45 protein-coding genes and 2 pseudogenes (1 of these 47 running past the window's edge) are annotated in these 57,671 nt (G+C 71.2%); 21 read left to right on the top strand and 26 right to left on the bottom strand.

The window, feature by feature from the left end:
- Both PJ985_RS21000 and PJ985_RS20995 read right to left on the bottom strand, forming a co-directional pair.
- A protein-coding gene (locus tag PJ985_RS21000) for an MBL fold metallo-hydrolase (protein WP_271685441.1) crosses the window boundary here: on the bottom strand, positions 1-393 show its 5' portion. It extends 216 nt beyond the left edge of the window; the window shows 393 of its 609 coding nt (coding positions 1-393); the start codon lies at positions 391-393; its stop codon lies off the left edge, out of view.
- Positions 390-1,478 carry an S-(hydroxymethyl)mycothiol dehydrogenase gene (locus tag PJ985_RS20995; RefSeq protein WP_271685440.1) on the bottom strand — a complete coding sequence of 363 codons (1,089 nt, stop codon included), beginning with the start codon at positions 1,476-1,478 and terminating at the stop codon, positions 390-392. Before PJ985_RS20995 ends, PJ985_RS21000 begins: the two co-directional genes overlap by 4 nt.
- Before the next feature lie 695 nt (positions 1,479-2,173).
- Between PJ985_RS20995 and PJ985_RS20990 the strand changes: the two genes are divergently transcribed.
- Both PJ985_RS20990 and PJ985_RS20985 read left to right on the top strand, forming a co-directional pair.
- A complete protein-coding gene (locus PJ985_RS20990; protein WP_271685439.1) occupies positions 2,174-2,713 on the top strand; it encodes a DoxX family membrane protein in 540 nt (179 codons plus the stop codon).
- A gap of 91 nt (positions 2,714-2,804) precedes the next feature.
- Positions 2,805-3,050, top strand: a pseudogene (locus PJ985_RS20985) (carboxymuconolactone decarboxylase family protein); the annotation flags it as partial.
- A gap of 38 nt (positions 3,051-3,088) precedes the next feature.
- Here PJ985_RS20985 and PJ985_RS20980 read toward each other — a convergent pair.
- From PJ985_RS20980 to PJ985_RS20970, 3 genes are all read right to left on the bottom strand, one after another.
- Positions 3,089-3,841 carry a hypothetical protein gene (locus PJ985_RS20980; RefSeq protein ID WP_271685438.1) on the bottom strand — a complete coding sequence of 251 codons (753 nt, stop codon included), beginning with the start codon at positions 3,839-3,841 and terminating at the stop codon, positions 3,089-3,091.
- Positions 3,842-4,172: 331 nt separating this feature from the next.
- Positions 4,173-4,883: a hypothetical protein gene (locus PJ985_RS20975; protein ID WP_271685437.1), complete on the bottom strand. Its 711-nt coding sequence runs from the start codon at positions 4,881-4,883 to the stop codon at positions 4,173-4,175.
- A 449-nt stretch (positions 4,884-5,332) separates the two neighbouring features.
- Entirely contained in the window at positions 5,333-5,635 is a 303-nt protein-coding gene (locus tag PJ985_RS20970; protein WP_271685436.1) for a hypothetical protein, read from the bottom strand.
- A gap of 164 nt (positions 5,636-5,799) precedes the next feature.
- Between PJ985_RS20970 and PJ985_RS20965 the strand changes: the two genes are divergently transcribed.
- From PJ985_RS20965 to PJ985_RS20935, 7 genes are all read left to right on the top strand, one after another.
- Positions 5,800-6,351, top strand: a complete 552-nt coding sequence (locus PJ985_RS20965) for an NUDIX domain-containing protein (protein ID WP_271685435.1) — start codon at positions 5,800-5,802, stop codon at positions 6,349-6,351.
- A gap of 144 nt (positions 6,352-6,495) precedes the next feature.
- Complete coding sequence (locus PJ985_RS20960) at positions 6,496-7,770, top strand: ArgE/DapE family deacylase (protein ID WP_271685434.1); 1,275 nt, start codon at positions 6,496-6,498, stop codon at positions 7,768-7,770.
- Between the two features lie 184 nt (positions 7,771-7,954).
- Positions 7,955-8,443: a glutathione peroxidase gene (locus PJ985_RS20955; RefSeq protein WP_271685433.1), complete on the top strand. Its 489-nt coding sequence runs from the start codon at positions 7,955-7,957 to the stop codon at positions 8,441-8,443.
- 190 nt (positions 8,444-8,633) lie between these two features.
- Positions 8,634-9,665 carry a glutathione S-transferase family protein gene (locus tag PJ985_RS20950; RefSeq protein ID WP_271685432.1) on the top strand — a complete coding sequence of 344 codons (1,032 nt, stop codon included), beginning with the start codon at positions 8,634-8,636 and terminating at the stop codon, positions 9,663-9,665.
- Positions 9,666-9,805: 140 nt separating this feature from the next.
- The gene (locus PJ985_RS20945; RefSeq protein WP_271685431.1) at positions 9,806-10,213 is read left to right on the top strand and encodes a hypothetical protein; all 408 of its coding nucleotides are present in this window, start codon (positions 9,806-9,808) and stop codon (positions 10,211-10,213) included.
- The gene (locus PJ985_RS20940) at positions 10,210-10,935 is read left to right on the top strand and encodes a phosphodiesterase (RefSeq protein ID WP_271685430.1); all 726 of its coding nucleotides are present in this window, start codon (positions 10,210-10,212) and stop codon (positions 10,933-10,935) included. Before PJ985_RS20945 ends, PJ985_RS20940 begins: the two co-directional genes overlap by 4 nt.
- 76 nt (positions 10,936-11,011) lie before the next feature.
- A complete protein-coding gene (locus PJ985_RS20935; RefSeq protein WP_271685429.1) occupies positions 11,012-11,740 on the top strand; it encodes a class I SAM-dependent methyltransferase in 729 nt (242 codons plus the stop codon).
- Positions 11,741-11,804: 64 nt separating this feature from the next.
- On the opposite strand, the gene PJ985_RS20930 is transcribed toward PJ985_RS20935, so the two are convergent.
- Positions 11,805-13,160 carry an ATP-binding protein gene (locus PJ985_RS20930; RefSeq protein WP_271685474.1) on the bottom strand — a complete coding sequence of 452 codons (1,356 nt, stop codon included), beginning with the start codon at positions 13,158-13,160 and terminating at the stop codon, positions 11,805-11,807.
- 283 nt (positions 13,161-13,443) lie between these two features.
- Here PJ985_RS20930 and PJ985_RS20925 point away from each other — a divergent pair, with 283 nt between their 5' ends.
- From PJ985_RS20925 to PJ985_RS20915, 3 genes are all read left to right on the top strand, one after another.
- Entirely contained in the window at positions 13,444-14,373 is a 930-nt protein-coding gene (locus PJ985_RS20925) for a sulfotransferase domain-containing protein (protein WP_271685428.1), read from the top strand.
- Between the two features lie 210 nt (positions 14,374-14,583).
- Positions 14,584-15,732, top strand: coding sequence for a calcium/sodium antiporter (locus PJ985_RS20920; protein WP_271685427.1), 1,149 nt, complete (start codon positions 14,584-14,586; stop codon positions 15,730-15,732).
- Positions 15,733-15,955: 223 nt separating this feature from the next.
- Positions 15,956-18,577: a helix-turn-helix transcriptional regulator gene (locus PJ985_RS20915; RefSeq protein WP_271685426.1), complete on the top strand. Its 2,622-nt coding sequence runs from the start codon at positions 15,956-15,958 to the stop codon at positions 18,575-18,577.
- Between the two features lie 5 nt (positions 18,578-18,582).
- Here PJ985_RS20915 and PJ985_RS20910 read toward each other — a convergent pair whose 3' ends face one another.
- The 5 genes and pseudogenes from PJ985_RS20910 to PJ985_RS20890 form a co-directional block, all read right to left on the bottom strand.
- Positions 18,583-20,370, bottom strand: a complete 1,788-nt coding sequence (locus tag PJ985_RS20910; RefSeq protein ID WP_271685425.1) for an ABC transporter ATP-binding protein — start codon at positions 20,368-20,370, stop codon at positions 18,583-18,585.
- Positions 20,352-22,106: an ABC transporter ATP-binding protein gene (locus PJ985_RS20905; protein WP_271685424.1), complete on the bottom strand. Its 1,755-nt coding sequence runs from the start codon at positions 22,104-22,106 to the stop codon at positions 20,352-20,354. Before PJ985_RS20905 ends, PJ985_RS20910 begins: the two co-directional genes overlap by 19 nt.
- 442 nt (positions 22,107-22,548) lie before the next feature.
- Positions 22,549-25,272, bottom strand: a complete 2,724-nt coding sequence (lanL, locus tag PJ985_RS20900) for a class IV lanthionine synthetase LanL (protein WP_271685423.1) — start codon at positions 25,270-25,272, stop codon at positions 22,549-22,551.
- Between the two features lie 244 nt (positions 25,273-25,516).
- Positions 25,517-27,145, bottom strand: a complete 1,629-nt coding sequence (locus PJ985_RS20895; RefSeq protein WP_271685422.1) for a glucuronyl esterase domain-containing protein — start codon at positions 27,143-27,145, stop codon at positions 25,517-25,519.
- A gap of 270 nt (positions 27,146-27,415) precedes the next feature.
- Positions 27,416-28,195 (bottom strand): annotated as a pseudogene (locus PJ985_RS20890) (endonuclease I family protein).
- A 209-nt stretch (positions 28,196-28,404) separates the two neighbouring features.
- Here PJ985_RS20890 and PJ985_RS20885 point away from each other — a divergent pair.
- Positions 28,405-29,109, top strand: a complete 705-nt coding sequence (locus PJ985_RS20885; RefSeq protein ID WP_271685421.1) for a hypothetical protein — start codon at positions 28,405-28,407, stop codon at positions 29,107-29,109.
- A 102-nt stretch (positions 29,110-29,211) separates the two neighbouring features.
- Here the strand turns inward: PJ985_RS20885 and heR are convergent, their stop codons facing one another.
- The 4 genes from heR to PJ985_RS20865 form a co-directional block, all read right to left on the bottom strand.
- Entirely contained in the window at positions 29,212-29,994 is a 783-nt protein-coding gene (heR, locus tag PJ985_RS20880) for a heliorhodopsin HeR (RefSeq protein WP_271685420.1), read from the bottom strand.
- A gap of 372 nt (positions 29,995-30,366) precedes the next feature.
- Positions 30,367-31,011 (bottom strand): hypothetical protein, encoded by a 645-nt coding sequence (locus tag PJ985_RS20875; RefSeq protein WP_271685419.1) that lies wholly within the window; start codon positions 31,009-31,011, stop codon positions 30,367-30,369.
- 357 nt (positions 31,012-31,368) lie between these two features.
- Complete coding sequence (locus tag PJ985_RS20870; RefSeq protein WP_271685418.1) at positions 31,369-31,932, bottom strand: hypothetical protein; 564 nt, start codon at positions 31,930-31,932, stop codon at positions 31,369-31,371.
- Positions 31,933-32,115: 183 nt separating this feature from the next.
- Complete coding sequence (locus PJ985_RS20865) at positions 32,116-33,144, bottom strand: arabinan endo-1,5-alpha-L-arabinosidase (protein WP_271685417.1); 1,029 nt, start codon at positions 33,142-33,144, stop codon at positions 32,116-32,118.
- A 502-nt stretch (positions 33,145-33,646) separates the two neighbouring features.
- Between PJ985_RS20865 and PJ985_RS20860 the strand changes: the two genes are divergently transcribed.
- A complete protein-coding gene (locus PJ985_RS20860; protein ID WP_271685416.1) occupies positions 33,647-33,865 on the top strand; it encodes a hypothetical protein in 219 nt (72 codons plus the stop codon).
- A 29-nt stretch (positions 33,866-33,894) separates the two neighbouring features.
- Here PJ985_RS20860 and PJ985_RS20855 read toward each other — a convergent pair whose 3' ends face one another.
- Together PJ985_RS20855 and PJ985_RS20850 are read right to left on the bottom strand one after the other, a co-directional pair.
- Positions 33,895-34,638 carry a class I SAM-dependent methyltransferase gene (locus PJ985_RS20855; protein WP_271685415.1) on the bottom strand — a complete coding sequence of 248 codons (744 nt, stop codon included), beginning with the start codon at positions 34,636-34,638 and terminating at the stop codon, positions 33,895-33,897.
- 199 nt (positions 34,639-34,837) lie between these two features.
- Positions 34,838-36,406 carry a PQQ-dependent sugar dehydrogenase gene (locus PJ985_RS20850; protein ID WP_271685414.1) on the bottom strand — a complete coding sequence of 523 codons (1,569 nt, stop codon included), beginning with the start codon at positions 36,404-36,406 and terminating at the stop codon, positions 34,838-34,840.
- A 319-nt stretch (positions 36,407-36,725) separates the two neighbouring features.
- Between PJ985_RS20850 and PJ985_RS20845 the strand changes: the two genes are divergently transcribed.
- Both PJ985_RS20845 and PJ985_RS20840 read left to right on the top strand, forming a co-directional pair.
- Positions 36,726-37,211 (top strand): hypothetical protein, encoded by a 486-nt coding sequence (locus PJ985_RS20845; protein WP_271685413.1) that lies wholly within the window; start codon positions 36,726-36,728, stop codon positions 37,209-37,211.
- A 183-nt stretch (positions 37,212-37,394) separates the two neighbouring features.
- Positions 37,395-39,056, top strand: a complete 1,662-nt coding sequence (locus tag PJ985_RS20840) for a serine/threonine-protein kinase (protein ID WP_271685412.1) — start codon at positions 37,395-37,397, stop codon at positions 39,054-39,056.
- A 63-nt stretch (positions 39,057-39,119) separates the two neighbouring features.
- Here PJ985_RS20840 and PJ985_RS20835 read toward each other — a convergent pair whose 3' ends face one another.
- Positions 39,120-39,740 (bottom strand): L-threonylcarbamoyladenylate synthase, encoded by a 621-nt coding sequence (locus PJ985_RS20835; protein WP_271685411.1) that lies wholly within the window; start codon positions 39,738-39,740, stop codon positions 39,120-39,122.
- 140 nt (positions 39,741-39,880) lie between these two features.
- Between PJ985_RS20835 and PJ985_RS20830 the strand changes: the two genes are divergently transcribed.
- Positions 39,881-40,429 carry a PadR family transcriptional regulator gene (locus tag PJ985_RS20830; protein ID WP_271685410.1) on the top strand — a complete coding sequence of 183 codons (549 nt, stop codon included), beginning with the start codon at positions 39,881-39,883 and terminating at the stop codon, positions 40,427-40,429.
- A gap of 65 nt (positions 40,430-40,494) precedes the next feature.
- Positions 40,495-42,216, top strand: a complete 1,722-nt coding sequence (locus PJ985_RS20825) for an acyl-CoA dehydrogenase family protein (protein ID WP_271685409.1) — start codon at positions 40,495-40,497, stop codon at positions 42,214-42,216.
- 100 nt (positions 42,217-42,316) lie between these two features.
- Here the strand turns inward: PJ985_RS20825 and PJ985_RS20820 are convergent, their stop codons facing one another.
- Positions 42,317-43,375, bottom strand: coding sequence for a serine hydrolase domain-containing protein (locus tag PJ985_RS20820; RefSeq protein WP_271685408.1), 1,059 nt, complete (start codon positions 43,373-43,375; stop codon positions 42,317-42,319).
- Positions 43,376-43,466: 91 nt separating this feature from the next.
- Positions 43,467-44,663 (bottom strand): outer membrane protein assembly factor BamB family protein, encoded by a 1,197-nt coding sequence (locus tag PJ985_RS20815; protein WP_271685407.1) that lies wholly within the window; start codon positions 44,661-44,663, stop codon positions 43,467-43,469.
- 177 nt (positions 44,664-44,840) lie between these two features.
- Between PJ985_RS20815 and PJ985_RS20810 the strand changes: the two genes are divergently transcribed.
- Positions 44,841-45,371 carry a hypothetical protein gene (locus tag PJ985_RS20810; RefSeq protein ID WP_271685406.1) on the top strand — a complete coding sequence of 177 codons (531 nt, stop codon included), beginning with the start codon at positions 44,841-44,843 and terminating at the stop codon, positions 45,369-45,371.
- Between the two features lie 84 nt (positions 45,372-45,455).
- Here the strand turns inward: PJ985_RS20810 and PJ985_RS20805 are convergent, their stop codons facing one another.
- The 6 genes from PJ985_RS20805 to PJ985_RS20780 form a co-directional block, all read right to left on the bottom strand.
- Positions 45,456-47,522 carry a S9 family peptidase gene (locus PJ985_RS20805; protein WP_271685405.1) on the bottom strand — a complete coding sequence of 689 codons (2,067 nt, stop codon included), beginning with the start codon at positions 47,520-47,522 and terminating at the stop codon, positions 45,456-45,458.
- 235 nt (positions 47,523-47,757) lie between these two features.
- Complete coding sequence (locus tag PJ985_RS20800) at positions 47,758-48,261, bottom strand: hypothetical protein (protein ID WP_271685404.1); 504 nt, start codon at positions 48,259-48,261, stop codon at positions 47,758-47,760.
- Between the two features lie 181 nt (positions 48,262-48,442).
- Entirely contained in the window at positions 48,443-49,414 is a 972-nt protein-coding gene (gene rfbB, locus PJ985_RS20795) for a dTDP-glucose 4,6-dehydratase (protein WP_271685403.1), read from the bottom strand.
- A 9-nt stretch (positions 49,415-49,423) separates the two neighbouring features.
- The gene (gene rfbA, locus PJ985_RS20790) at positions 49,424-50,296 is read right to left on the bottom strand and encodes a glucose-1-phosphate thymidylyltransferase RfbA (protein WP_271685402.1); all 873 of its coding nucleotides are present in this window, start codon (positions 50,294-50,296) and stop codon (positions 49,424-49,426) included.
- Between the two features lie 62 nt (positions 50,297-50,358).
- Complete coding sequence (locus tag PJ985_RS20785; RefSeq protein WP_271685401.1) at positions 50,359-51,093, bottom strand: 4'-phosphopantetheinyl transferase family protein; 735 nt, start codon at positions 51,091-51,093, stop codon at positions 50,359-50,361.
- A gap of 89 nt (positions 51,094-51,182) precedes the next feature.
- On the bottom strand, positions 51,183-51,941 hold the full coding sequence (locus PJ985_RS20780) for a thioesterase II family protein (protein ID WP_271685400.1): 759 nt from the start codon (positions 51,939-51,941) through the stop codon (positions 51,183-51,185).
- Positions 51,942-52,273: 332 nt separating this feature from the next.
- Between PJ985_RS20780 and PJ985_RS20775 the strand changes: the two genes are divergently transcribed.
- Together PJ985_RS20775 and PJ985_RS20770 are read left to right on the top strand one after the other, a co-directional pair.
- On the top strand, positions 52,274-53,518 hold the full coding sequence (locus PJ985_RS20775) for a cytochrome P450 (RefSeq protein WP_271685399.1): 1,245 nt from the start codon (positions 52,274-52,276) through the stop codon (positions 53,516-53,518).
- 169 nt (positions 53,519-53,687) lie between these two features.
- The coding region (locus tag PJ985_RS20770) for a type I polyketide synthase (protein WP_271685398.1) at positions 53,688-57,671 on the top strand (3,984 nt) is incomplete at its 3' end.

Genomic DNA, 57,671 nt, shown 5'->3' with positions numbered 1-57,671 from the left:
ACCCGGACTGTGTCCGGGCGTGTGCAGGACCGTCAGCCGGGTGCCGCCGACCTCGATGACCTGCCCGTCGGCGAGTTCCCCCTCCGGCGGGCGGTCCGGGTGGGTGAGCTGCCAGACCGGCAGGTCGGCGGGGTGCAGCAGAACGGGCGCGCCGGTGGCCACGGCGAGCTGCGGCGCGACCCTGACGTGATCGTCGTGGGCGTGGGTGGCCAGGACGGCGACGACCCGTCTGCCGGCGACGGTATCGATGATCGTCGAGGCATTGTGCGGGGCGTCGATGACCACGCACTCGTGGTCGTCCCCGATCACCCAGACGTTGTTGTCCACCTGGAAGGTCTCGCCGTCGAGGCTGAAGGTTCCGGAGGTGGTGGTGTGGTCGATGCGCGCGCTCACGGGAGGACCACCACCGACCGCAGCACGTCGCCGCCGCTCATCCGGGTGAAAGCCGCCTCGATGTCGTCCAGGGCGATGGTCTCGGAGACGAAGGCGTCCAGATCCAGCCGGCCCTGCAGATGGAGGTCGATGTACACGGGGAAGTCACGCGAGGGCAGGCAGTCCCCGTACCAGGAGGACTTCAGCGCCCCGCCCCGGCCGAAGACGTCGAGCAGCGGCAGTTCCAGCCGCATCTCCGGTGTGGGCACTCCGACCAGGACCGCCGTGCCGGCGAGGTCGCGTGCGTAGAAGGCCTGGGTGAAGGTCTCCGGCCGGCCGACCGCGTCGATCACCACGTCCGCACCGTGCCCTCCTGTCAGTTCGCGGATCGCCTCCACCGGGTCGGTGGAGCCGGCGTTCACGGTATGGGTGGCGCCCAGGCCGGCGGCCCGCTCCAGCTTGCGGTCGTCGAGGTCGACGGCGATGATCCGGGTGGCTCCGCCGACCCGCGCGCCGGCGACGGCCGCACTCCCGACCCCGCCGCAGCCGATCACGGCGACGCTGTCACCACGCGTGACGCCGCCGGTGTGGAGAGCGGCGCCCAGACCGGCAGTCACACCGCAGCCGAGCAGCCCCGCCACGGCGGGAGCGGCCGCTGGATCCACCTTGGTGCACTGCCCGGCGGCGACCAGTGTCTTCTCCGCGAAGGCACCGATGCCCAGGGCGGGCGACAGTGCGGTGCCATCGGCGAGCGTCATCTTCCGCTCGGCGTTGTGCGTGTCGAAGCAGTACCAGGGGCGGCCGCGCCGACAGGCCCGGCACCGGCCGCACACCGCACGCCAGTTGAGGATCACGAAGTCACCGGGCTCGACCTCCTCGACGCCCGCACCCACCGACTCGACCAGGCCGGCCGCCTCGTGGCCCAGGAGAAAGGGGAAGTCGTCACCGATCCCGCCCTCCCGGTAGTGCAGGTCGGTGTGGCACACCCCGCAGGCCTGCACCTTCACCACGGCCTCTCCGGGCCCCGGGTCGGGGACCAGCACTGTCTCCAGCGACACGGGCTCCCCTTTTGCCCGGGTCACCACCGCTCGGACTTCCTGCGTCATCAGGTTTCCTCTCGTTGCGCCGGCCTCCGGGCCCGGCGCGCGGGGGCGCCGGACGGCCACCGGTCGCGGCTCCGCCGTTCGTCCCGCCAGTGTCCTGAAGACCGCGGGCCGCGTCAGCACGCTACGCCGATCCCCGGCCCGGCGGCGTATTCCCGGCCCTCGTAATCCAGGGTGCGGGCAGCTTGGTTCGGCAGGCGCGAGGGCGGGAGGAACAGCCGACACGATTGGCTGCACGCCTTCGGCCCGCACGGTCCTGGAGACTTCGACGAACTACGCGCCTTCGCGCCACTCCTGCCCCGGCGTCTCCCGTGGTGTCTCCAGCAGCAGCGGACGGAGCACCAGGGGCCGCCGGAGGAGACCGCGGTGGTCAGCGGGCGAAAAGTGCTGTCGCAGTACATCTTGCCAGGTCCCGGGCTTGCTCGTAGAGTCCGAAGCGGCAGTGCAATGGGAGCGCTCCCACACCCCCCATTGCTTCTGCTGAAGGGACATCATGACGTCTCCTCCTCGCTCAGTCGCGACAGCAATCCGCCCGGTCCCGCCTCGCGAAGATCTCCGTGCGGCAGCGGTGCGGCCCTCTCCCGGAGGCTCCGCCCTCGCGGTCCGCCCATGGGGCCCCGCCGGTCCGGCCTTGCCGGCCGACGGCGCCCGGTCCGGCCCCGGGCCGCTCACCCGGCCGGAAGTCGGGGGTGGCGGTCATGAGTGATTCCCGGGCCGGCGGGCGGCTCCACCGCCACAGTCTCTGCTCGCTCGCGGGTCGCTACCAGAAGTACAGCGTCACCGCGCTGAGAGTCTCCGTCGGCCTGCTCTTCGTGTGGTTCGGCATCCTGAAGCTGCTGCCCGGAAACAGCCCGGCGGAAGATGTCGCGACCCGGGCCATGAGTGCCATGACGTTCGGGCAGGTGGCCCCGGAGGTGTCCCGTCCGCTGCTGGCCGGCATGGAGATCCTCATCGGGGCCGGGCTGATCACCGGTCTGCTGTTACGCCTGACGCTGCTCGTCTTCTTCGTGCACATGTCCGGGGTGTTCCTGACCCTGGCGATCCTGCACGGTGAGATGTGGAACGGAGGCGTCGCCTTCCCCACCCTGGCAGGGCAGTACATCCTCAAGAACATCGTCCTGGTGGTCGCGGTTCTCACGGTCGCGGCCGACGCACTGGCGGCACGGCCGGCTCCGCCGGACCGCGGGGACCGGGACCGGGCGGGGGAGGAGCACCGGATCCGGCAGACCGCCGGCTGACCGACCCGCCGGGCAGGGCCGACGGGTCCCGCCCCCCGCCCCGCCCGGCGGGCCGGCAGCGGGCCGGAGCGCCTCCCGCGTGGTGTCTCCTGCCTGGGGCGAGGTGTGGACCCGTCCAGGGCTCAGCCGCCGGATGCGCAGCGTCACCCTCACCGCGCTGACCGCCGGCGGGCATCACGAAGAGCTGGCCACGCATGTACGAGCGGCGCTCCGCAATGGCCTCGCCCCGCAGGAAATCCAGGAAGTACTGCTGCACGGCGCCGTCTACTGCGGGGTACCCGCGGCGAACTCCGCGTTCGCCATCGCCGACACGGTCCTGAGGGAAGGGAAGCGCTGAGGAACGCCTCCGCCCCCGGGACGCTGGGGCCGGCCGGGTCAGGAGTCCGGCAGGTCCATGAGACGGCCGAACTCCTCGGTCTCCCCGTCGTCCCAGTCAACGGTCAAGGTGTTGCCGTCCACGACCGCGTCGCCGCCGAAGCTGCCGGTCTCCGCGCCGTCCTCCTCACAGATGAAGGCCAGCCGGTGACTGCCGTCCAGACGCAGGTACATCCCGTGGCAGTCCTCCAGCCCTCGCCGCATGCCGGCCCGGTAGCGGTTCGCCCCTGCTTCCTCGATCTCTTCGTCCGTCAGCACCATGACCCACAGCGGGTTGTCCCGGGACTGCCATCCCCCGGTGATCCCTGTTCCGGTGGCTTCGGGTACCGGTACGGCCCGGTCGTCCCCGGGCGGCTCCATCTCCTCCACGTGGGGAGCCCGGGAGCCGGTGCTGTTCTCGCTGCCGGCGGGTGAGGGTTCCTCGCCGGGCGACTCCTGGGCGCTTCGCTCGGGGCTGCCGGCCACCGGCTGGTCGCTCTCCTCGCGGTCACCGCCCAGGAACAGCCAGACGCCGCCCGCACCGGTCAGCACCGCGGCGACGGCCGTCAGCCCGGCGAGGAGCCCCAGCCGCAGCCGAGCGGTGCGCCGGGGCGGTCCGGCCGGAGACGGTGGTGGCCCGAACTCGCCGGGCGGCCCGAACCGGCCCGGCGCGGGCGGTGGCCCGGGCGGTCCGAACCCCCCGGCGTACGGCGAGGGCAGGAGGCGAGGACCCGGCCGGTCCGGTGGCGGTGGGTGCGGTGGCTGCCGAGTCACGAAAGGACTCCTCCCCGTAGTGTCCCCCGGATTTTGCCAGGCAGACCGCGCGTTCCGCAGACCGCCCCCGGCCGGCCGGGGGGGCCGGCACGTCTGTCGGGACAGGCCGGACTGCCGACTCAACCCCGTTAAGACCTGCGGCAGTTGGCAGGTTCGGCGGCTTCTGGTCAAGGACCGGCGTCGGAACACTGATCGGACGTGGACCGGAGACAGCGGCGGCAGCACGTTCTTCCAGCCGGTCGTGCCGGCGCAGTCCCTGTACGGCCTGACCCTCGCGTACTGACCGCCGGCCGGCCGCGCCCGAGGGCCCGGCCGGGGCTGGTTGACGCTGTCAGGCGGCGGAGAAAGCGGCTGCCGTGACGTCGCGCTCGAGGGCCGCGGCCTGGAACCCGTAGGTGTCGACCGAACTGACTTTGACGATGATGCAGAACTGCTCCACCGAGTTCACGACCTCCGCCACCTGCCGGTAGGACTCTCTGAGGAAGTGCAGAGCGGCGTGGTTGGCGACGGCTCGCTGGCCGGAGATCAGCATGACCGGACGGGTCGCGCCCGGCGGGGTGAACTTGGCCACCAGCGCGTACTCCTGCTCCCCGCGCTTCCACCGGAACTTCTCGTCGCCGACCACGATGGCCAGCGAGTCCCGCCCGCCATGGGGACGCAGGGTGACGCCGGGAAGGTTGTGCGCGAGGTGCCCCGCGGTTCGGACGTTGGAGCCGCTGGGGCCTCCGATGCAGAACTCCATGCTCCCCTCGTTGCTGCCGAGGAAGGTGTCACTGGACTCGACGGAGACCTCACAACGCACTTCCCGGGCCAGTGTGGCCGCCTCGATCAGGGCATGCACGTCGTTGTGGTGCGTCGTGCCGGGCTTGTCGTACTTGTTGTTGAGGATGATGAGGCAGGTGCCTCCCGGCGTCATGCCGAAGAACCGGGCCTTGCGCCGGAGCGCGCGCACGGAGCCGAGACGCTGCCAGAGCCATACCCCTCCGCCGCTGAGGATGCTGGTCATCAGGCCGATCCCGACATTGACCATCGCGCCTGTCACTGTGTGCTCCCCCTCGCCCGGTACCGGGACACGGTAACGGCACCGCCCCCGCCGACCGCCCGGAACCTGGCGAGCGGCCGTCCTGAATCAGGGCCGGTTGACGAACCCACCCCGGTGCATGCCTCTTGGGCCGTCAGCGTACCGGCCACCGGAGCGGGACCGAGCTGTCTCCGGAGCGTCCTCGGGCGGTGCGGAAGCACCCGCGTGCGCGGTCACTCCGCGGGCCCCGTGGCGGCCGGAGCGGTCCTGGCGGCGGCCGCAGCCGGGCTCTCCGGCCGGGTGGTGACCCGGCCCGCGAGCAAGGCGGCGCCCAGGGCGGTCACGGCGAGGGCCAGCAGCGCGAACCGCAGGCCGACCGCGCCCGCGTGAACGCCGATGAGCGGCGGGGCCAGCAGAAATCCCGGCCACTGGCCGATGACCGCTGGTGCAGGCCAGTTGGGCTTCCGGTGTCACGCCCCCGGCCACGGCGAGGGTGCCGAGCACGCCGCCCCGAGCACCCCGCGGCTGAAGCAGGCGTGAAAGCTCGACATCAACGGACGGCCGTAGCGGTGTTCCACCTCCACGGCCTGTGCGTTCATCGGAGTGGCCAGGAGGCCCGCCGAGAAGCCCCAGGTCGCGAGCCCGACGACGAGCGCGACCGGTGTCGTCGCGCCCGCCAGCAGAGGAGCGTTCAGCTCGGCTGCGCGCCGTCCTCCGGCATGCCGCGGGCCCTCGCCGCGATCGGCCGCAGCAGCTCCGGGAACCGGTCTCACTCACGCTCTCTCCTTGCTTCCCGGACGTTGACCGAGTCTGCCTGGCAGGGCTCCGGCCCTCCACCGGTGGGCAGTCCCCGGCCCGGCCGCTGCCGGGCGGGGACCCCGGTGCTCCTGAGACGGAACCGTGCACAGGAGCCGCCCGGTGCCGGTAGCGTGCGGGCATGCCCGCCGACGATGCCCCCGCCATCTCAGGAGCCGCCCCGGATTCCCACTGTGCCCACTGCGGTGGGCGCCTCCCGGCCGGGGCGGGATGGCCGCGCGTCTGCGGGCGTTGCGGTCGCAGCACCTACCGCAACCCCCTGCCGGTGGCGGTCGCCCTGCTGCCGGTACGCCCCCGCAGCGGTCCGGCCGGCCTCGTCGTGGTGCGGCGCACCATCAGACCCCAGCGCGGCGAGCTCGCCCTGCCGGGCGGGTTCATCGACCACGGAGAGCTCTGGCAACGGGCGGTGGCCCGGGAGCTGGCCGAGGAGACCGGGATCACCGCACGGGAGGAGGAGGTGCGGCTCGCCGACGTCCTCAGCTCGACGGATGGGCACCTGCTCATCTTCGGCCTGCTCGCCGAACGCGACGTCACCGCGCTCCCGCCGTCGGAACCCACCGACGAGACCGAGGGCTGGGAGCTGCTGCCGGCCCCCGTCCCGCTCGCCTTCCCCCTGCACACCCGGGCGGCCCGGAACTGGTTCGAGGGTCGGTACCACCGCACCGGGGGGTGACGGGCACCGGGCCCGTCACCGTAAGGTCGGCCCCGGCGGGGGAGTCACCGCCCGCGGTCTTCCCGGGCCGACCACTTCCCCGCCGCGGCATTCCCGCGGGGCGGTGCGCAGCCGGGAAGCCGACGGGACGGACGGAGGAGTCGAGTGACCGCACCATTCAGTGCCCAGGAGGCCGCCGCTCTCGCCGCGGTCGACGAGGCGGCCATCGGCGGGACGCTGCTGGAACTCCTCGCGGTGCCCAGCGTCACCGGCAGCGCGGCCGAGTCGGAACTGCAGCACCGGCTGGCCCGGCGCCTCGACCGGCTCGGGCTCGAGGTAGACCTGTGGCCGATGGACCTGCCCGCGCTGCGCGCCGACCCCGGCTTTCCCGGTACCGAGGCACCGCGGGAAGAGGCGTGGGGGCTGGTGGCGACCACCCCTGGCGGCGGTGACGGCCCCACCATGATCCTGCAGGGACACGTCGACGTGGTGCCGCCCGGTGACCCGGCCCAGTGGGAGGGCGATCCGTTCGTCCCGCGCGTGGTGGGGGACACCGTGCACGGCCGAGGTGCCTGTGACATGAAAGCCGGCCTGGCAGCCAACCTGGCCGCCCTGGCGGCGATATGCGCGAGCGGAGCGAGGCTGCGCGGCCGGGTCGCCGCTCACTTCGTCGTCGGTGAGGAGGACGGCGGTCTCGGAGCGTTCGGCACCCTGCGGCGCGGCTGGACCGGAGACACCTGCGTCATCACCGAACCGACCGGCGGCACTCTGGTGACCGCCAACGCCGGTGCCCTGACCTTCCGCATCGAGATCCCCGGGAAGGCTTCGCACGCCAGCGTCCGTGACGCGGGCGTTTCCGCCATCGACGCCTACCTGCCGGTCCACCGCGCGCTCGCCCGGCTCGAAGAACGGCGCAATGCCGACCCTGACCCCTTGTTCGGCGAGTACCGCATCCCCTGGGCGCTGTCCGTCGGCACGCTGCGCAGCGGTGACTGGGCGAGCAGCGTTCCCGGCCTGCTCGTCGCCGAGGGCCGGATGGGGGTCCGCCTCGGCGAGCGCCCGGAGCGGGCCCGGGCCGATCTCGAGCGCTGTGTCGCCGAGACCTGTGCGGAGGACCCCTGGCTGCGCGCACACCCGGCGGTCGTGACCTGGCCCGGCGGCCAGTTCGCCAGTGGGCGACTGCCCGCCGGGCACCCGCTCCGCGACCTTGTCGGGGACGCGCACGCCGACGTCACCGGAGAGCCGCCGCCACGCGAGCGCGGCGCGCCGTACGGCAGCGACCTGCGGCTCTACTCCGCGGCCGGAGTGCCGACCCTGCAGTACGGTCCGGGAGACGTGCGGCTGGCCCACGGGCCCCGTGAGCAGGTCTCACTGTCCGAGACAGTGGACGTGGCCCGCACACTCGTCGTGGCTGCCCTGCGCAGCGTCGGCACGAGGTGAAGGGGCCGGGGCGGCCGGCTCTGTGCCGCGCTTCTGCTCTCCGCGCGGGCACGTTGACGCGCCGGGTTCGCCGCTTCCGTGCCCGACGTGTGCGCCGGGCCGCCCCGGTGCACGGGTGCCTGTCTCCCGGCGGGACAGCCCCCGCCGGGCCGGGGGGCGGCGTTCCTGGCTAGCATCGTCACCCATGTCTGTCTATGAAGCCGAGATCAACGCACTCCAGGGCGGTTCCGCGGACCTGGGACAGTACCGCGACAAGGCGGTCCTGATCGTCAACGTCGCCTCCAAGTGCGGTCTGACCCCGCAGTACGCAGGGCTGGAACAGCTGCACGAGCGTTACGCCGCGCGCGGATTCACCGTGCTGGGCGTGCCCTGCAACCAGTTCATGGGCCAGGAGCCCGGCACCTCGGAGGAGATCGCCGAGTTCTGCTCGGCCACCTACGGGGTCACGTTCCCGATGACCGAGAAGGCCGACGTCAACGGGGAGGCCCGGCACCCGCTCTACGCCGCACTGGTGGGGACGCCGGACGCGGAGGGCCACACCGGGGACGTACGGTGGAACTTCGAGAAGTTCCTGGTCGCCCCGGGGGGTGAGGTGACGGCCCGCTTCGGCCCGCAGACCCAGCCGGACGCCCCGGAGGTCGTCGCGGCCGTCGAGAAGGTGCTGCCCTCCTGACGGATGCCGCACCGGCGGCCCGCCCGCGGGCGGGCCGCCGGTGCGGCTGCCCGCCTCCCGCCGTTTCCGTCTGCCCCGCCATGTTCGGATGAGGACCGGGCGGGGAAGGCCATCCGGTAGAAATCGGATAAGCAGTACAGAAGTGGCGCAGTGCCCTTCGGGCGGCGCTGCTTCGGAAAGGAGCCGGCCGGTGAGTGGCACCACCTCCACCGCGACGGACGGCAACGCCGCGTACGGACACAAGCCCTTCAAGCGATCGAGGAGTCACTTCGCCGACCGCATCACTGCGGACGGCAGGGACGGCTGGCCGGTGGAAGCCGGCCGGTACCGTCTGGTGGCCAGCCGTGCCTGCCCCTGGGCCAGCCGTGCCCTGGTGGTGCGGCGTCTGCTCGGACTGGAGGACGCCCTGACGCTCGCTGTCACCGACCCCGTCCAGGACGATCGCAGCTGGCGTTTCACCCTGGACCCGGACGACCGTGACCCGGTCCTCGGCATCCGCTTCCTGCACGAGGCGTACGATGCCCGGGAGACGGAATACCCCGGAGGGGTCAGCGTCCCCGCGGTCGTGGACATCCCGAGCGGGAAGCTGGTGACCAACGACTACCAGCAGATCACGCTGGATCTCTCCACCGAATGGACCGAGCTGCACCGGCCCGGGGCTCCCGACCTGTACCCCGAGCCCCTGCGGGAGGAGATCGACGACGTCATGGGGGGCATCTACCGTGATGTCAACAACGGCGTCTACCAGGCCGGGTTCGCCGCAGGGCAGAGCGAGTACGAGAAGGCCTGCGCCGGTGTGTTCCGGCGCCTGGACCTGGTGTCCGAGCGGCTGGCCGGGCAGCGTTATCTGGTCGGTAACACCCTCACCGAAGCCGACATCCGGCTGTTCACCACTCTGGTGCGTTTCGACGCCGTCTACCACGGCCACTTCAAGTGCAACCTGTGGAAGCTGACCGAGGATCCCGTGCTCTGGGCCTATGCCCGGGACCTTTATCAGACCCCTGGCTTCGGTGACACCGTCGACTTCGACCACATCAAGCGGCACTACTACCAGGTGCACACCGGGATCAACCCGACGGCCATCGTCCCGGCCGGCCCCGACCTCTCCGGCTGGCTCACCCCGCACCACCGGGAGCAGCTCGGCGGCCGGCCGTTCGGGGACGGAAGTCCCCCCGGCCCGCCGCCGGCCGCCGAGGGAATCCCCCCGGCCGGACATCCCTGAGGCCCCGGCCCTTCCACCCCCGGGGGGCGGCCGCCGCCCGGGGGTGATCCGGGTCATGCCTGGATTGCCCGGAGCGGGCGGGGGTACCCGGCTGCCCGGCTGACGACACGGCCGGAGGGAGCGGTGGGATGAGGAACGGGATGAGCGGCACGAAGCGCCCCGGGAACGGCGAGGTGCTGGAAGGGCTGGCCCTGGCGCACGGCGCCTTCAACGTCATCGGCGGCCTGTGGCCACTGCTGCACCGGCGCAGCTTCGAGTGGTTCTTCGGGCCCAAGACCGACCAGTGGCTCCAGACCGCCACCGGGGCTCTGCTGGTGTCCACCGGTATCTCACAGATCGCGGCGGCTTCCACCGCGGAAGGACAGGCGCACGCCCGCCGGGCCGGTCTGGGTTCCTCCCTCTCCCTCTTGTCCGTGGACCTGCTGCACGTGCCCCGGGGCACCATTCGCCCCACCTACCTCGTCGACGCCGCCCTGGAGGCGGCGTGGATCGCTGCCTGGATCAGTATGCCCGCCCCGGCCGCCGACGACGGGCGGCGCCGGCGGTGAACGGGGGCCCGGCTCTGCCGGAGCGCTGGGTCCGGGGGGTCTTCCGCCACATCGCCCGCCGGCGTGCCGCTCCGGCCGCTCATCCGCGGGGACTGACCTGTCCGGGAGTCCTTGAGGTACCGGGCGGCGACCCGCCCTGGAACGTGCCCCTGCTCGACCGGCCCGGCCGCCACGAGGTCCTCGTGCGGTGGTCCCGGGCGGCCGGCCTGCCGGGCTCGCTGCCCGACGCGCTCGGCCTCGCAGTCCGCGTCCCGGACGCGGGCGGGCCCGGCCGCCCGCTGGATCTGCTGCTCACCTCCAGCGGCGCCGGCCGCCTGACACGCCACCTGCCGCTGCCGCGCCGTGACGCCCTGGCCGGCCCGTACTCCAGCGTGCAGTCCCATCAGGTCGGTGACCGGGTGTGCGTCGTGCTGGCCTTCCCGCACGACGCCGGCCGCCGGATCCCCGGTACGCTGCCCGGCATCCGTGCTGCCCTGGACCGCGCGCCCGCGCGCTTCGCGCTCCGCTGCGCGGCCGCCGGTGATCCCTGGCGCACCCTCGCCCTGCTGACCGTGGGCCCGCCCCTGGACCGGCCGCCCGTGAGCACCCTCGACTTCGAGCCCTTCGCCCACAGCCTTCCCGGCCTGCACCCGACGCTCTGGCTGCGCAGGCTGCGGGACGCCGCCTATGCGGGCTCCCGGGAGGGCCGCCACAGCGTGATCCGCCCCGCCGCGCATCAGTAGAACACCGGCCGACCCGCCGCACCGTCCGGAAGACCGGCTCCCTCGCGGGCCCGCCCGGTTCGTTACGGTGATCCGCGTGTTCACTCCCCAGGGCCCGACCCTCCGCGAACTCGCCGTCCAGGCGTTGTCGTCGACCGAGCGCGGCTACGACCTGCTCGCCCCGAAGTTCGACGAGACGCCCTTCCGGACGCCCGCGCGCCTGCTGGAACCGGTGGTGTCCGCGCTCCACCCGCTGGGGCCGTTCGGGACCGGGCTCGACCTGTGCTGCGGTACCGGCGCAGGTGTCGGCGTCCTGCGGGAGCTGTGCGCGCGGCGGGTCACCGGTGCCGACTTCAGCACGGGCATGCTGCGCCAGGCCCGCACGGCCTTCGCCGGCATCGCCGGCCCGCCCGCGGTGGACTGGGTCCGGGCCGATGCCAGGGCGCTGCCCTTCGCCCCGGCCTTCGACCTGGTGACCAGTTTCGGCGCGTTCGGACACTTCCTGCCCGCGGAACGGCCCGCGCTGTTCGCCCAGGTGCACGCGGTCCTCCGCCCCGGCGGCCGCTTCGCCTTCCCGGTCGTCGCTCCGCCCCCGGCCGGGTCGCTCCTGCACTGGGCGCTGTGGGGGTTCGACCTCGCGATGCGGGTGCGCAACGCGCTGTGGCGCCCCCGCTTCATCATGTACTACCGCACCTTCCGCCTCACCGAGGTGCGTGACGAGCTGGCCCGGACCGGCTTCTCGGTGGATCTCCTGCCCCTGGCCGGCCTGGGCAGCCGGCCCGACGGCAGCCCTCGGTGCGTCCTCGTCGTCGCCCGGCGGCGCTGAGCCCGGATGTCCCCGCGCGTGCACGGGGACCGCGTCACCGGCGTGGCAGGCCCGGGGCCGGTGGTCAGCCGTACAGTTCGTCCAGGCCGACCAGGAACAGACCTCCGTCCCGCGCCGCCTCGGTGCGGAGAGCGTCGCTGAAGCCCGCGGCGCTGAAGCAGACGAGGCGGCAGCCGGAGGTGTCCATGCCGCGGCGGGCGAGGAGCTCTGTCGCCCGGCGCAGCTTCTCCAGATGGGGAAGACCCATGACGGTGCCCCACTTGGCCTCGGCCAGCGCGGTAACGGAGGCCCGGCTGCCGCCCGAACCCGGTTCGACGACCGCCGCGTCGATCTCGAGCTGCCGCCGCGCCGTGGGGTCGGTCACCACTCCACTGCCGACCGTGCCGAGGGAACCACCCAGCAGGGAGCTGCCCGGCCCCAGCAGGTAGGTCCGGCACAGCGCCTCGAAGTGGGGCCCGGCCACCTGCGCGGCGAAACGTTCGGCGGACTGTGCCCACACGGCTGCGGCCTGTCCGCTCTCCAGCCGCTCCCAGGCGGGGCGCATCACGGCCTCGTAGAAGGTGATCAGCGGTTCGGTGATGCGGTACGAGGACCGTCCTGCCCGGAACACATCCGGTTCCCGGGTCAGCAGATGGCTGTCCTCCAGGACGTTGAGCGGGTGCGAGATGTCCACCGACTTGCGGCCGATGTAGTTCGCGATCCCGCCGCGGGTGGCATTGCCGCCCGCCACCGCGGCCAGCACCGAGTGGTACAGGGCGGTCTCGCGGATGTCCGCCTCCTCGGCCAGCAGGTACCGGGCCTCGCGGAAGAGAGGGCTGAAGGGTGACAGGACGGTACGGCAGACCCAGTCGTCGAAGTCGTCCAGGCCCTCCGGCACATCGTCGGCGAGGAACTGACGCCGGTAGGCAGGCGTGCCGCCCAGAACGGCGTGCAGCCGCACCGCGAGAGCGGGGGAGTGGGCCACTCCCCAGAAGGCCGCCGCCGGACGGTATCCGAACGGCTGCACGACCAGCTCCAGCTGTGCACGGCCCCGCAGCGGGGCGGTACTGGCCAGCAAACCCCCCATCACCGACATCGCCGACCCGCAGAGCAGCAGCCGCATCCGGCTCTCCTCGGCCTGGAAACGGTCGATCTCCCGCTGGATCAGCGAGGGCAGTTCCGGCGCCGCCTTCGCGAGGTAGGGAAACTCGTCAATGACGAACAGCGCGGGCCCTTCCCCCCGGCCGGGCACCGCGAGCCCGAACAGATACGACACCGCGTCGTCCCAGGTCGCGAAGGAAAAGGGAACGGGGGAGCCGGCGTACTCGGCCAGTGCGGCACCGAACTGCCGCAGTGATTCGGTGGCCGTGGCCGCGGTGGCGCCGAAGTAGAAACCGCCCCGTTCCTCGACCAGGGCACGCAGGAGGTATGTCTTGCCCATCCGCCGCCTGCCGCTGACGATGCCGAGCAGGGCGTGCGGGGAGGGGCGCCCCGTGAAACCGGCGAGCGCACTCCACTCGGCCGCGCGGTCGAAGACGTGAGCGGGCTTGTCCGCTGCGGCTGCCTGCTGCACCTGGCCTCCCTCGGTAAGGAATACAGTCCTTAGAAGTGTACTCCTTGCTTCTTGACTTCCCCGGCGACCCGGCGCACGCCCCGCGTGCGCCGGGTAGGTGTAGAAACAGGCGGTATTGAGCGGCCACGCGCGCGCGGTGCAGACTCCCCTCATGAGTGACCAGCCGATCCTCCAGCAGCCACCGCAGCGCGCCTACAAGAGCTACTACGTGAACAGCGATCACTGGGACCACTACACACCCCGGTCCGGCGACATCGTCATCTCCACGCCCGCCAAGGCGGGCACCACCTGGACGCAGCGCATCGCCTCCGTGCTGGTTCTCCAGGACACCCGGTTACCGGGTCCCCTGATGGAGATCAGTCCCTGGCTCGACTGCCTGCTCGTTCCCCTCGACGGCATGCTCCGCACACTCGACGGGCAGCAGCACCGCCGCTTCATCAAGACCCACCTGCCCATGGACGCCCTGCCGGTCCACTCCGGGGTGTCCTACCTGGTCGTCGGCCGCGACCTGCGGGACACGGCCGTGTCGGCGCACCATCACGCACTGGGCCTCAACGGGGTGATCGGCAAGCCCCCGCAGTCCCTGGCGGAGGCCGACGACGTGCACACCCCGGAACAGCCCTGGGTACCCGAGGACATCCGTGCGTTCTGGCGCTCCTACTTCACCCGGAGTGCGTTCCCCTGGGAGTCGAACGGCTGGCCCTACAACTCGCCCACCCGCCATCTGGAGTCCTGGTGGGGCCACCGGAACGAGCCCCACGTCCTCTTCCTGCACTACCAGGACCTGCTGGATGATCTCGACAAGGAGATGCGCCGCGTCAGCCACTTCCTGGACATCCCCGTCGATGAGGAGCGCTGGCCCGACCTGGTGCAGGCCTGCCGCTTCTCCGACATGAAGGCCGACCAGGACCGGATGTACCCCAGGGACTTCGCCGACGCGCTCACGGCCATGGAATTCTTCCACAAGGGCCGGAACCGGCAGTGGGCGGAGATCCTCACCGAGGAGGACATGGCCCTCTACCGGGCAGCGGTCGAGCCACTCCCGCCGGACCTGCGCGAATGGCTGACCCGCAGTCAGTAGCCCCTCCCCACCGCCGGAGAGCCGGCCCGAGGAAGGTGACACTCCCGTCGCGCCCCGCCTCTCGGCGGTAGCCGCCCCTCCGGGGCGGGCCCCGTCCGGCCGCACCCGGAAGGAGATGAGGAAAGGGGCGGGGATGCCGCCGCTCCCTGAGGGGCCAAACCCTGGAGGACAGGGCACCAGGCACCCCGCCCTCCCGCTTAGAATCCTCCGGTGGATCTTCTCGATGCGGGACGCATCATCGCCGGTCTCCTGCTGCTGACCCTCGGTGGCGAGGTACTCGTCCGCGGCGCGTCCAGCCTGGCCGAGCGCGTCGGCATCTCACCGCTCGTCGTGGGCCTCACCGTGGTCTCCCTCGCGACCTCAGCGCCCGAACTCGCCGTGACCGTGGGTGCGGTGTTGCGTGACGAGCCCGAACTGGCGGTCGGCAACGTCGTCGGCAGCAACATCGCCAACGTGCTGCTCATCCTGGGCATCTCGGCGCTGGTCATCCCCTTGGCCGTCAAGCGACGCCTGGTCCGCCTCGACCTGCCGATCATGGTCGCACTCTCCCTCATGCTGCTGGTGATGTCCCTCGACGGCGGAGTCGGCACCGGGGACGGCGTCATCCTGCTCGGGGCTCTCCTCGCCTACCTGGTGATCACTGTCCTGGTCAGCCGCCGAGAATCAGCAGAGGCCAGGACGAGCGCCCCGGTGCAGGGAGCCCGGACACCGGACCCTGCCGAGGCCGACACCAAGCCTCCCGCGCCCTCGGTCCTCAGGTCTCTGTTCTTCGTCGTGCTCGGCGTCGCTCTGCTGATCGCCGGGGCCCGGCTGCTCGTCGACGGGGCGGTCAACGTGGCCGTGGCCTTCGGCGTGAGCAGTCTGGTCGTCGGCCTCACCGTGGTGGCCATCGGCACCTCCCTGCCCGAACTCGCGGTCTCCGTCATCGCGGTGCGCCGCGGCGAACGGGACCTCGCCGTGGGTAACGTCGTCGGCAGCAACATCGCCAACATCGGCCTGGTCCTCGGCCTGCCTGCGCTGCTCTCCGCCGACGGCATCCCGGTGCCCGACGCGGCAGTGGCGCTCGACATCCCGCTCATGCTGGCCGCAGCGGTGGCGCTGCTCCCCATCGCCTTCACCGGTTTCGCGATCGCCCGCTGGGAGGGCGGACTCTTTCTCGTCCTCTACCTCGCCTACACCTCGTTCGTCGTGCTGGCGGCGACCGAGCACGAGGCGCTGGACGGGTACACCGCTGTCATGGCCTGGTTCGTGCTGCCGCTGATCGCCGTGACCCTCCTGGCGTTCGCCTACTTCGAGTGGCGCCAGGGCAGCCGCCGACCTCCACAACGTGGCCACCGGCCCCCACCACCGTCGGACTGAACGGCGGGCCGGCCCCGGGAACCTCCGAGTTCCCGGCTCCGGCCCCGGGACGGGCACGACTCTCCGTGGCCCCTCCGATGCCATCCGTGCATGGACCTGCACACTTCCTTCACGCCGTTGACATGTCTTTCGCGCCCCTGCCATCGTCCTGTGTCGCTCACCCGCACAGCATGATCGGAAACTCCCACACCTGTTCGCGCAGGTGGCGGCTTTGGAGGCATGCATGGAGAAAGTGCACCTGAGCCGGACGGTGCCGCCGGACCCGCGGACCTCCGCTGCCCTGGAGGAGATGACTGCCGCCCGTGCCGCCGGGTCGCCCGTGCTCCTGCACATCACCGGGGACCCGGGACTCGGCAAGACCCGCCTGCTGGAGCAATTGGCCGTCCAGGCCCGGGACAAGGGTTTCACCGTCGCGCACGGCACGGCCGACGCCCGCCCGCGCGTCGTCAGCTGTCTGGATGATCTGCACCTCGCCGCGGACTCCACCTGGGAACAGCTGCACCACCTGCTGGGGAGCCGTCCTGCCGCCCCGGCCCTGATTTGCTGCGCGCTGCGGCCGCGTCAGCTGCAGGACTCCCGGGCCCGCGTGCTCGCCCGCGTCCATCCCGCATGGCGCGTCCACCGGATCGACCTCGGCCCGCTGGGCGCGCCCGCCGTGGAGGCGCTGCTGCCTCCGGGAACACCCCGCCCCCGGCGGGACCTCCTGTACCGACTCAGCGAGGGGGTGCCCGGCTGGCTCGGACTGCTCATCGCTCTTCCCGATCCCGATCTGCGAGAACTGGCCGCCACCGGACTTCTCCGGGGCGCGTCACCCGCCGGGGCGGCTCCGGGGCCGCGGAGCGAACTGGCGGCCCTGCCGGCGGACCTCCGTGTGCTCGCCCGCGCCGCCGCCGTGCTCGGCGACCCCTTCGACCCGGCCATGGCCGCCGCCGTCGCAGGCCACGACCTCACCGCGGTCCTCGCAGCCCTCGACGAACTGTGCACGCGCGACATCTTCCGAGCCGGTTCCACCGGCCCGGAATTCCGCTTCCGGCACCCCCTGCTGCGGGCTCAGATCCATGCTCAGTCTCCCCCCGGCTGGCGTATCGGAGCGCATGCCCGGGCTGCCGAGGTCCTGGGCGCAGCCGGGGCCGACCCGGTCTGCCGGGCACCGCACCTCGTGCGTTCGGCCGCACCCGGCGACCGTGCCGCGGCCCGTGACCTCTGCTCCGCGGCGGACCGTGTACTGACCACTGCGCCCGGCCAGGCCGCCCGCTGGCTGGGCGCAGCCCGTCGGATCGCTCCGTGTGCGGAGGAGTCCACTGTCCTCCGGCCCTTGCTCACCCGTCTCTACCGTGCGGCCGAGCGGACCGGCCAGGACCATCTGTGCCGGGAGCTGCTCCCGGAGCTGAGAAGGCTGCTGGTCACCGACCTGCCGGAGGACTGGGCGGCCGTGGTCGATCTGCACGCAGGGCTGGAAACCGCCTGCGGCCACGACCATGAGGCCCGGGCTCTCCTGACGGCGGAGTCACGGACCCTTCCGGGGGCCGTGCTGGACGGCACCGCCCGGCTGCACCTGGCTGCTTTCGCCGCCGCTCGGGGGGAACGGCCCGAGGTACGGCGTCTGCTGGAGAGCCGGTCCCTCTCCGGTCCGGCCGCCGCCGGCCCCGCGTTCCGGCTCGACGCAGCTGCCACCCTCGCCCTGGTGGGCGTGACCGCACCGGACCCGGCGGCGTTGCGGGACGGTACCGCGCAGGCTCGGGAACTGCTCGACAGGATGAGTGACGCAGAGCTCGCAGAGCGTCTCCCGGCCCTGCTCCGCCTGGCGCGTGCGTGGGATCTTCCGGAGCACTGGTGCGAAGCGGAGCGGCTGCTGGCCCGTGGCGTCCGCGCCGCGCAGAAGACCGGAAGGACAGCCGCGCTGCCACACCTGCTGGTTGCCCACGGCCATCAGCAACTCGTCCTCGGCCGGCTGGACGCGGCCCACGACGCCGCGCACCGTGCCGCGGCAGCAGCATTCGTCCTCGACCGCCCCGACCTGGCCGGCGACGCTCAGCTGCTGGAGGCCTGCGCCGCCGGCTGGCGTGACGGCCCGGAGGCTGCCGACGGGCCGGTGGAAGGTGTGGCCGCCGCCGCCCATCCCGGAAGCGCGCTGCACGAGAGGGCTCTCTGCGCGCTGGCTCTCGTCCGGCTGGTCCAGCGGCGGCCGGTGGACGCGCAGCACCTGCTCGGGGCCTCACCCGCCCCGGGCCTGCTCCCCTCGGCCTGGTGGGCCTTCCCTCTCATGTCCCCCGCGGCACACGACCGCACCGGCAGCGGCACCAGCGGTGAGCAGGCCTGGCGGGCGGTGCTCGGCGCTGCGGCTCATCGGCCAGGCCTTGCCCCGTACGTGCGGGAGCTCGGTCAGCCGGACACCGCCTCCGTGACGTCGCTGCGTGCGGTGGCGGAGCGGTACGCCGAGGGAGGAGGGTGGCTGCCGGAGTGCGGCGCCCGGTTACTGCTGGCCCGACGGCTGCTCGTCCAGGACCGGGAAGGGGACGCCCGTGACGAGCTGGGCCGGGTGAAACAACGGCCGGGCAGCCCTCGTGCCCGCTGGACCCATCAGCAGGTCGTGGACCTGCAGCGCCGCCTCGGAGCACGCCGCCCGCGTGGACGTGTGCCCTCCGGAACCGCCTTCTCCGAGCGGGAGTGGGAGATCGTCCGCCTGGTGTGTCTCGGCCTCGCCAACCGGGACATCGCCGCCGCCCTGTTCGTCTCGGTCAAAACCGTCGAGACCCACCTGACCCGGGTGTTCCGCAAAGCCGGGGTGCGGTCCCGGGCTGCTCTGGCCGTGAGGTTCGTCGCCTCCGACGTCCTGGCTTCCTGAGCCGGTCACCCGGTCAGGTCCCCCGTGGTCGGCGGTCTCCCGTGAGAGGTGTGCGGAACACCGGACCAGTGCCCCACCAGACCGGCGTAGGCCGGGCTGGTGGCGAGCAGCTCGGCGTGGCTGCCCAGGACGGGCCGCGCACCGTCCAGCAGCAGGACTCTCCGGGCTCGCGCGGCGCTGGTCAGCCGGTGAGCGATCACGAGCAATGTCCCCGGGCGGGCGGCGAAAGCGGCTTCCACCACCGCCTCGGTAGCCATGTCGAGGTGGCAGGTCGCTTCGTCCAGGATGACGACTTCAGCGTCGGAGGCGTACACCCGGGCCAGTACGATGAGCTGGCGCTCACCGCTGGAGAGCGTGTTCGCCGGATCGGCCAGCTCCGTGTCGTACCCACCGAGTCTGTGCACCACAGCGCCCAGCCCTACCGCCCGCACGGCCTCGTCCAGTCGGCTGTCGCCGAGGCCGGGTGCCAGATAGCTCAGGTTCTCGCGCAGGCTCCCGGGGAAAACGTACGCTTCCTGCGGTACCAGGGCAACCGTGCGGCGCTGACCCTCCACCGGCTCGGGTACCGGCCGGTCACCGAGCAGCACTTCCCCCCCGGTGGGCAGCTCGACCCCGGCCAAGAGCCCGGCCAGCGTGGACTTTCCCACTCCGCTCGGCCCCACCACGGCCAGATGATCCCCTTCCGGGACGGTGACCGTGAGCCCGCGCAGGACCGGGTCCGCATGGGGGCCGTAACGGAAGGTGAGGTCGCGGACCGTCAGCCGGTGCCCGTCGGTACGCCCGGTGCTTCTTTCACCGGAGGGCGGCTCGGGCACCGAGGTGGCCGCGGCCATGCGACCGAGCAGCACCCGCAGCTGGCTCCAGTAGCCCGCGACGGTGCCCGTCATCATTTGAAGCGCCGGAATCAGGTAGGAAGTCACGTAGAGAACCGCGCCCACCACGGCTCCGGGGGAAACCGAGCCGTTGCCCACCAGGGACGGCGAGGCCAGCAGGATGGCCAGGACCGGCAGGTATCCGCCGAGCAGAACGATGGGGATGCGCAGGGACTCCGCCCAGGCAACGGCGACGGTGGCCCGCAGCGAGCACTCCGCGGCCCGCTCCACCTCGGAGTGCGCCTGCTGTTCGGCCCCTACCGCTGTGATGTCCAGACCCGCGGTGAGCACCGAGCCGGTGGTGGCGGCAACCCCCTCCTCCGCCAGCACATGAAGCACCCGCCGGCGGATCAGCGAACGCATCGCCAGCAGGAAGAGCGCCACGGAGAGGATCAGCGGCGGCACCACGATCGCGGCCAGCAGCGGGTCGATGGCCGCCAGTCCCGCGCTGGTGGCGAGCAAGGTGACCGCCAGCGGACGTGCGGTACGCAACAGCGCCGCCACGATGCCGCGCACGGTGTCGGACTGGACACTGAGCCGGGAGACGCCGGTGGCGTCGACGGGCCGGGTACGAAGCACCGCGTGATGGAGCGTGCCGCGCACCACCCGCCGCACCAGGGCGTCCCGCAAGGGCTCGACGATCTGCGACAGCGGGTCGAAGATCGCTCGCTGGGCGAGTGCGCGCACCACGTACAGCATGGCCAGGACAGTCAGCCAGGCCAGTCCGGAGGCCGGGTCCCCCGCCAGGAAGCCGCGGTCCAGCGCGAGCGCCACCACCACTCCCGCCGCCAGCGCGGGCGCGGCTTCGACGGCCGACCAGCCCGCCAGCCGCAGAAAGGGACGACAGCTGCCGACCAAGCCTTCCCGCAGCAGTTGCCGCGCGGGAGCAGCGGGTATCCCGCTCATGACACCGTCGGGCATTCCGCCTCCTCGTCCACCGTGGTGGGACCCTCGCCCTGACGTCCGGGCACGCTGAACACCGCCCGGTACTCGGGGTCGTGCCACAGCTCGGCGTGGGGCGCCAGAGCCCGGATCCTGCCGTCCGCCAGCCACGCCACCCGGTCGCACCGAGCAGCGGTGGCCGCCCGGTGGGCGATCACCAGCCGGGTGCGGCCGGTCAGGGCCGTGGTGACGGCCTCGCTGACCTCCGCCTCGGTGACCGTGTCCAGCCCGGAGGTCGCGTCGTCCAGTACGTAGACCCGGGCTTCGCGGGCCAGCGTCCGCGCCAGACCCAGGCGTTGCCGCTCACCTCCGGACATCGGAGCATGCGTCAAGGGGGTCTCGTACCCGTCCGGCAGCCGGCGGATGAAGCCGTCAGCTCCCGCGGCGCGTGCGGCCCGGGTCACGGCCTCCGCGGTCAGTTCCGGCCGGCCGTAGGAGATGACGTCGCGCACGGTGGCGCCGATGAGCTCGGGACGTTCGAACGCGTAGGTGACCGCGGACCTCAGATCCTGGCGGGTCAGCTCGCGCACCGGGACACCGTCCAGCAGCACTTCGCCCTCGTCCGGGTCGGTGAGCCGGCCGGGGAGCCTCGCCAGCAGGGTCTTGCCCACCCCCGTGCGGCCCACCAGAGCGACGGAGCTCCCGGCGACGACATCGAGACGGAGCCGGTCGAGGACGACGCCGCCACCCTTGCGCACGGTCACGTCGCGCAGAGTCAGGGTGCCCGGCCCGTCCGTACCGCTGACCGGACCGTACCGGACCGCAGGACGGGAGAGGGCCCCGGCGATCCGGTTGGCAGCCGAGCGGGCTTCCGCCAGGCCGTACAGCCCTTCGATCTGATACAGACCCTGGAAGGCGAGCCCGAGATAGCCGACGATGGCGAGCAGCTCGCCGGGTGAGATCCGGCCGTGGGCGACGCCGACGCCGGCGGCCGCCAGCGCCGCAGCCTCGGTGAGGGCGGTCAGCAGCCCCAGCTGCCACACCATGCCCTTCTGCAGCCGCCACATGCGGCGGCCCGCCGCAGCCACGTCGGGCAGCGGCGCCAGTACCCGTGCGGTCTCGGAGTGGAGGGTGCCGGAGGCCCTGATCGTGCGTGCGCCGGCCAGGGCGGTCAACAGCCGGGTCGCGATGCTTGCCTGAGCGGCCAGGTAGGCGTCGTGCGTGACGATGGCCCTGCCGACGAAAACCTTCGCCACGACGAGAGTCACCGGAACGGCCAGGGTGAGAACGAGTCCGGTGCGCCAGTCGATGACCCACACGGCGGTGAAGGCGACCAGGCCGCCGCCGACTGCCACCCCCCAGCTCGCGAGGGCCGCGGGGAGTGAACCGGCCTGGGGGGCGGCCTGGGTGAGGTGGGTGACGCCTTCTCCCGCCGGCAGCGGTGGCTCGGCCCCGAGCCCCAGGAAGTGCCGGGCGCTGCGGAGCCGCAGCCAGTGGGTGGAGCGTGCGGAGGCCGAGGCGGAGAGCGGGCCGATTACCGTGTCGAGAAGTGCGCCGACGAGGACCACCGCGCCCCAGCCCAGAGCGGGGACGGCTGTTCCCGAGCCGCTCAGCACCGCGTCCACCGACAACGCCAGCAGTGCGGGCACGGTGAGACCCGTGCCGGTGCGCAGCACCATCACGCTCACCAGTGCGGTGAGCCGGCCGCGGGTCCGGCGGGCGCTGCCGAGCAGCAGCGAAGGGCCGGACACGGTGGGTGAGGGTGCGCCGTTCACTGATGTCCTCCTCCGCATCGGTCGGGTGTCGCACCGGCGCGGTCCGCCGCGGTCAACCGTTCGCGGTGGTGCCGGTGCTTCCTGCGGTCCGTGTCAAGTCCGGGGGCCGCTTTCCGGTCCGTTCCCTTCCGAGGTACCGGTGGCTGCCCGCGGGACGGGCAGCCACCGGACTCACCGCATCACGAAGGAGCCGCCGCAGCCCGGCGGACAGCCCCTACGTGCCCGGTCACCTGGTGAAGATGCTGGTCCACGAGCAGGTCCAGGAGCAGGTGCGACCGCAGGGGGCCTCGATGTTCTCCTCGGCCTGCAGCTGCTGGAGGGCGTCGAGAGCGTCCATGGCTTTCTCCTTCATCAGTCGGTGTGATGGGTGTTGCTGTCGCGATCACGCTGGAGCGTGTCCGCAGGCGCACAGGTCCGGACCCGCCGGGTGACGGGAGCGGAGCTATGCCCCTTCCTCCTGGAGCCGGGCCGTTCCGGTGGGACCGGTGCCCGTCGGCGCATCCGCCATCCAGGGCCGGGGGCCGCCGTGCGCGAACCGCAGGAGGAAGTCCAGGGAGCCGCTCATCCCGGTCTGGTGGTCGGCACGGAAGCCGACCCCCGTCTCGTCGGGAAGGAGCAGCAGGCCGTCGCGGTCGGCATGCCGGGAGCTCAGTGTCAGGGCGAGCTCTCCGGCCCAGTCCCGGTACGGGCCCGAGGGCACCGCGTCGGCGAGGTCCAGCAGGTACTGGCCATTGCCCGCCAGGCCGTGGCAGGCGCTGCTGGACGCCTGCCGCTGTGACCACCGCACCGCGGCACCGGCCTCCTCGGCGAGCCGGAGGTAACCTTCGTCACCGGTGTTCTGCCACAGCCGGAGCAGGAAGGTCCCGACTCCGGACGATCCGCTGCACCAGTGGTAACCCATACCGCTGCCGCGTTTGTCGCCGATGTCGTCCCGCCAACGGGCACCCCAGGGGCCTTGCTCCGCCTCCGCCGCCAGGGTGTCACCGGCCGCGCAGGCCAGCTGCCGGTAGGTCCGCTGTCCCGTGCAGCGGGCCGCTCCGAGGAGAAAGGTGCCGACCCCGGCCACCCCATGGGCGAAGCCGAGATGGCGCAAACCGGCGAGTTCGGAGTCCATGTCCTGGGGCACTGGCCAGATGACACGGTCCGCATGGTGCTCAGCGGCCTGCACCAGCGCGTCGGCGCACTCGGTCACCCGGTCGAGGAACTCGGGCCGGCCGGTGGCCTGCCAGAAATGCAGCTGCGTCATTCCTGCGCCGGCCGTGCCGTGGCAGATGTCCTGGTTGGGCCAGCGCAGGGGAACGGACCGGGCGAGATCGAGGGCATGCTCGGCCAGTTCGTCGTCATCCAGCGCCCGAGCCGCATCGTGGAGAGCCCAGGCGGTTCCGGAGCGGCCGAAGTACAGGCCGGGGAGCAGCCGCGGGATGCGGGTGCGGCGGGCATCGATCCAGGACGCCACGGAGGCTGTCAGCTCGGTCAGTTCGTCACGTTGCAGCAGCCCGGCAGCGCGTGCCAGGGTGCTCAGCACACCTGCCGCTCCGTGCTGCACGCTACAGGGGTCGGTGCGGTCGCCGAAGTCTCCGCTGGGCCAGAGCCGTTCCGGGTCGCGGGCAGGATCCGCCATGGTTTCGCGGAGGAAGCTGAGCCCGTCGTCCACCAGCCGTTGCCGCAGCGGGGCCTCCAGCTGTGCCGGCCGGTGCGGGCCGACGGCCGGCACCGGGGCGGCAGCGGAGGAGACGGTTGCCAGATACTCTCGCAGTCTGGCGAACGTCCAGCGCTCCTCAGGGTTCTCGCACAGAAGACCACGCACGGCGGGCTCCACCGCCGATACGGCCGGGCAGTCCGCCCGCAACTGGGGCCAGAGAGGCTCCAGCCGTTCCAGCACGGTACGCCGCTCCGGAAGGTCCGGTGCGAGGAGTGGTGCCGAACCTGTGGCGAGGTGAAAGATCACGGCCCCGAGCGAGAAGCGGTCGACGCTTCCGTCCAGGGCGGGACCGAATCGGTGTTCCGTCTGTTCCGGTGCCGCGTACCCCGGGGTGTGGGCCCGGCGCGTCGGGACGCCCGGCTCCCGGGCGAACTCCGGGTCGATCAAACGCAGTTCCTCGTCGGGGGTGATCATGATGTTGCCGGGTGAGAAGTCCTGGCAGACGAACCCGCGCTCGTGCACCTCCGCCAGGAGGGCGGTGAGCTTCCCGGCCAGTGACACCACCCGGGAGGCGTTCAGTCCGCCGGTGCCTTCCGGGTCGTCGTACCGTTCCTGCACCCAGCGGTTGAGCGGCAGCCCCGGTATCAGTTCCTGCACGAGGAAGACGTGGTCGCTCTGCTCGAAGCGGGCCACCGGCTCGGGACAGATCCCCGAAAGCTTGACGAGAGCGGCTTCTTCCCGCAGCAGAGCGCTGTGGGCATCTTCGCCCGGCATCCCGACGGTCACATGTGCGCGGGCCTGCTTGATGATCACTTCTTTGCCGGTGCGCTGGTCGAGGGCCCGGTACACACCGCCGCGCGCCGAGTGGCGAATGGCCCCGCGGACAGCGAACCGGTCGGCCAGCAGTACGGAGGACGGGGAGCCGGCACCGCCCGGGCGCTTCGCCTCCTGCGGGAAGGGCGGTTGCGCCCACGTCGGCGGGCTGAACCAGGGGAGGCGCGCATCGGGGACCGCCGTGCCGTCCGGGGCCTGCAGCCTGACCTCGAAGGCTCCGTCGTCGGTGAGGACGGGAACTCCCCGGAAGGCGCCGTAGCGGTAGTGCACCAGGCTGCCCGGTCGGTACGGGCGGTCGGACAGAATGGCCGGGCCCGGGAGCCCGGTGGTGGCGGTGTCGAGCGCTTCGGCCAGCGTCCGCAGATGTCCGTCGTCCCGTGGGTAAGCGGTGAGGAACTTTCCGCACTGGGCACGGTCGTAGCGCGCCGAGGTCATCTCCTCGACCAGCGTGAGGGTGCGGGCGAACTTGAAGCCGCAGCCGCCCGTGATCAGCACCCCGGCGGCCCGGTGCAGGACCTCCGGCGCGGACAGGCGGGTCGCGGAGACGTGCAGCTTCCAGCCCTGGAGACGTTCCACCGGGTCGGGTGGGGTGACCCGGCACCAGACGTCGTCTTCCTGTATCTCCCAGGCATCGGCGTCCGTCTCGCTCAGCACCGACTGGGCCAGGTCCCGCAGCGGGAACTCGCTCATGCACACCCCTGATCGCCGGAAGCCACCGCGTTGGCGCGGTGTGACCTCACGGTGTCAGGACGTCTGCGGCCCAGCATCGGGGAAACCCCGTACCGCACCCCTGGTCCACCCGACCGTTCCGCGGTGCCCGGGCGGCTCACCGGGCACGCCGGCGAAGGAGGACGGACCCGAAGGCCCGCCCCGGCGGTTGGGTGTGCGGTGCCGGGGCGGGCCCGGGGTCGCGCGGTGCGTGACCCCGGAGGGATCAGGAAGTGGTGCAGGTGAGGTTGCCGGGCTCGGCCGAGGAGCTGCCGGTGACGACGAAGCCGAAGCTGACGGTGGCGCCGGGCGAGACAGTGCCGTTCCAGGATGCGTTGCGCACCGTGATCGATCCGCTGCTTCCGGTGTTCTGGCCGTCCCAGACGTTGCTGAACGACTGGCCAGGGGCCAGAGTCATCCCGACGGTCCAGCCGTTCAGTGCGCGGGTGCCGTTGTTGCGCACCGACACCTCGCCCTGGAAGCCGCCGGACCAGCTGTTGTTGTTGCGGTAGCTGGCGGTGCAGCCGTCATCGGAACCGCCGGTGTCGCCCCCCGTGCCGCCGCCGGTGTTCCCGCCGGTATCGCCCTCGGTGTCGGTGAGGGCTGGGGTCCGCCAGTCCCTCCACTGCGCGAGATTCCCCGACTTACTGCTCGAAATCCTGAACACCCCGGGATCGTCGCCCGTCTCCAGCAGGTACTTCCGGATGTGCTGCTGCAAGGGGGTCCTCCATTCGGACCTGGCCGCACAGTGCGTACCGTCCTGGATGTCGGACCAGTAGGAAATGTTGTCCCCGGCCCCGAGCGCCTTGTAGACCTCTGCTCCGCCCAGCGCCGCCACGCTGCCGGACCGGGCTCCCAGCCAGTCGACATGGGGGTTCTCCATGAGGAACAGTCCGCGCGGCGCCACCATGCCCACGATCTCGTGCGTGTCCACGGGCAGGGCGGCCGGATTGCTCGTGAAGGAGCCGAAGGCGTCGCCCAGCCAGGGCTGCTCACCGTAGGCGCTGCTCAGCGGCTGGGCACCGTTCTCACCGGCAACACCGCGGAAGACGGGGGCACCGGCGGATCCCGACTCGATCGGCATGGTCAGTGCGATGCGCTGGTCGAACGCGCCGCTGACGAAGGCCCCCTTGCCGTACCGCGAACACCCCGTGACGCCGGTCGCCTCCGCTCGCAGGATGCTTCCGTCCGCCTGCTCGAGAACGTCGATGATCCGGCTCACACCCCAGGCCCAGGCCATCAGCAGCCCTGTGTCACTCGAAGAGCCGTAGATGCTGTAGAACGCGCCTTGCTTGTTGTTGCGCGGTGTGCCCTCCCTCCCGACTTCGAAGGGGTCGTAGCTGATGACGGCAGCGCCGGAGGCCTTGATGGTGGACGTGTCCGCTCCGAACCCTCCCAGAACGACGACGGCCGGGAACGGACCTGGGCCGCTCGGGAGATCCACCGATGCGGAAAAGCCGGCGCTTCGGCCTCCGTCCGTCACGCTCACGGAGATGCGGGACGTCGAGACCGTCCCCGTGACAGTGTCCGGCTTTCCCGGTTTCTCGCCGTAGACGTGCCTTTCCGCCAGCTTCTTGATCTCTGCTCGCCGGCACCGCCACTCGGACGTGTCGGAGATGCGTGTGCCGTCCATTTTCATGAAGGGATCGGGAAGCAGAGGGCTGGCGGGCAAGGTCCCGGGTCCGGGCTCCGGACAGTCGGTGCCGTCGTCCTCCTCGGCCGAGGCGACCTGCGAGGCAGCCACGGGGTTGCCGACGGCGCCTGCCTGCGGGCTGAGGGTGGCGGCACCCAGGCAGGCGACGGCTGCGAAAGCCGCGGCTGCCCACACCGGGGACCGATGGCGATGGAAGCGCATGTGGGGGACCTCCGTAGGAAGGCGCGCAGTCGGCGCGAATAGCCCCCCATGCCGGACAGCATGGATTCATGTGCCGGCCGGTGCACGCCGGGTGATGGGAAGTGCGCCGGGCCACGAGGTCGTCAAAGCTGCTCCCAGGCCTCAACCGCAGCCCAACAACGCCACGTTACAGAGCGGTTTCCCGGGCCGACAACCCCATGACGTCTCACCTCCCCGCCTGCTCGGCCCCCATGCCCGCGGCCCCGGTTGTCGCCGCATGAGTGGAATCGGTCACTTCCATATGTCAGCGACCCACTCGGGGTGGTCGATGAACGGGTTCCGGTTGTTCTGGTAGAGGTCGTGAATGAGGTCGTTGCGGCGCTGCTCGAAAGCGTCCGGCGGGTCCTGCTCGTGCCACTCCTTCAGGACCGAGAGCCTGCCCATCAGGGGCACACTGCCGTTCCCCGCGATGTCGTTGATCTCAAGGTCGGCGAAGCCGTCGTTGCCCTCGTAGCGCACGGCCATGTAGAAGACCATGCGTGCCACGTCCCCCTTGACCTCGTCGCGCGGCTCCCAGGAATCGGCGGTGGTGTAGTTGCCAGGGGCGCGGGCGGCCTCGGCGCCGCCCGCGTCGAAGTCCTTGTTGCCGCGGTCGCTGTTCACCTAAACGTCCGCGGGGCGCAGGTGATGGAGGTCCGTGCCAGGCCCCTGCCGGGTGCCGAAGCCTCCGTGGGACGTGGGCCAGACGTGCTCCCGGTTCCAGTCGCCGACGTTGCCGCCGTTCTCGTTCTTGTCCCGGGACAGGCCCGTGTACAGCAGGATGACGCTGCTCGCGTCGGCCGGGTCCTCGTCGGTCGTCCTGAGGGCGTCCCAGACCTGTGAGTAGGTGAGCATCGAGCTGTCACTGACGAGCGTGTGGAGCGCTTCGCGCAGTTCTTCTCCCGACTTGCCGTACGCCGCGTCGTAGTACCCGTCAGCGGTGGCCTGAGGCAGGGGAGCGAGGAAGGCAGCGGTGAGCGCACCGGTGAGCAGCACGCGGGGTATCCACGGGGCGGAAACGGTGACGGGCATGCGAGGCCTTTCGGGAGCAGGACTGTTGTGCACCTGTCATTCCCAAGTCCTTGATGTGCTACGCGCGTTGACAACGGATCCGCCTCACCGGGGATCTCGGGCACCACTGTGGGGGCGGGGGCCCGTGGGTGCGGCTCCGGCAGGGCCGTGCGGCCCTGTCGGCGCGTCCTCGTGCGAAGGCGGACGGGAAGGGGCCGATCATGCGTCACATGAACAGACTGCGATCCCTGCTGTCCCAGTCACCGGCGGAGCGTGAGAGTTTCGCCGACGAATTGCTCGACCGGATGACCCCGGTGATGAGCGCGCTGGGTCTGTTGTTCCTGCTCGTGGTCATCGGGGAACGAATGGCCCGCGCGGGCAGCACCGCCGCCATGCTCCTGGCGCTGCTCGGCTGGCTGCTGTGGGGCGCGTTCATCGGGGAGTTCGCCGTACGGCTGGCCGTCGCTCCGCACCGCGGCAGGTTCCTGCGCCGGAACTGGTGGCAGATCGTTTTCCTGCTGCTGCCCTTCCTGCGGGCACTCCGCCTGGTGCGTTCCTTCCGCCTGCTGCGCAGCGGCCGGGTGCTCTCCTCCACGGTGCGGTCCTCACGTTCCGCCTCGCGGGTGCTGGGCAACCGGGTCACCTGGGTCGCCCTGGTGTCCGCCCTCGTGATCCTGGCCGGTTCCGAGCTGCTCTACGGCTTCGGGGTCTACCAGACCTATGCCGAAGCGCTCCACGCCGCCGCCCTGGCCGCCATCAGCGGTGTGCCGCTGGAACAGGAGGACGCGTACGCCAAGGTCGTCGAGGTGCTCCTCGCTCTGTACTCGGTGGCAGTGTTCGCCGCCCTCGCCGCCACCGTGGGGGCGTACTTCGTCGACACCAAGGACCGGCCCGCTCACGAGGCCGGAGGCACCGGTGGGCCGGGTCCGACATGACGCCGGAGCGTCCTGCCTCCGGCGGCCGGTGCGGGGCCGTCAGCCGTCGGGTTGCCGGATCCCGGTCGCGGAACCCGTTCCCCCGGGCCGCGTTGCTGATGGTCAGCCCGACAAGGACCCGCCGAAGATCTGCCAGGCGAGCACGGACTTCGCGACGAGACTGAGCACCAGATAAGCCTTCTCGCCGTACGCGTAATCCGTCCACTTCCCGACCCCGCGGTACTGGAGCCACTGGTTGACCCCGAAACTGAAGAAGAACACCGCCTGCGCGAGGACGATTCCGTACACGAAGCCGGGGACGTTGTCGGATGCCACGATGTTGAAGGCGATCGACAGCCACGGGGTGATACCGACGATCGTCCCGAACCAGAAGGGCAGCATCGTGGTGCGCGTGCGCCCGGGCGGATTCATCAGTTCCTCGATCCACCCGAACAGAATCATCGCGATGTTGGCGCCGGCGATGAGAATGACGGCGTTGACGCTGGTGATCCCCGAATAGAAACTGATGAGGATGATCATCAGAGTGGCGCTCACGGAGTACTCGGCCCACCGGAAGCGGTTGATCCCGCGCCGCAGGTCCCGCTCATAGGTGCCGCGGAACACGGTCGCGGTCAGCAGGTGATCGAGCGCCGCCAGCGCCAGGAATACGGCAACAGCCCAGCCGATCGGTACATCGAACAGTCCTTCGGGGGCAGGGGCGGTCGTTCCTGGCGGTCCCTCCGGCACGGACGACGTGACGGTGATGGAGAAGTCCCCCGCGAGAAAGACGATCGCCACCGCCTGGAGCACGTGCAGCAGCGTCAGACCCAGGTTCCACGCGCGGAGACCGGAGAGGCGGGCCGGGGTGACACCGGCGGCTGTCGGCACGCTGTCGTCTCTGGCCATGGCTGCTCCTCGAGTAAGTCGGTGGCCACGGAGGGCCGGGCGGATGGGCATGGAGCCGGTTGGGGGAAGTGCCGTTCACCGCGTCCGGCGGAGGCAGGAACTGCCGTGCAACCCCGATAAGGGACATATGTGTGACCATGCCAATTTAGACGAATACGCGGCTTCCGTCGCTTCGTCACGGCCGGAGCCGGCAGGACTGATGGCAACCCGCGGTCCGGGCTGCCGCCCCCGTCGGGCCTCGGCGCCCCGGGCAGCGGCTCTCGAGCGGTTGCGGCAGTGCGTCCCGCCGTCCACGGCGAGTACGGCTCCGTGGAGGGCCGGACGCAGCCGATCATGTCCGCAGCGTGGGCGCGAGGGGTCAGCCGCGCCCTTTCACCCGTGGGTTCTTTCCGCCGCCGGGTTCTCGGAGAAGCCCTCGCCGGGGGAGGGCTCGGCGCCGCACGACTCCGGGCGCACGCCGTCGCCGCTCAGAGCGGCCGCTGCCTGCTCGCTCTGCCGGCACAGCTCGTCCAGCTGGGCGGACCGCTCAGCCGGCTCCGGCTGGTCCGCATCCTCGACGGAGCGGCGTTCGACCTCGGCAACAGGGATGCCGTGGGCGTGGGCGGTGGCCAGCAGCGCGGCCGCGACATCCGGCCTCAGCATCAGGAACACGGTGGTGTAGAGACAGGCGTTCAGGGTCTTCTCACGGCCGAAACGACCGGTGTAGGTGATCTCCCAAATGATGTCGTGACGGTCGGCGGGCCGGTCCGTCATCCGTGTGCGCACCAGGCGGATCAGCGCGGTGAGTGCGCTGCCCGCCTTACGCAGCACCCATGCGCGTCCGGGGACGGGCGGCAGCACCTGTCCCATGCGCTCGAACTCGTACTCCACCGCGAGGCTGGTCAGGAGGTCGGCACCGTCGTGCATCCGGACCCCGCGGACCTTCTCCCACGGGATCTCCTCACCGTCGAACCCAAGACCTTCGGGGCCGAACTGCACGGACCCGAGCCCGTCCAGCATGGTCAGGGTCCGTGCCATGACCGCCGGCACTCTGGGCTGCGCGGCGATGAGTTCACCGAGAGACGCCTTCCAGGGCTCCGTTGCCGGGGCGGACGGCGCGGGCAGTGCGTCGACGGCCTCCCGAGCCCAGCCGCCGGGAACACCGGCGGTCACTCTCGCTGCCGACCCGAGCTCTCGGACCCGCCTCGCCAGCTCCACCCGTGCCCCCTGTTCGTCACCGGCGTGTCGTGCACGCTCGTCCCCGATCATGCCACCAGCGACCGGCACGGGTGAGCTCTCGGCCGCAATCCGCCGCCGGCGGGGGGAGGAGCGGCTCCGCACGGGTGGGCCGGCCGGCCCTGCCCCCGCTCGCGGTCGGGGCGGGGGCAGGGAGGTTCAGCCGACGGCGGCGGAGTGGGGAAGCGCCGGACCGGTCGGGAGGTGCGGGCTCAGGCCGGGCGGCGGCACGGTCACCGACTCCCCGCAGGAGTAGGCCGGCGCCAGGGAACCGCTGATGCAGACCCGGACCTCCACCAGGTCGATGACGTCGATCCGGTCGGTGCCCGGGTTGCGGAGGCTGAAGTGGTAGCGCTGGGAGTCACCGTCAGCGGGGTCGAGGTACTCCACGTGACGGTCCACCAGCAGGCGGCCGTTGTGCGCGTACGCCCGGAACTCGGCGATGGTCTGCCGGGCGCAGTCCCGGGCCTTCCGCTCCTCCACCAGGACGCCGGTCAGTTCCACCTCCTTTCTGCCGATCCAGGTGTCGGGGATCCACTCCGCGACACCGCGGGTGTGGCTGACGAGGCAGTCGGCTCGGTGCCATGCCTCGTACTCCTGTGCTGACGACCGATCTCCGGTACCCGGTGCCGCGCCGGCTGCCGGGGGGACGGTCGTGGCCGCCGCGACGGCGGCGAGCAGAACGGCGGCCGCGCGGGCCGCCGGCCGGGACATGAGCTGCACGGTGTGTACTCCCTCTGTCGGCTCTCGGAGACGTGCACATGGTGCGGATGCGGTGCCGGAGGGCACCGCATCGAGGGAGCGCTCCCCTTGCTCGTGACGGATATATCCGCGCCCCGTGACCCTGTCAAGGGAGCGCTCCCTTCTGCCTTCGCCCGACTGCTCCGGCCGGAGCGGTGGTGTCCGTCAGTGGACGTAGGGCCAGCCGGCGGTGTCCCAGCCGAGCCAGTTGATGCCCAGCTGAGCCGTGCCGTTGGGGGTGTAGTAGTGGTAGGCGAGGATGTCGCTGTCGGTATCGGCGAAAACGTCCTGGTGGCCGGGGCCGTGGATGCTGCCGTGGCCTGCCAGTATTTCTGTGCCGCCGCCCGACATCATCGCCCGGCCGTCGCGGTCGAGGTAGGGGCCGGTGACCTGGGTGGAGCGCCCGACCACGATGCGGTAGGTGCTGTCCGCGCCGCGGCAGCACAGGTCGAAGGAGGCGAACAGGTAGTAGTGGGCGCCGTGCCGGAAGAGGGTGGGAGCCTCGACAGGGCCGCCGCCCCGCCCGGCGAGGGCGTGGAAGGCGGAGCCGGTCCGCTTTCCGGTGGCCGGGTCGAGCTGGATCAGCTTGATGCCCGACCAGAAGGAGCCGAACGACATCCACCAACGGCCCTGGTCGTCGACCACCACGTCGGGGTCGATGGCATTGAAGTTGTCGGACTCCCGCGACTCGATCACCAGGCCCTGATCGGTCCAGGTACCGGAATCACCGCTGGGGCTGGTGGCCAGGAAAATGGCCGACCGGTTCGAGCCGAAGGTGGAGGCGGAGTAGTACAGGAAGTACCTGCCGCCGTGGTACGAAATGTGAGGCGCCCACAGATTGCGGTCGCCACCGGTGTACGGCGTGGTCCAGGGTGCGCCCCCGGGGAAAACAGTCCCGGCGTTGCGGAATGCGGTGCGGTCGGTGGACGTCTTCAGTCCGATGCCGTGCGCGGTGTGCGCGACGAGGTATCCGCCGGAAGGCCGCTTGACGAACGACGGGTCGTGCAGCCTGATGTCGCCGGTGACATGGCCGGGCAGGGGATACGCGGCGGCTCCGACGTCGGCGGCTGCCCGTGTCAGAGGGCCGGCACCGACGACGGACGTGGCCGCGACGGCGCCCGTCGCCACTGCGGCGCGCAGCAGCCATCGGCGGGAGGGCGGAGCGGAGTGGGAGTCCTCGGATCGTTCCGTCACGTTGGTCTCTCCTCGGGGTGGTAGGGCGGTCAGGACCGGTCGGGCAGGGGGCCGGAGCGCCCCGGAGGGCAGGATGGGGCGGCGACATCGGACGGTGCGTCGCACTCCACGGGGCGTGGTCCTGAAGTTGTCTGTAACGATTCATGTCAACGGATCCTTGCCCCGTGGTCAGGATGGCGGATGGGAAGCCACGGCGGTGCGGCCTCGTGCGCTGCCGGATGGGCGGTGCCCGAGGGGAGCGAAGGGAAGCGCCATGGGTGTGGGGGCCGGCGCTTCGGTGGGGGACCGGTCGCGTTCGGGATGACGAACGGCGTGCGGTATATCCAGGGAACGTAGAACAGGGACCGGACACCGTCAACCCTTGCTGTCCCGGCGCTGCCGCTGCCGGTGCGCGACGCCCCGGTCGTCCGCACCGTCGGGTGTCACGGCTTCTGCCTTGCGCTTGTGCCACCATGGAATGACGGGGCGGCAGAGCGCCGGAACGCAGGGGGAGGTGAGAGCCGTGCAGAAGCACTACTACCGCCTGTTGTACTGGAAGCGCCGCCTCACCCGGCACCTCCCGAGGCTCAGCCGCCGCCGCGGCGGCCTGCCGGAGGGTGTGCCGCGCGCGTTGCTGATCTTCACCTTGGTGGTGCTGCTTGTCATGGTGGTGTCGGCAGTTCTGAGCACGCTTCCCCCGTTCCTGGGTGGCGGATCCGGGATTCCGCTCACGCCGGGCTGACCGGCGCACGCGGGTCGGTGACAGAAGGTTCAGTCCGTCGGGCGATGGCCGACGAAGAGCGTGCGCCCGTGCTCGCCGTGCACGCGCAGCGAGGAGACCCGGAAGCCGGTCCCGGTCAGTTGCCGCTGCCAAGCGGCTGCGGTGAACAACCCGGTCAGATGTGTCTCGTGAGCGGTGCGGATGCGGCCTCCGGCCTCCCGCAGCGTGAACGTGTACTCGGTCCGCACTGTCGTCGCTCCCGGTGCCGTAGGCAGGCTCCACGCCAGGTAGCGTGCTCCACTGCCGTCCTCGGCGTCGCTGCCGCCGCATTCGGTGGAGGGCTGGAACGTCTCGGCGAGGTGGTCGGGGAAGAAGACGGCGACGCCGCCGGGGCGGCAGTGCTCGTAGGCGGTGCGGAATGTGGCGGCCAGATCCTGCGGCGTCGTCATGTAGGCGATCGCGTCGTGCACCAGGACCGCGTCGAAGGCGTGCCCGAGCCGGAGATCGCGCATGTCACCCGTACGGTGTTCGGTACCGGGGTTGAGCCTGCGGGAAAGGGCGAGCATCTCCTCCGACAGGTCGACAAGTGTCATCTCGTACCGGGACCGCAGGTGGAAAGCCGTGTGCCCGCCTCCGCTTCCCAGCTCCAGCACCTGCCGCACGGGCCGCCCGGCACGGGCGAACAACGAGCCTGCGACAGCGGCGTCCTCCTCGTACACCTCGACCGGCGAGATCAGGGGCCACCAGCGGGCGAGATCGCCGTACAGGCGCAGGGAAGGGGCAGGGGTGGTCATGAGAAGCGCGCTCCTGCCGCCGGACGTGACCGGGCCGCGGGCGCCGGCGGCGGCAGCCCGGCGTCCTGCCCCGGAGCGTAGTCGTCACCGGCCGGACGTTGCCGGACGCCCCGGGAGTCCGGGAACGACCGGCCGCGGCCCCCGGTCTCTTTCCGCTGCGGGGCGGAAAGGGACCGGGGGCCGTCACCGGCGGTGGGTGTCAGTCCGCGGTGGCGCAGGCAGCACCGTTCAGCGAGAACCGGCCCGGCGGGGACGTGTCACCGGAGTGCGACGCCAGGAAACCGATACTGACGCTCCCTTGGGGTGCGATTGTCTCGTTGTGCGGGGCGTTCGTCGCGGTGACGACGCCGTCGGAGTGGGAGAAGGCGGCGTTCCAGCCCGAGACGAGCGTGTGGTCCGCGCCGAGTGCGAAGCCCAGCGACCAGCCGCTGACCGGCTCGGTGCCGGTGTTGGTGATTGTGATCTCGGCGGTCAGCCCGGTGGCCCAGGTGTGTGCGTTCCAGTCGACCCGGCAGGTGCTGGGCTCCTCCTCCTCAGGTCCTTCGAAGGTCACCCGGTGCAGGCCGCCCGGAAGGTCGTTGACGACATACCAGTCGCCCTCCGAGGTGATGCCGAACGCCGTCACCTGCGTGGGCATCTCGCCGATCTCGGCCGCGTGGTAGCCGCCCGCACCGTCCTCGCGGAGCCCCCAGGTCCGGTAGGAGCAGTAGTCGACGGCCACATAGGTGCCGCCCATCAGGTCGGCGAACTCCTCCTCCCGGTAGACGTGTCCGCCGATGACCGCGCAATTGCCCCCGGTCAGGGGGTAGGTGAAGACCGGGTCGGTGTAGACCTCTCCGGGAAGGCACCGGTCCTCGTCGAACACCTCCAGCCCTTCGTAGCAGGACCAGCCGAGGTTGTGCCCGCCTTCCCCGGGAGCCAGGTGGTTGACCTCCTCCCAGCGGCCCTGGCCGACATCGGCGATCCACTGCGAGCCGTCCGCGCTGTCGAAGGAGAACCGCCACGGGTTGCGCAGCCCGTACAGCCAGATCTCCTCGCGGGCGCCCTCGACGCCGACGAACGGGTTGTCCTCGGGGACGCAGTAGGCGAGCTCACCGCAGCTTCCGCTCACGTCGAGACGCAGGATCTTGCCCAGCAGAGTGTCCAGCCGCTGCCCGGCGTCGAAGGGGTCACCGGACCCGCCGCCGTCGCCGATGCTCCAGTACAGATGGTCGTCGGGCCCGAACGCGAGCTGGCCACCGTTGTGGTTGTTGTACTCGGCGTGTTCCTGGGACAGCAGCTCCTCGAGCTCACCCCGGTCGAGCCGGTAGCGGGCCAGGGTCACCGCACCGTCCGGCAGCGCCGTGTACGCCAGGTACAGTTCCTGGCTCTCGGTGAAGTCGGGTGCCAGGGCGATGCCCAGCAGACCGCGTTCGTTGCCCGAGGGGTCCACCGCATCGGAGATGTCGAAGAGCGGTTCCGCTTCGAGGCCGGTGTCCGGGTGGTACACGCGGACAGTCCCCAGCTTCTCCGTGATGAACAGCCGGTTCGTCCCGTCGTCGGGGGCTTCCACAGCGGTGGGGCGCCGCAGCCCGAAGGCCACCTGCTCGGTGGCCACCGTGACGTCCTCCAGCGGTACGGAGGCCTCGTCCGCCCGCTGCCCGACGCTGTCCGCGGCAGCAGCGCCGGGAGAGGCTTCGGCGGGTGGGGAGGCGGACGCGGAAAGGGGAACGACCAGGGTCAGTGAGAGCCCGAGCAGCAGCGGGCCGGTCCAGCGGCGTCTTAACATGTCGACTCCAGGAGTGGGGATCCTTGGGGCATAAGGCGCGTTACCACTTCGGTCCTCGCCGGCCGCAAGCAGACGTATCGGGCCGGATGCGACGGAACTGCGGTGTGCTGAAGGTGCGTTCCGTCGGACTCTGCACGGTGCCGCGCCTGTGCCGGACCGTATCGGCTCCCTCGCTCGGACGCCAGGCTGCTGCCGAGGCATCTCGGTGCCGGGGCCTGCTCATGGACGGCCGAAAGGGCCCCGTTGACAGGCCCGGGCAGCTGTGTGAGCGTCCGAAGGCATCATCGTGCCGGTACCTGACGACCCGGAGAGGGATGAGATGAGCACAGAGAAACACCTTTTGCGGACGACGACGGCGATGCTGGTCGCCGGGGCCGTACTGGCTGTCGGTGCGTCAGGGACGGCCCAGGCCCAGCAGGCGGCTCCGGCCCACCAGGCCGCTACCGGGCCCGCAGCGGAGGCCGCCGCCTTCCAGGCCGCTCTGACTCCGGAGGAACAGGAGCAGCTCCGGGAGCTGGCCGGCGCCATCTGGACTCCGCAGCTGGCCGCGGGGTGGAACATGAACCCGGCCGTGGCGGACGTCCTGTCGCAGGCGACCGACCGTATCCTGCAGTGCTCCGAGGCGTACTCCCTGGTGCCCCGGCCGCCAGGCTTCCTTCCTGGCGTCGGCTACCTGGTCAACTACTGGAAGTCCTTGCGCGACTACTTCCTGGTCCTCAAGGACGACCGGAGCTACCGGGCCTGCGTGGTCTCCACAGCGGCCTACTACCGCACCCCCATCGAGCTCGCCTCGATGGGCATCTGACGGAAAGTCCGGCCCCCGGCGGGGAAGTCCCCCGGTGCCTGGGTGCGGGCCACCGAGAGGGGTCCGGTCGGAGGGGCGGTGGTGTGAGCCACGCCTGCCGCTGTGCGGCACTTGGGCTACAGTCGTCGCCCATGCCCGGCCGGGGAACCCGGTCCGGGCCCGCACCGGGGGACGCAGCACAGCATGCACAATGAAGACGGTATACAGCTGCCGGGTTACGAGATTCTGGAGACGCTGGGCCAGGGCGGCTTCGCCACGGTCCACCGGGCGCGCCAGCTCTCGGTGGGGCGGGAGGTCGCCCTCAAGCTGGACAGCCGGGTGCTGGCCACGGCCCGGGATCAGCAACGGTTTCTGCGGGAGGTCACGGCGGCCGGGCAGCTGTCCGGACACCCGCACGTGGTGGCGGTGTACGACGCGGGGGTGCGGGCGGGGGGCCGTCCGTACATGGTGCTGGAGCTGTGCCCCGGTGGCTCCCTGGCTGACCGGCTGCGCCGGGAAGGCCCGCTGCCGGTGAAGGAGGTGCGGGACATCGGGGTGGGGATAGCCGACGCACTGGCCGCCGCGCACACCGCCGGGGTACTGCACCGGGACGTCAAGCCCGGCAACATCATGCTCAACCGGTACGGCGGGGTCGCCCTCGCGGACTTCGGTCTCGCTGCGATGCCCCGGCCGGGGCAGGAACTGTCCGTCACGAGGGAGGCGCTGACGCCGGCGTACGCGCCGCCCGAGGCGTTCCGCATGGCTGAGCCGACGCCCGCCGGGGACGTGTACTCGCTCGCGGCCACGCTGTACGCCCTGTTGTGCGGCTACCCGCCGCGCTTCCCTGAGGACGGCAGTGAGCTCAGCCTGGCGGAACTCATCGTCCGGCACACCTGGCCCGTACCCGAACTGGCCGCGGTGCCGGGTGCCCTGAACGAGGTCCTGAGGCAGGCGCTGGAGACGGACCCTGGCCATCGGCTGTCCGACGCCGGGGTGTTCCGGGACGCACTCGCCGCCGTCGATCCGGCCGCCACCGGGCCGGGCGGTTTCGGACCTGTGCCCGCGGTGGGCCCGCCGGCCCGCGGGGACATTCCCCCGTCCCCGTACGGCCCGGGCTCCGTCCTGCCGCCCGCTGAGAGGGACTGGCCTCCGGGGACGCCCGCGCAGCGGCCGGGTGGGGGAGGGCCGGGGACCACCGGCGCCGCGGCGCCGGAACGACGGGACCGGCGCGGCCCCCGCACCCGGCTGGTCGCCGTTCTCGCGGCGGTCTCACTGACGGTGGGCGTCGGCGTCACCGTGCTGGTGAACCAGTTCCAGCCCTGGGGGGACGGCACTTCCGCCGCGCCCTCCACGCCGGGCCTCCCCGAGGAGGTGGCGGTCGAGGAGGAAGCGCCGGTGGAGGACAGCGAAGCCCCGGTCGCACCAGGGCTGGGGGTGCCCATCACCACGGACGACTGCCCTGCCGCGGCGGTGCAGGGGGTGGACGGTGCATGCGTCACGACCCCCGAGTGCTGGGGCGGCATGGTCATCATCAGTGGCATCGTCTCCGTCACCGCGGCGGACTGCCGGGTGAGCCACGTGTGGGAGACCTTCGCCATCGCCCCGCTGCCGCAGGACGGTGACACCCACGACTACAAGGAGCTCAGCCGTCACCCGGACGTGCTGGAACTGTGCTCGGCGCAGGTCATGGCGGCATCCCGTAACCAGGAAGGTCAGGACATCTCCGCCGGCAGCTGGGAGGCGGACGTCCTGCCGCCCACCGAGCGTCAGTACGCGGACGGCCTGCGCGCCTTCCGCTGCGTGGCCGCGGCCACCGGGACCCAGGACGGTTACGTCACCGGCATCCACTTCGGACCCGGCGGCTGAGAGTCCGGCGCCGGCACAGCCCCGGCCCTGTGCGGGACCCGTGGCCCGGCCAGGGCCGGGCCGTCACTCGAACGGGGCGGGGTCACCCGCTCCCCGGCGCAGAATCTCGGGGTCTCCGCCGGAGAAGTCGATCACCGTTGTCGGATCGGTTCCGCACTCACCGGAGTCGAGGACCGCGTCCACCTCGTGCTCCAGCCGCTCCTTGATCTCCCAGCCCTGGGTCAGTGGCACGTCGTGGTCGGGGAGGAGCAGGGTGCTGGACAACAGCGGCCCGTCGAGCTCGGCGAGCAGCGCCTGCGTGACGACATGGTCGGGAATCCTGACTCCCACCGTCTTCGTCCTCGGGTGCAGCAGCCTGCGCGGGGCCTCCTTCGTCGCCGGGAGGATGAAGGTGTAGCTGCCGGGAGTCGACGCCTTCACCGCGCGGAACACCTGATTGTCCATGCGCACGAACTGGCCCAGCTGGGCGAAATCCCGGCAGACGAGGGTGAAGTGGTGCTTCTCGTCGAGATTCCGGATCGTGCGGATGCGGTCGATCCCGGAGCTGTTTCCCAGCCGGCACCCAAGGGCGTAGCACGAGTCCGTCGGGTAGGCGATGAGGCCTCCGGTGCGGAGAACCTCGACCAGCTGGCCGACGGTCCGTCGCTGCGGGTTCTCCGGATGCACATCAAAGTACTTCGCCATGGGATCACCTTACGGGCTGACCCGGTGCAGGCGCGGTCGCCCCGGGCCCGCCGGCCGGGGAGCGGCCACTCCGGGTGAGCCATGTCTCATCCCGGCGGCTCCTCTTGCCTATGCAACGAGTTGCACAGGAGGATTCCCGCATGGCACTCGAGCACGCGATCCTCGTCTCGCTCCTGGAACAGCCGGGGTCCGGATACGAACTGGCGCGCCGGTTCGACCGGTCCATCGGCTATTTCTGGACCGCCACCCACCAGCAGATCTACCGCGTCCTCGGACGCATGGAGAGCGACGGCTGGACGGCGGTGACGGAGGTCCCCCAGGAGGGCCGGCCGGGCAAGAAAGTGCACTCCGTCACCGGTCCGGGCCGCGCCGCGCTCTCCGCCTGGCTTGCCGAACCCGTGGAGCTGGAAGGCGTTCGGCACGACCTCGCGGTGAAGATCCGCGGCGCCGCGTTCGACGACCCGTCCGCGCTCATCAACGAGGTCGAGCGGCACCGCGAGGCGCACGCCGGACGGCTCGCCCGCTACCGCGCCGGGGAACAGCGGGACTTCCCCGACCCGGCAGCCCTCGGTACCGCCGAGGAGCTTCAGCACGCAGTCCTGCGCGGCGGCATCGCCTACGAAGAAATGACCCTGGCCTGGCTCGACGACGTGCTCGCCACGCTGCGCCGCATCGGCGGCCACCGGTAACGCCGGCGGCCCGGTGCTCCCTGCCCTCCCTCCTCCGATCCTCCTCCGACCAGGAAGGTTCCCTCATGGCGGACCCGTTGCTGTTCAACCCACGCACCTACGACCCGGCCCACTTCGACACCGCGACCCGGCGGCTGCTGCGCGCCACCGTCGACTGGTTCGAGGACCGAGGGAAGCGGCAGCTCCTGGCGGACTACCGCAGCCGCGCCTGGCTGGAGGACTTCCTCCGGTTCGCCGCGAAGGAAAACCTGTTCGCCACCTTTCTGACCCCGGCCGCCGAGGCCCGGGGGGATGCCGGCAAGCGCTGGGACACCGCCCGTATCGCGGCCCTCAACGAGATCTTCGGCTTCTACGGGCTCGACTACTGGTACGCCTGGCAGGTCACCGTCCTCGGGCTGGGCCCGGTGTGGCAGAGCGGCAACGCGGAGGCCCGCGCCCGCGCCGCCGCGCTGCTCGACCAGGGGGAGGTCTTCGCGTTCGGCCTCTCCGAGCGGACCCACGGTGCCGACATCTACTCCACGGACATGGTGCTCGCCCCGGGCGAGGACGGCGGCTTCCGTGCCACCGGCTCCAAGTACTACATCGGGAACGGCAACGCGGCGGGCCTCGTGTCCGTCTTCGGCCGCCGGTCGGACGTGGAGGGCCCCGACGGGTATGTCTTCTTCGCCGCCGACAGCAGCCACCCCGCCTACCGGCTGGTGCGCAACGTCGTCGACTCCTCGAAGTACGTGAGCGAGTTCCGGCTCGAGGAGTACCCCGTGCGGCCGGTGGACGTGCTCCACACCGGCCGGGCCGCCTTCGACGCCGCCCTCAACACCGTCAACATCGGCAAGTTCAACCTGTGCACCGCCTCGGTCGGCATCTGCGAGCACGCCATGTACGAGGCTGTCACGCACGCGCACCGCCGGGTCCTCTACGGCCGCCGCGTCACCGACTTCCCGCATGTGCGCCGTGAGCTGACCGACGCCTATGTCCGCCTCGTCGGCATGAAGCTGTTCAGCGACCGTGCCGTTGACTACTTCCGCCACGCCGGACCTGACGACCGCCGTTACCTGCTGTTCAACCCGATGACGAAGATGAAGGTGACGACCGAGGGCGAGAAGGTCATCGACCTGATGTGGGATGTCATCGCAGCCAAGGGTTTCGAGAAGGACACCTACTTCGCCCAGGCCGCGAGCGAGATCCGGGGCCTGCCCAAGCTGGAGGGCACCGTCCATGTCAACCTTGCCCTGATCATCAAGTTCATGGCGAACCATCTGCTCGCGCCGGACGCTTACGACCCCGTGCCCACCCGCCTCGACGCCGCCGACGACGCCTTCCTCTTCCGGCAGGGCCCGGCGCGCGGTCTCGGGGCGATCCGTTTCCACGACTGGCGCATCGCCTACGACAGCCACGCGGCTGTGCCGAATGTCGCCCGCTTCCGTCAGCAGGCGGACGCCCTCTGCGCCTTCGTCAGCACCGCGGCCCCCGACGAGGAGCAGAGCCGTGATCTCGACCTGCTTCTCGCGGTCGGCCAGCTCTTCGCCCTGGTCGTCCACGGCCAGCTGATCCTGGAGCAGGCCACGCTCACCGGCCTCGACGCCGACGTCCTCGACGAACTGTTCGGCATCCTGGTCCGCGACTTCTCCGCGCACGCCGTCGAGTTGCACGGGAAGGACTCCGCCACGACCGCCCAGCAGGAGTGGGCGCTCGGCGCGGTCCGCCGGCCCGTCACCGACGCTGACCGAACCGCCCGGGTGTGGGCCCGGGTCGAGGCGCTCTCCGGCGCCTACGAGATGCGTCCGTAGGGGGCGCGGCTGCACCCCGTCCCGTACACCGCAGCGGGGCGGGGCGGGCAGCCGGCCGCCACGCCCGGAGTCCTCGGGGTACCAGCCCCGCCGTCCGCCGTCAGCCGGCTGCATTCCCCGTCACGGTGGCACGGAGGCAGTCGTCGATCGTCCAGGCCGAGTCGTTGACGTTGCTCAGCACGACGGTGTGGATGTCGAGTTCGGGGTAGCGCCGGATGAGTGCCTCGGCCCCGGGGTCGGCGCCTTCGGCTCCGAACGCCCGTTCCTGGCCTTTCCCCAGGAGGTAGACCCCGTGGCCCATCGCGCTGTGGTCGTCCATGCGGGTGTGCGGCGTCAGGGCCTCGGTCAGCAGGGCGGGCTTCACCAGCTCCCCGGCCGCGTACGCGGACAGGAACCTGTCGAGATCGGCCGCGGTGGAGAACGCCCCGCCGTCGGGGCCGCCGACACTGGGTACGGCGAAGACATTCGTCCGCCACGGCTCCCCCGGCGCACGGGGGCGCAGGTAGCCGGTCGCCACATCGGGGCGGACCTCGTCGGAGCCGAAGAAGCCGCTGGCGTCCATACCCGCGGGGTCAAAGACCCGTGCGATCACTTCTTCGTTGCAGTCCCTGCCGGTGACCTGCTCCACGGCGAGGCCCAGCAGGATGTAGCCCGCGTTGGAGTACTGGTAGCGGACCCCGGGCGCCCGGTACGGGGGCAGGTCGCCGAAGAACTCCAGGAAGTCGGCGGGCCGCAGCATGCGGTAGACCGGCCGGTCCCGCCACAGGGCCGCGAACTCCGACACCCACTCGCCCGTCGCCGTTTCCTCCTCGAAGTAGTCGGCGATGCCGGAGGTGTGGGTGAGGAGGTGGCCGACCGTCACGTCCTCGCGCAGCGTCGACGGCCGGCGATCCGGCGGCAGCAGCTCCCGGACGCGGGTGTCGAGACGCAGCGCGCCCTCTTCCACCAGGGTGAGGACTGCCGTCGCGGTGAAGATCTTGGTGACGGAGCCCAGCGCGAACCGGGTCCGGGAACCGACCGGGACGCCGGCCGCACGGTCGGCCTGCCCGTAGTGCTCCTCGAAAACCGTCCGGCCGGCCCGGGTGATCAGCACCGTGCCGGAAAAGCTGCGTTCCTCCTGGAGCCGGCGGAGGAGTGTCTCGAGAGTGTCGGTGCGCATCCCGGAAGTCTCGCGAGGACGCTGGTGCCGCGCCATCGATATTCTCCGCTGCCCCGGCTCACCGCGACCTGGTGCCCGGCCCGCACGCCGGTCACTCTGCCAGGTGGATGCCCACCCCCCTGGACGGCATGAGAGGCGAGGATCCGTCACGCGAGAATGCGGCGTACTGGTTCACGAGATCCGGAAGCACGCCGAGATCGGTCTTCCGATGCTCCCCCGTGCGTCCGTCCACGGCAACCGACTTGAGCTTGTCGTCCCGCCCGTAGACGAGTCCCCGCCATGCCGCCCTGACGGCCAGCCCTTCCGCCCGGTGCCAGAGCACCTCTCCGGTGCCGTGATCCAGGGCGACGACAGCGCCGAAGCCGTCGGCACACACCACGACGGACAGCTCGTCGTCGTAACACTCCCTGGTCAGGGTGAGCAGTTCCTCGAATTCCTCACGGTAGGTGTGCAGGACAGTCCCGTCCGCCGTGTCCAGGACCCGGTAGGTCTCGCCCCCGTTCTCCCGCCGGCTCACCAGCACCTTGTCCTGCCCCACAGCGGCCCGGGCCGCGCCGGTCGCGGACGGCTCCTGCTCCCACAGGACGGTGCCGTCCATGGCGCTGACCGCCGTCAGCGCCCGCTGCTGCCGCTCGGTGACCGCCGTGGTGATGACCCGGTCGCCGGTCATCTCACCCCCTTTCCGGGCCGACAGCTCCCAGCCGACCCGTTGCTTGCCCAGATCGATGCCGAACAGCGTGGCAGCCGGGCTGTCCTGACCGCTGTCCGGTACCTCCAGGACCGCCAGGCCGCCATGGGATCCGAGGAATCGGGGGCTCCCGACCGTGCCGGACGCCTCGACCTGCAACCGCCAACGGAGGTCGCCGCTGTCCGGATCCGCCGCCGCCACCTCGACCCCCTGGCGCTCACCGTTCCCGGAGCCCGGCGCCTGCACACGGAAGGCCATCAGAACGGTCCGCTCCGCCCCGTCCTCCGAGTTCCCCTGGATCAGCAGCGGGGTCGTCGCGCGGCCCTGTTCGGGGAGAACCGGACTCTTCGCCGAGAGCGAAGCGGCCCACTCGCCCTTCTCCAGATCGAGAATGCGCAGCTGGTGACCGAAGCCGACGTGGGCACTCCGCCCGTCCATCACCACGGGCAGCCGGCCTTCCGGCAGGTCATGGACCGTGGTCACGGCGCGGCTGCTGAAGCTGCGCGGCGGGTCCGGATCCGAGCCCCCGCAGGCCGTCATCGTCAGCAGAACGGCCAGCCCGGCCAGGACCGCCGGTTTCACCCGTACGCGTGCTGTCATGTCGCCCCCCCATCCTGCGCACACGGCCCGCACAGCCGGCCGAACCGGTGCCGCGTGGACGGTGCCGTGACATCTTGCGACGTGCCGGCCACACGAGGCAAGAAGAGCGCAGCCCGGCGCTTCCGGAGGCGCGTGGGGCTGGTCCAGCCGACCGGATCTGCGGCAGGCTAGGGCTCCATGAGCATCCGACGTGCATTAGTGGTCCTCGCCGCCGCAGTGCTGCTTCCTCTCACGGCCGCGTGCAGTGCGGACGGCGGCTCCCCCGCCGCGACCGCTGACCCCGCGGCCTCCGACGAGCAGGCCCAGGAGACCGAGGACGCCGGGCAGGCCGAGGAGGAGTGGCAGGGGCCGCTCACCGCGGAGCGGGTGGCCGAACGGCTGGCCGCCGAACTGGGGACGGCCGGGCTCGGGGATCAGCAGCAGAACACGGCCATGTGTTCCAACGAGGCAGCCGGCGGTGAGCCGCACGAGAGCGACTGCGAGCAGCTCGTGATCACCGGCGACGTATCGCTGTACGAGTTCGCCACCCCTCGGCTGGCCAGGGATTGGGTGTCCCGCCATTCCGGTGTCCAGGGCGCGGACTGGCGGCAGGCCGGGCGCTTCGCCCTGGTCTGGTCCGGTCCGGAACAGGAGGACGTCAGCGAGGAGCGACGCGGGCAGCTCACCGAACTGGTCACCGGCTGGGCCGAGGACGAGGACAGGCCCTGAGCCGCGGGCACCCCGTGGTGCGCGCCCCTGCCCGAGGGACAGGGACGCGCACCGGGTCACCGGCCCCGGGTGATTCCGTGCCACTCAGCCGAGGTGCTCGGGCAGCCGCCACTCCTCGTCCCGCAGGTGGTGGGCGAGGAAAGCGAAGACCGTGGAGTACCAGACCTTGGCGCCCTGCGGTGTCAGCACCCAGTGGTTCTCCTCCGGGAAGTACAGGAACTTGTGCGGCATCGTGCCGTCCGCTGCCCTGCTCCGGGACACGAGGTCCCACCACAGCGCCAGTCCCTCGCCCACCGGGACCCGGTAGTCCTTGTCACCGTGCACGACGAGCATCGGTGTGGTGATCCCGTCCGCGAAACGATGCGGCGAGTGGGCTTCGGTCATCTCCGGCGTCATCATGCGCCGGAAGGCGTAGGAGGCGTCCGTGCTCCCGGTGAACTGCTCCAGGTTCCACAGCGACGCGTGGGTGATGATCGCCCTGAACCGGTCGGTGTGCCCGGCCATCCAGTTGGCCATGTAGCCGCCGAAGGAACCGCCCATCGCCGCGGTGCGGCTGGCGTCGATGTCCTCGCGTTCCTGTGCCGCGTCGGTGATCGTCATCAGGTCCGTGTACGGCGCGCCGCCCCAGGACCCCCAGCCCCGCCGGACGAAATCGAGGCCGTAACCGGTGGACAGCGCGAAGTCGGGCAGCAGCACGGCATACCCCTGAGCCACGGCGAGCCAAGGGTTCCACCGCCACGACCAGGCATTGAAGGAGGCCAGCGGACCACCGTGAATCCACAGCAGCAGCGGCGCGGGCGTCTCCGGACCGGCCTGCTCCGGCAGGGCCAGCCAGCCGCGCAGCGGGGTGCCGTCGCCGGCCGTGGTGGTGACCTCGGTCAGCCGTCCCGGTACGGCGGCACGCGCCCCGAGAGAGTCGGCCGGCCCGGGCAGCGGGCTCACCGTGCCCGCACCGTCCAGGGAGACGCGGACCGGGGCGGGCGGGGTGGCGAGGGTGGAACGCAGGGCGTAGACCCAGCGCCCGTCCGGCGACACCCGGGTGTCGGTGTACGCACCGTCGTCCGGTGTCAGCCGGCTGACCTGCCCGGTCCCGGCATCCACCCGCCACAGCGGTGCGCGTCCGAGGTCGTCCGCGACGACGACCAGCGCCTTCCCGTCCGGTGTCCACCGGGCGGAGTGCGGCCAGCGGTCCCACCCTGCCGTCAGATGCCGGGGCGGGCCGCCGGACAGCTCCAGCAGGCTCAGCCACCGGTCGCCGGGGGTCCCCGCCTCGTCCCGCTCGCGGTAGCCGACCACGATGCGCGTACCGTCCGGTGACAGTCTCGGCGCGGTGATGTCGGCGGCGGGGTCGTCGGCCAGGGTACGGCGCTCGCCGGTCGCCACGTCGATCGCCACCACCGCACGCCGCTGCGCCCCGTCCGGCTCCGCCACCACCCAGTCGGTGACCACGGTGCGGCCGTCCGGGGTGATGTCCCAGGAGCAGTCGTCGTCCAGCGCCCCGCCGACATGGCCGGTGAGGTCCTGCAGTTCCGTCAGGCTGCCGGCGGGGGTGACGTCCTCGGACAGCCCGGCGGCGAGCAGCCTGGTGCGGTCGGGCCCGAGGTCGTGGTCCCAGTACCGGATCGGGTATGTCTCGTGCAGGATGGCGGAGACTCCGGCCTCCTCCCGCCGGGCCCGGATTTCCGCGTCGTCCGCCGGGTCCGTGGCCGTCGGCAGCAGTGCCGAGCCGAGTACCACGGCTCCGTGCGCACTGACGACGACGCCCCGCACACCACCCGCCGGGCGGGCCACCACCCGGGCGTCCCCGCCGGCGGCCGGCTGCCGCCACAGTGCAGCCCTGGACGGGCCGTCGTTTGCCCCGGGTTCCGGGCGTGCCGACACGAACAGCAGGTCTCCGGAAGGGGTGAAGGCGGCAGCCGTTTCCCCCTCGGCGCTGTGGGTCAGCGGCCGGGCCGGCCGCTCGCCGTCCGGGTCCACTTCCCACAGCGCGGTGACATAGCGGGTCTTCCCGGCTCCGGGCGTCGAAACGCCGACGACTATGCGCCGGCCGTCGGGCGACAGCCACAGGCCGCCGAGCCGTGGCAGGCAGGTGTAGGTGTCGAGGTCCGAAAAGGCGTCGCTGGTCGGCTTGCCCGCAGAATCACTGATCATTGGAAGTTCCTACCATCGCTGGTTCCCGCTGTCAGGACCCCCTCTCTCCGCGCGGGTCCGCGGGCGACAGCCCTTGAGGCGGATGCGCACAGGTCAGATGAGCAGGACGCGGAGCACGGTCGGAAGGTCCGCGCCGGCCGCGCCGTCGAAGTGCGAGACGGTGTCGACGCTCTCGCCGATGTCGTCACCGGGACGCCATTCCTCCAGGGCCCGCGCCAGGGCGTCGGTGCCCGTTTCACCGACCGCGAGGCAGCACCTCCTTGCACATTTCCCGGAGGTGCTGCTCGGCGATGCGGTTCTCACGGCCCGAGTCGCAGAGCTCCTCGGCCACCGGCCCCACGGCGGGCAGGCCGAAGGGCGGCTCGGTCTCCCCTCGGACCGCCGTGGGAAGCGGCGGAATGCTGGGCCTCGCGCGATGTCCCGCGGTGGGGGAGGGCCATCCGTCGGGCTGCGACCCGGTCACCGTGCCGGTGTTCTGCCGAGGTGCGGTGCTGGGCTGCGGGGGCCGGGGATGAGGGCTGCTGCCGGGGACGGAGTCGGACCGGGGCGATGCCGGGGTGACATCCTCATCCGGCTCCGGCGGGAGGGGTGAGTCGGCGGGTGCGGTGGCCTCGACGGTGGCAGGCAGCCGGCCCTGCAGGGCCGACTGCCCCCCGGCCGGCTCCTCGGTCGGCGGGGAGACCGTGGTGCAGGCACCGATGGCCGGGATCAGCAGCGCGGTCCGGAGAAGATGTCGCACCCGGGCAGTGTGCACCACTGGAGGGCGGTTTCCGGGCCGCCACGTCGGCGAGCCGGAAGGTCGGGCACACCACAGGACTGTGACCGTCAACGGGAGTGCCCATCCGGTTCCGGAAACGCCGAGGGCCCTCCCGCCGGCGTCCTCGAGGCCTTCCTCGCCCTGCAGGCGCCTGCTGGGCAGCTCACCGCTTGAGGGGCTCCCACCAGTCCCGGTGACCGGCGTACCATGCGACGGTTTCCGCCAGCCCTCGATCGAACGGAACGAGGGGCCGGTAGCCGAGTTCCTCGGAAATCTTGGTGATGTCGACCGAGTAGCGGCGGTCGTGCCCCTTCCGGTCGGGCACCCGCTCCACCATCGAGCGGTCCGCTCCGAGCATGTCGAGCAGCCGCTCGGTGAGGGCCAGGTTCGTCAGCTCGGTACCGCCCCCGATGTGGTAGACCTCCCCTGCGGTGCCCTTCTCCGCCACCAGGGCGATGCCGCGGCAGTGGTCGTCGACGTGCAGCCAGTCACGGACGTTTCCGCCGTCCCCGTACAGAGGGACGTGTTTGCCGTCCAGCAGGTTCGTGACGAACAGCGGTATCAGCTTCTCCGGGTGTTGATGAGGGCCGTAGTTGTTGGAGCAGCGAGTAATGCACACCGGTAGTCCATGCGTGCGGTGGAAGGCCCGCGCTATCAGGTCGGAGGAGGCCTTGGACGCCGCATACGGCGAGTTGGGTGCGAGCGGTTGGCTCTCCGTCCACGCGCCCTGGGCTATCGAGCCGTACACCTCGTCCGTGGACACCTGAACGAATTTCTCCACCTCGGCGTGGGCCGCCGCGCTGAGAAGGATCTGGGTGCCCAGCACATTGGTCCGGACGAACTCCTCGGACCCGCTGATGGAACGGTCCACATGTGACTCCGCGGCGAAGTGGACCACCAGCCCACAACCCTTCATCACCTCGTCCACCAGCGGTCTGTCGCAGATGTCGCCGTGTACGAAACTCAGCCGGGGATGGTGTGCGACCGCCGCAAGGTTGGCCCTGTTGCCCGCGTAGGTGAGCTTGTCGAGCACCACGACCTCGGGCGGCACGCCGTCGGTGTACGCCCCGGTCACCGCCTGCCTGACGAAGTGGGAGCCGATGAACCCGGCGCCGCCGGTGACAACTATGCGCATGGCGCCTCCTCAGCGGTCCGCATGTGCGATGGCCATGAGATATGTGCCGTATTCCGAATTCTGAAGTTGGCGGCCACGTTCATAGCAGGCGGCGGCGTCGATGAAACCCATGCGGAACGCAATCTCCTCCAGGCAGGCGATCCGCACCCCCTGACGCTCTTCCAGTACTTGCACATATTGCCCTGCTTGGAGCAGGGCGTCATGCGTGCCCGCGTCGAGCCAGGCGAATCCGCGCCCCAGGTCGACCAGCCTGGCTCTGCCCTGCTGGAGATAGACGCGGTTGACGTCGGTGATTTCCAGCTCCCCGCGGGGTGACGGTCTCACATTCCTGGCGATGTCGACCACATCGTTGTCGTACAGGTAGAGACCGGTGATCGCCAGATTCGACCTGGGAGCGGAGGGTTTTTCCTCCAGAGAGATCAGCCGGCCCTGTTCTCCGGTCTCTCCGACTCCGTAACGCTCGGGATCCCTCACCGCATAGCCGAACAGGACGCATCCGTCGACATTCTTTACCTGATCATGCAGCAACGCCGACAAGCCCGGTCCGTGGAAAATGTTGTCACCGAGAACCAGTGCCACCGGATCGTTGCCGATGTACGAGGAGCCGATGATGAATGCCTCGGCGATACCGTTGGCGCGGGGCTGCTCGGCGTATTCGATGGAGAGTCCGAGCCTGCTGCCGTCCCCCAGGAGTGCGCGGAACAGCTCGATGTGCGAGGGGGTGGAGATCACCAGGATCTCCCTGATGCCTCCGAGCATGAGAACGGAGAGCGGGTAGTAGATCATCGGCTTGTTGTAGACGGGCAGCACGTGCTTCGACACGGCATGCGTCAGAGGGTAGAGCCGAGTTCCGCTGCCACCTGCCAGGACTATGCCCTTCATGCCTCGGAACCTAGCAACACTTCGCGGCGGTTCCCCAGCCGCGGCGCATTTGTAGGGGGCATTCAAGGGGTGGCAGGGGTGCCCGGCGCAACAGGCAGGGCGGTTTCGGCGTTTTCCTCCCGCAGGACCGGGGCCCGTGCGGCGCTGAGCACAGTGATCGCGGTGAAGACCAGGCCGCCTTCGACGAGCCAGCGGCCGGTGAAGCCGGTCAGGTCGGCACCGCCGGCGGTGTGCCCGGGCACCAGCAGCCGGGCCTCGAAAGCTGAGGTCCCGGCCTGGAACGTGATGTCGGCATCCTCGAAGTCGAGCCAGCGGCCGGTCAGCGGGAACCACGCCTTGTAGACGCTCTCCTTGGCGCTGAACAGCAGCCGGTCCCAGCGCACCGCGGGGTCGGTGCGCACCAGCCGGGCGTGGCGAGCGCGCTCACCGGGGAGAGAGACAGCGTCGAGAACACCGTCCGGGAGCGGGGCGTGCGGCTCGGCATCGATCCCGATGGTCCGCACCTCGTCGGTACGGCCGACGGCCGCCGCCCGGTAGCCCGCGCAGTGCGTCATGCTGCCCACCGTCCGGTCCGGCCAGCGCGGCGCACCCCGCTCGCCGGGAAGCAGGGGCGCAGGAGGCAGCCCCAGCGTGGACATGGCCCGGCGGGCGCAGTGCCGCACCGTGCGGAACTCGAGCCGCCGCTTGTCCACCGCCTGCGCGATGACGGCCTCCTCCTCGGGGAACAGCATGGCCTCCGGCAGGTCCTCCCGTGTTTCCACGACGACCACCTGAGAAGGCAGGATGTTCTCGATCATGGTCTTCCTCTCGGCGTGAGACCCGCGGGCCCGACCGGGCTGCCCTGCTGCACGGGGCACCGTGGCCGGGGAGCTCCCTCCCGGCGGGGTCAGCGTCCGGCGGCAGTGGAGGGCACCAGACGGGAGGCGATCTCCTCGATCACGGCCGGGGCGTGAGTGTTCAGGTAGAAGTGACCGCCGGGGTAGACGATCATGTCGAATCGTCCCTCGGTGTGTTCCGCCCACCGGCGGACCTCGTCGGTTGTCGCCTTCGGGTCGGCCTCGCCGGTCAGGGCGCAGACCGGTACGGAGAGCGGGGGGCCGGGCCGGTACCGGTAGGTCTCGGCCGCCTTGTAGTCCGCGCGGATCGCCGGCAGGACCATGCGCAGGATTTCGTCGTCCTCGAGCATGCTCGACTCCGTGCCGTTGAGCCGCTTGATCTCCGCGATCAGGCCGTCGTCGTCACGCTGATGGATTCGTTCGTCCCGATGGGCGAGAGGCGCCCGTCGCCCGGAGACGAACAGGGCCGCGGGCCCGGTGCCCCGGGCCTCCAGGCGCAGGGCCAGTTCGAAAGCCACCGAGGCGCCCATGCTGTGCCCGAACAGAGCCAGCGGCTTGTCCTGCCATGGTTCGACGACATCGGCCAGCAGGTCCGCCAGCTCGTGGACGGACTCCACGCAGGGCTCGTTCCTGCGGTCCTGCCTGCCGGGATACTGCACCGCCAGGGTCTCCACGCGGGGTGACAGACGCTGTGAGACGGGGAAGAAGTACGTCGAGGAGCCGCCCGCGTGCGGCAGGCACAGCAGCCTGACGGGGGCTTCGGGCGCCGGGTGAAAGCGGCGCACCCACAGGTCGTTCGTCGCTGCCATCGCTCTTCGTCTTTCCCTTCACCGGTGTCCTGCCGTCCCCGCGGGAGGTCCGCCCGTGTGCCATCCGGTGCCGCGGTGGTGGCCGCGGACCGCGCCCGCGCGGGGAGAAGCCCCAACGATCGCAGCGGGCTCCGCCGCGGGGCAACCCCTAACATCCGCCCCTCCGCTTCCCCGGCCGGGGACGCGCGGACTCCGGCCTCGCTGTCCTGCGGCCCGCCGGCGAAGGTCCGCCGACGACGGCCTCCTTAGGGGTTGAGGCTAGGGGGACGTCCGCCGGTACGGTGGCGCCGAGGCGCCGAGGGCGTCCGGAATCGGGCGTGGGAGTGGCAGAATTGACGGATCTCGCGACGGAACGACGAGCGCGCGTGCAGGCGGCCATCGTGCAGGAGTTCCTGCGCAAGGCGGCGGAGCGTGGCGACCCATACGCCAAGATCCTTTTCATACCGGATGATCCGTATCCGCTGTACGAGGAGGTGCGCGCCCGGGGGAAGCTGTACAAGAGCGAGGCCGGCATCTGGACGACCGCGAGTCATGGGGTCGCCAACCGGGTGCTGCGGGACAAGCGGTTCGGCGTTCGCCGGGCGGACGGCACCAAGGCGCCCGAGTTCATGCCGTTCGACAATTCCATGCTCGGCCTGGACCCGCCCGACCACACGCGGTTGCGCAAACTCACGGTGCCCTCGCTCAATCCGCGCAGACTCGCCCACTGGCGCCCGCACGTGGAGCGGTTCACCGATGAGCTGATCGACGACATGCTGGCGGGCCGGAACGAGGTCAACTTCATGCGCGCCTTCGCGCAGCAGCTGCCGCTGCGCGTCATCGGCGACCTCGTCGGCATTCCGCCGCATCACCGGCGCACGTTCTTCCGGCTGAGCCGCCGGATGGCCTACCTGCTCGACGGCGTTGCGACGGTCGAGCTTGCCGGGGATGTGCAGGCCGCCATCCGGGAGATGACGGTGATGTTCCACGACATCATCGAGGAGCACCGGGCCGACCCCCGGGACGACCTGATCAGCGAGTTGCTCCCGGCCGTCGACGACGGGCGACTGAGCATGGAGGAGATGGTCCCGCTCTGCATGTTCCTGCCGCTGGCCGGCACGGAGACCACGGTCAACCTCATCGGCAACGCCCTCAAGATGCTGCTGGAACACCCTGAGCAGCGGGAGATGCTCACCGACGACCCGTCACTCGCCCCGGCCGTCATCAGGGAGACGCTGCGTCACGAGACCCCGGTCCAGCAGTACCGCCGCATCGCGCACACCGACATCGAGCTCGAGGGACAGCTGATCACCGCCGGAGGGGAGCTGGCGATCTGCGCGGGCGGTGCCAACCGTGACCCGGAGGTCTATCCGGACCCCGAGCGGTTCGACATCACGCGGGACCCCGGACCGGATAACCTCTCCTTCTCAGCAGGCATTCATTTCTGTCTCGGAGCGGCACTGGCCCGCATGGAGGCGGAGATCGCCCTGGCCGCTATCACCACCCGGCTTCCCGGGATCCGCCGCGTCGGACCGGTGCGCAGACGCGGTTCCTTCATCATCCGGGGAATGCTGCAGTTTCCCGTGGCTCTGCGGTGAACCGCCCTCGGTCCGGCACGAGGATAAGGGGCGGCCTCCCTGACTAGGGGTTGTCCGCTTCTGTGCGACTTCCTTAGCGTGCGGACGCGGTGCTGTGGAAACAGCACCCGAGGCATCGCGGTTCCGGGTGCGCCGCGGTCGATCGGGCGCTTTGTGGAGGTCCCAGCACATGGCAGACGAAGAGACCCTCCGCGGTTATCTCAAGCTCGTCACGGCGGATCTCCGCCAGACCCGGCAGAGGCTGCGCGACCGGGAGACCGCCGATCAGGAACCGATCGCCATCATCGGGATGAGCTGCCGGTATCCCGGCGGGGTGAACTCACCGGCGGACCTGTGGCAGTTGGTGTCGGAGGGCCGTGACGCGGTCACCGGATTCCCCGACGACCGGGGCTGGGACCTGCCCCGCCTCTTCGACGCCGATCCGGACAGCGCGGGACGCAGCTACGTTCGTGAGGGTGGATTCGTCCACGACAGTGCCGAGTTCGACGCGGAGTTCTTCGGGATCTCGCCGCGGGAGGCGCTGGCAATGGACCCGCAGCAGCGACTGCTGCTGCGGGCGGCCTGGGAAGCGTTCGAGCACGCGGGGATCGATCCGCTGTCGGCCCGCGGCAGCCGCACCGGAGTGTTCGCGGGAACCAACGACCAGAGCTACCTGCGCCTGCTCTCGGGAGTGCCGGGCACGGAGGGCTACCAGCTGACCGGCGGGGCGACCGCCGTGGTGTCCGGGCGGGTGTCGTACACCCTCGGCCTGGAAGGGCCGGCAGTGACGGTGGACACGGCCTGTTCGTCCTCGCTGGTCGCGCTGCACCTGGCATGTCAGTCGCTGCGCAACGGTGAGAGCACGCTCGCCCTGGCGGGTGGTGTGACGGTGATGGCCACGCCAGGTGTGTTCATCGAGTTCAGCCGGCAGCGTGGCCTGTCCGCGGACGGTCGCTGCAAGTCGTTCTCCGCCGACGCCGACGGCACCGGCTGGTCGGAGGGCGTCGGGCTGCTGCTGGTGGAGCGGCTGTCCGACGCGGTCCGCAACGGGCATGACGTCCTGGCCGTGGTGCGCGGTTCGGGAGTGAACCAGGACGGTGCCTCGAACGGCCTGACCGCGCCGAACGGCCCTTCCCAGCAGCGGGTGATTCTGCAGGCACTCGCCGGCGCCCGGCTGTCTCCTGCCGAGGTGGACGTGGTGGAGGCGCACGGCACCGGTACACGCCTGGGCGATCCGATCGAGGCCCAGGCCCTGTTGGCCACCTACGGTCAGGACCGCCCGGCGAACCGGCCGCTGTGGCTGGGCTCGGTGAAGTCGAACATCGGCCACGCCCAGGCGGCGGCCGGCGTCGCCGGCGTCATCAAGATGGTGGAGGCGCTGCGGCACGAGGAGCTGCCCCGGACCTTGCATGCGGGACAGCGCACCCCGCAGGTCGACTGGGACGCCGGTGCAGTGGAGCTGCTCAACGAGAAGCGTCCCTGGCCCAGAGGCGAGACACCGCGCCGCGGGGGCGTCTCCTCGTTCGGTGTGAGCGGCACGAACGTGCACACCATTATCGAGGAGGCGCCCGAGCCGGTGCTTCCCGAGGTGCACGGGAACACCGGGAAGAGCGCGGCGAGCGGTGAAGCGGTCAGTCAGCTGCCCGGCGGTCCCGTGGCGATCCCGTGGCTGCTGTCCGGTCGCTCCGCCGGAGCCCTGCGCAGGCAGGCTGAGCTCCTGCTGCCGATCGCTGCGGAGGCAGACCCGCTGGACATCGGCTTCTCACTGGCGACGGGACGCGCCGCCCTGGAACACCGTGCCGTCGTGCTCGGTGAGGACCGGGAGACGCTGCTGACAGGCCTTCGGGCACTGGCCGACGGTGCGGATGCGCCGTCCGTGGTCCGTGGAGAGGCCGACGCGGGCGCACACGTGTTTCTGTTTGCGGGGCAGGGGTCGCAGCGTGTGGGTATGGGGCGTGGGTTGTACGAGGCGTTCCCGGTGTTCGCGGAGGCCTTTGACGCGGTGTGTGCGCGGGTGGACGCGGAGTTGGAGCGTCCGTTGGCGGAGGTGGTGTTCGGTGATGGTGAGGCGTTGGGGCGGACGGTGTTTGCGCAGGCGGGGTTGTTTGCGCTGGAGGTGGCGTTGTTCCGGTTGGTGGAGTCCTGGGGTGTGGCCCCGGACGTTCTGGTCGGGCATTCGGTGGGTGAGGTGGCGGCCGCGCATGTGGCGGGGATTCTGTCGCTGGATGACGCCTGTGCTTTGGTGTCGGCGCGTGGGCGTTTGATGCAGGCGCTGCCCGAGGGCGGGGCGATGCTGGCGGTGGAGGCGTCGGAGGAGGAGCTGGACCTTCCTGCGGGGGTGGAGCTGGCGGCGGTCAACGGGCCCACCTCGCTGACGGTTTCCGGCGACCAAGAGGCGATCGCCGCGCTGGAGGAGCGGTTGCGGGGTGAGGGGCGGAAGGTGAAGCGGCTGGCGGTGTCGCACGCGTTCCATTCGCACCTGATGGAGCCGATGCTCGCCGAGTTCACCACCGTGGCCCAGTCGCTCACCTATCACGCGCCGTCGGTGCCGATGGTGGTGACGGCCTCGGGCGACCCGGCCACCCCGGAGTACTGGGTCCGCCAGGTCCGCGAACCCGTCCGCTTCGCCGACGCGGTGACCTCACTCTCCGGAGTACGGACCTTCCTCGAACTCGGCCCCGACGGCACACTCTCCGCCCTCACGCCGCACATCCACGACAGCGTTCCCGCCGTGCCGCTGCTGCGCAGTGACCGGAACGAGACCGAGTCTGCGCTGACGGCGCTGGCCCGGGTCCACACCACCGGCGTTACGCTGGACTGGGCGGCGCTCTTCGCCCCGTGGGGTGGCAGGCGGACCGACTTGCCCACCTACGCATTCCAGGGCGAGCGCTACTGGCTGCGTCCCCGGCCGAGCAAGGGAGACGTCGGCGCCGCCGGGCTGCGTGCCGCTGACCACCCCCTGCTCGGTGCCGAGGTGTCTCCGGCCACCGGCGGCGGCCTGCTGTTCTCCGGCAAGCTCTCGATCGCGGCGTACCCGTGGCTGGCGGACCATCGAGTGGGGGGCGTCCTCGTGGTGCCCGGCACCGCACTGGTGGAGCTGGCCCTGCACGCCGGAGCCCAGGCAGGCGCTACCCGGCTCGAAGAACTGACGCTGCACGTACCCATGGTGCTGCCCGAGCAGGGCGCCGTACGGGTGCAGGTGGCTGTCACCGGAGACGAGCAGGTTGACGGCGCGTACACCGTCGCTGTCCACTCGCAATCCGAGAGCGACGTGGACGCGCCCTGGACGCACCACGCGAGCGGCCTGTTGGCAGCAGGAGAATGCCCGGTTCCGGCCGATGAACCGGTATGGCCGCCCGCCGGCGCCGTGCAGGTGAACCTGGACGGGCACTACGCCGATCTGGCCGAGGTCGGCCTGGCCTACGGCCCGGCCTTCCAAGGGCTGAGGGCAGCATGGCGATCCGGTGACGTCTTCCACGCCGAGGTGGCGCTGCCCGAAGGTGAGGCCACCGACGGCTACGGGGTGCATCCCGCCCTGCTGGACGCCGCGCTTCAGGCGGTCGCGGCAGGGCTGCTCCCGGGTGACGCCGCCGCGCGGGTGCCGTTCGAGTTCTCCGGGGTGTCCCTGCACGCGTGGGGCGCTTCAGCGCTGCGCGTGCGTCTGAAGCGGGTGGGCGCGGACACCGTGTCGGTGGCGGTGTTCGATGAGAGCGGTGTGCCCGTCGCCTCGATCGACTCGCTGACTCTGCGTGCCGTCACTGACCAGCCTGCCGCGGGAGCGGATTCGCTGTACGAGGTGATCTGGACGGCGCTGCCCGCGACACCGGAGAGCACGGAATCCCGCGTCGAGACCGACGCGGAAGACCCCGGGGCGGCAATTCCGGAGTCCGGTCCCGCCCCGGAGGTGGTGATGTGGCACGCGCCGACCGCTCTCCATGAGGTGCTGGCCGGCCTGCAGTCCTGGCTGGCCGACGAGCGGATGGCTGCGTCCCGTCTGGTGGTGTGCACCAGGGGGGCCGTCGCGGCCGTTCCCGGCGATGACATCGTCGAGCCCACTGCGGCAGCGGTGTGGGGTCTGGTGCGGTCCGCACAGTCGGAGCACCCCGACCGGGTGGTTCTGCTCGACCTCTCCCCGGCTGAGTCGGCACCCTCCGCGCTGTCCCTGGTGGAGGGT

The sequence above is a fragment of the Streptomyces sp. ACA25 genome, assembly GCF_028200735.1.
Lineage (GTDB): Bacteria > Actinomycetota > Actinomycetes > Streptomycetales > Streptomycetaceae > Streptomyces.
Note: the sequence above shows the minus strand (reverse complement) of the source record. Positions and strands in the feature narration are given on the sequence as shown.

Bases quoted from the DNA above. Each gene is read 5' to 3' on its own strand.
- PJ985_RS20995 (WP_271685440.1), bottom strand. From the start codon at position 1,478: ATGACGCAGGAAGTCCGAGCGGTGGTGACCCGGGCAAAAGGGGAGCCC.
- PJ985_RS20990 (WP_271685439.1), top strand. From the start codon at position 2,174: ATGAGTGATTCCCGGGCCGGCGGGCGGCTCCACCGCCACAGTCTCTGC.
- PJ985_RS20965 (WP_271685435.1), top strand. From the start codon at position 5,800: ATGCCCGCCGACGATGCCCCCGCCATCTCAGGAGCCGCCCCGGATTCC.
- PJ985_RS20955 (WP_271685433.1), top strand. From the start codon at position 7,955: ATGTCTGTCTATGAAGCCGAGATCAACGCACTCCAGGGCGGTTCCGCG.
- PJ985_RS20945 (WP_271685431.1), top strand. From the start codon at position 9,806: ATGAGCGGCACGAAGCGCCCCGGGAACGGCGAGGTGCTGGAAGGGCTG.
- PJ985_RS20930 (WP_271685474.1), bottom strand. From the start codon at position 13,160: ATGGGCAAGACATACCTCCTGCGTGCCCTGGTCGAGGAACGGGGCGGT.
- PJ985_RS20925 (WP_271685428.1), top strand. From the start codon at position 13,444: ATGAGTGACCAGCCGATCCTCCAGCAGCCACCGCAGCGCGCCTACAAG.
- PJ985_RS20915 (WP_271685426.1), top strand. From the start codon at position 15,956: ATGGAGAAAGTGCACCTGAGCCGGACGGTGCCGCCGGACCCGCGGACC.
- PJ985_RS20910 (WP_271685425.1), bottom strand. From the start codon at position 20,370: ATGCCCGACGGTGTCATGAGCGGGATACCCGCTGCTCCCGCGCGGCAA.
- lanL (WP_271685423.1), bottom strand. From the start codon at position 25,272: ATGAGCGAGTTCCCGCTGCGGGACCTGGCCCAGTCGGTGCTGAGCGAG.
- PJ985_RS20895 (WP_271685422.1), bottom strand. From the start codon at position 27,145: ATGCGCTTCCATCGCCATCGGTCCCCGGTGTGGGCAGCCGCGGCTTTC.
- PJ985_RS20885 (WP_271685421.1), top strand. From the start codon at position 28,405: ATGAACAGACTGCGATCCCTGCTGTCCCAGTCACCGGCGGAGCGTGAG.
- heR (WP_271685420.1), bottom strand. From the start codon at position 29,994: ATGGCCAGAGACGACAGCGTGCCGACAGCCGCCGGTGTCACCCCGGCC.
- PJ985_RS20875 (WP_271685419.1), bottom strand. From the start codon at position 31,011: ATGGCACGGACCCTGACCATGCTGGACGGGCTCGGGTCCGTGCAGTTC.
- PJ985_RS20855 (WP_271685415.1), bottom strand. From the start codon at position 34,638: ATGACCACCCCTGCCCCTTCCCTGCGCCTGTACGGCGATCTCGCCCGC.
- PJ985_RS20850 (WP_271685414.1), bottom strand. From the start codon at position 36,406: ATGTTAAGACGCCGCTGGACCGGCCCGCTGCTGCTCGGGCTCTCACTG.
- PJ985_RS20845 (WP_271685413.1), top strand. From the start codon at position 36,726: ATGAGCACAGAGAAACACCTTTTGCGGACGACGACGGCGATGCTGGTC.
- PJ985_RS20840 (WP_271685412.1), top strand. From the start codon at position 37,395: ATGCACAATGAAGACGGTATACAGCTGCCGGGTTACGAGATTCTGGAG.
- PJ985_RS20835 (WP_271685411.1), bottom strand. From the start codon at position 39,740: ATGGCGAAGTACTTTGATGTGCATCCGGAGAACCCGCAGCGACGGACC.
- PJ985_RS20830 (WP_271685410.1), top strand. From the start codon at position 39,881: ATGGCACTCGAGCACGCGATCCTCGTCTCGCTCCTGGAACAGCCGGGG.
- PJ985_RS20825 (WP_271685409.1), top strand. From the start codon at position 40,495: ATGGCGGACCCGTTGCTGTTCAACCCACGCACCTACGACCCGGCCCAC.
- PJ985_RS20820 (WP_271685408.1), bottom strand. From the start codon at position 43,375: ATGCGCACCGACACTCTCGAGACACTCCTCCGCCGGCTCCAGGAGGAA.
- PJ985_RS20815 (WP_271685407.1), bottom strand. From the start codon at position 44,663: ATGACAGCACGCGTACGGGTGAAACCGGCGGTCCTGGCCGGGCTGGCC.
- PJ985_RS20810 (WP_271685406.1), top strand. From the start codon at position 44,841: ATGAGCATCCGACGTGCATTAGTGGTCCTCGCCGCCGCAGTGCTGCTT.
- PJ985_RS20805 (WP_271685405.1), bottom strand. From the start codon at position 47,522: ATGATCAGTGATTCTGCGGGCAAGCCGACCAGCGACGCCTTTTCGGAC.
- rfbB (WP_271685403.1), bottom strand. From the start codon at position 49,414: ATGCGCATAGTTGTCACCGGCGGCGCCGGGTTCATCGGCTCCCACTTC.
- rfbA (WP_271685402.1), bottom strand. From the start codon at position 50,296: ATGAAGGGCATAGTCCTGGCAGGTGGCAGCGGAACTCGGCTCTACCCT.
- PJ985_RS20785 (WP_271685401.1), bottom strand. From the start codon at position 51,093: ATGATCGAGAACATCCTGCCTTCTCAGGTGGTCGTCGTGGAAACACGG.
- PJ985_RS20780 (WP_271685400.1), bottom strand. From the start codon at position 51,941: ATGGCAGCGACGAACGACCTGTGGGTGCGCCGCTTTCACCCGGCGCCC.